Source organism: Bacillus sp. AFS023182 (genome assembly GCF_002560575.1).
GTDB classification, from domain to species: domain Bacteria; phylum Bacillota; class Bacilli; order Bacillales; family Bacillaceae_G; genus Bacillus_A; species Bacillus_A arachidis.
This window is the reverse complement of record NZ_NTRO01000025.1, coordinates 1-57,671: the sequence shown is the minus strand read 5'-3', so window position 1 is coordinate 57,671 and position 57,671 is coordinate 1. Positions and strand designations below refer to the sequence as shown.

The window sequence follows — 57,671 nt, the reverse complement described above, 5'->3', positions numbered from 1 at the left end:
CCAAAACACAAAAACAGCCTCCCTTTATTTGGAAAGACTGTATGAAACGTTATAATATAATGTTTATAACTTATAAAATTTTTGTAATAGTATTGTTAGCAGTCTGTGATTTTCTGTAGTATATATTTAACAAGGAATATTATTTTCAATTTCCTCAGCTGTAAAAACCGCGTCCAAAACCATTTCATTATTATTGTTACCCAGAGTTGTAGTAAGGACTCTTCCTTCTAAAACATAAGTGAAAAATCCCACACCTGGTCTATCTATCGCGGTGAATGTAGTTGTTGCAATATCAATATTCGTATCTTGAACATTAATAATCACCGCTTCTGGTGCAATTCGTCTAATTCGGTATGTGATTAACTGTGCGCGTTGAGTTGCGACACTGGAACCCAGATTATTTGCTTCAATTGTTGCCAAAAATCTTACTGTGTCTAGAGGATCATCAATAGCGATGGTTAATGTTGAAATGGTAGAAAATGCTGATGTTGGGGATAATGGTAATTCAGGAAGTGGATTCGCATTAGTACCTACTACAAACTGGTGTAATAATCCAGACTGACATGGTCCCGTTGGCCCTATTGGTCCTTTCTTATGATCACAACAATTTACATTTATTTTAATAGAATGATCGTCGCATTCATTTTTGCAATGCTTGTTGTAGTACTTATCATTGTAGTAATCATCGTACTTACCTCTGCAGTGACCGTCGTATCTATTTTGGTTATGCTTGCAGTATTTATCATAGTGGTCTCCCATATTCTATCTCCTTTTCAATATTATAATAAATACTATTAAGATTTTAATAGTTGTGCTTGTATGCTTGTCCAGCATTTCCTACAAAACTTCAAAATATATTATCAGTTTCTGTTTTATAGGCTATCAATATTTATCTGATAATTCAAAATTAAATATTTTTTACAATTAAATCAGTAATAAGGGTACAGCCGTATGCCCATCAACTTAAGAAATTTGTAGTTCCCCAAAACGAAGAAAATTTTCGTTTTGAGGACACTTCAAAATATTAGCTTGAGGGGCAATGGGCTGAACCCCTAACAGCAAATTTGAGCAATATAACTTGATTATGAAATGTGCTATAATAACTGTGGTTATATTGAGCTAATCTCTTCTTGGGATTAGTTCTTTTTTGATATTCAGCCAAGATAGATTGACCAAGAATGGGTCACCTTATATCTCTTTTTCTTGAAGTGTTACAAAGAAAATTTTACATATTTCTGTATTATGTTTTTCTTAGCTTGATGGCGATGGGGTAACTTGTTTTCTTAAGTTGATGGACATGGGGTATTAACTTATTTTAGCTTGATAGCTATGGGGTGGTATCCCTACCATAAAAAATAAGCATTGGATCATACAATGCTTATTTTTATACACTTATGCAAAAAGAGATGTATTCGCATATAACGCCGGTGAACCACCTGAATGTACAAATAGAATGTTATCTTCTTTCTTAAATGCACCTTTTCGAATTAGATCGATCAGTCCAGCTACTGCTTTCCCTGTATATACTGGATCCAATAAAATCCCTTCTGTTTTTGCTAAAAGCTGAACAGCTTCGACCATCTCAGGTGTGGGTAAAGCGTATCCTGGCCCAACGTACTCATCGAAACATGTCACTGCCTCATGCGGAATAAAATTTGAAATCCCAACGTGTGCTGAAGTTTCTTGCACCAGCTTAAATACTTTTTCTTCTTGTTCAGCTTTTCCGCGACTAACATTAATTCCAATTACCGGTACCCCTGTTTGATTTCCATAAAATCCAGTAATCAAACCCGAATGCATGCCCCCGCTACCACTTACACAAACAACTGCATTGAAATCAATTCCTTGTTCAAATGATTGGGTCATAATTTCCTGTGCACAAGCAATGTATCCCATCGCACCGGTAGGGTTAGACCCTCCAACTGGAATGATGTAAGGGGTATGTCCTTTTTCCGTTACCTCTTTCGCTACTTTTTGCATCTCATCCATAAGATCCGTCCCGTTCGGCACAACAATTACGTTCTCAGCACCTAGTAAGTGGTATAAAAAGTAGTTACCATTGAAATCCGGTTTAGAATCTTCTTCAAGCCCCTCTTCTAACACAAGGATACACTTCATTTTCTCTTTTACCGCAGCTGCTAATGTTAAACGACAATGATTAGATTGAATACCTCCGCATGTAATTAACGTATCCGCACCTTTCGCTTGTGCAGCCGCTACAAGGAACTCTAATTTTCTCGTTTTATTTCCGCCAGCTGTTAAACCAAGTAAATCATCTCGTTTAAAATAAATAGAAGGCCCACCAAGCACTTCAGAAAAATGATCTAATTTTTCAATTGGCGTATATGATTCTGTGTATTTCCTTCTAGGGAATTTTGCTAAATTCATGCTCATTCATTCTCCTTCTGTATCCCCATTCAAGCTTTATACATGTAATTAACGTAGCCTAACATGCTTTGCTTACTGAATATAACCCTTACACTTTCAATTAAAGAAACTATATGCAGTAAAAACAACTTCAATGTTTTTTCGAAATAGATTATTTTCAGGAAACATTTTTCAGTATACTTGATTCATCGCAGTAAAGCGACTTTAAGGATTTAAAAACATGATTTCCCCTAACATTTCAGTCATTTTTTAAAGTTCATACATCCCCTACTTCCTTTTATAACTTTTGGATATGAGTATCTTTAAAATCCGTTTGATATTTAAGACCATATCCGAACAGACGATCCATCCCGATATGAGCTGTCCAAATTAAACCAATCATAAGGAGAACATCTAATTTTAGAAATATCCCTATCAAAATAAGTAATATGGATATTATGTAAGTATGAAATAGGTTATAAATCTGCGCACCAATACGATTATTGATAAGATATGCTAGCATTGAAACATCAGGCGCTAAAAGCAGTAAGAAAAATATAAACCAACTAAAATCACATAATGAATACATATATATGCTTGCGACTAAAACAATAAGCCCTTCCATATGTATGATTTTCTTCTCCACAGTTCACCCTCCCCCCTCTAAAATTAACAGAGTAATGATACTATTGTAACATTTAAACCTGAAACTAAACGCAGCGAATTATCATACACAAAAAAAGCACAAGAATTCCTCCTGCGCTTTTTCTTATCATACCTATACTAACTTTCCATCACGTAATGTTAAAACACGATCACATACATCAAGTATTCTCTCATCATGCGTAATCATAACCGCTGCTTTTTGACTTTCTTTCACTTCCCACTTCATCATTTCGACAACTTCACGTCCACGTTTTGAATCGAGGCTTGCAGTTGGTTCATCAGCTAAGATTAAATCCGGATTATTCATAAAAGCACGAGCAATCGCAACCCTTTGTTTTTCTCCACCAGATAATTGATTTGGGTAATGTTTTTTTCTTTGAGATAGTCCAAATGCAGCTAGCAAATGATCCACACGCTTTTCAGAATCTTTCTGGTCTTCTTTCTTCAATTTTGCAATATAGAGTAATTGTTCTTTTACATTTAAATATGGAACAAGATTTGCGAATTGAAAAATGAACCCGATCTTTCTTAAACGAATATCTGTCATTTCCTTTTCTGATAAACGAGTAATATTTTGTTCACGAATGTAAATATTCCCCTTTGATGGTGATAATAACGCACCGGCGATCGATAATAAAGTACTTTTCCCTGATCCAGAGGGACCAACAATACCGATAAATTCTCCAGCTTTTACATCAAGTGAAATCGGATGAAGGGCGGTTACTTCTGTATTTCCCTCACCATATACTTTACTTACTTCTTCTAATTTTAATAAGGAAGTCATTACATACCACCTCCAATTGCTTCTAATGCATCAACCTTTAATACTTGATATAAGGAAATAAGCGTTCCAAGAATACTAATTACAATAAAGATTCCCGCATATTGACCAATCATTGCCGTCGTTAATAAGAACGGCATAGTTTCTGGCAAAATCTTTTGCAATCCTTCTACCAATACAATACTTATCCCCATTGCCACAACAGATAAGAATAACGCTTGCACAACTAAACTATTTGCTAAATACGAATTTTTTGTTCCGATTGCTTTTAATACACCTAATTGCTGCGTTTTTTGTAGTGTAATGACATAGAAGAACACACCGATTAATAAAGCTGCGATCACAAGCAAGAAGGCAATAATCATTGTTAATGTTCCTTGTTCTTCTTTATATCCTGGAATACTTTGAAGAACTTCTTTTTTCTCAATTACATGTGCATTTTTCACTTCTTTATCCGTACGAAGTGCAATTGCACTATAGTCCTTTTGGTTTGGCTGAGCAATTTTCCCCCATACATCTTGATTCACATACACAACAGGTGTGTGACTAAACATCTGATCTTTCGTAAAGCCAACGATTTTGAATTCTTTTTTAGAAACCGGATCGATAATTGTATCACCAATCTCTACACCTTTTTCTTTAATTGATTCGTCAGCAACCATTTCATCTTGTGCTGTTCCTAATGCATTCCCTTGCACAATCTTTGGTTCCAAGAACGTGTCACGTTCGCTTGCAAAAATCGCAATATCAACCTTTTTTGAACTATCCTTTTTTTCATACGTAGAAATTTTCACATGAAATGGTACAGCATCGTTTGCATCTACTTGCCCTACTACATCATCCACATCTTCTTTTTTAATTTGTGAACGGAGCAATTTATTTTCCGCATCATCTGCTAATACAAATTTTGTTGCATCCATATTTTGAATCGATGATGCATTATCATAGGATAAACCATTTGCTAATCCAGAAATCACAAGGACTAAAAATGATAATAAAATCATTATAAGCCCAATTAATCCATATCTTAATTTTGATTGTTTTAATTCACGTAGAGCTAAAAACATTTCACTCGCTCCTTCCTCTTTCTTTCCATGTATTCATCTTAAAAAAGAAATATGAACGGAATATGAACAAAAGATTACAGAAAAATGTGCCAAATAAACAAAAGCTTTACCTTTTCTATAACATTTCAATTGTATTTTAAAGAGGGATACAAAAAGGAGAAACAGCTCTATAACAATAGTCCATGAACAATTTAATAAAAAGAAGGCCCCTTTGTTTTATTACAGGTACGAAATAAATTATAATGTGTAACATTATATAGAGGAAAAAGAAAAGGATAGACGATACAGAGTAAGTCTGTATTCTATCCTTTTTGTACTATAAATGGCCTCATTTACTATTACAACATAGCTAATTGAAAAAAAGGGGGCGCTTGATACATAATTTCAAATCCCATATGTTCAAAAAAACGTTCATCGCTTAAGAGTTACCAGTTCTATTTCTAGCAACTTTAGGAGTGCTTTGTGAGTTGTTTACTTCCATGAATATTTTTAAGTTATATGCAAAAACCATGCTTTGACATCGTCTAAAGCATGGTAATTATTTAAACGAATATAAAACTGCTCAGTTGATTTTTTTAACTCATCTATTTATTGAATTCATTAACTGGAAGAAGTATTCAGGTTTATGAGTCTTATTTAGGTTATACCATGCATGTAATGTATCTGGTGCAAATACATCTAATTTTTTCAGTACTTCCATTGTAAATTCCAGAGGAGCTACTCCTGATGCAGTAACCAAATTCTCACCAGATACCGCGGGTCTCATCTCATAAAATTTTTCTCCTTTATAATTAGGACAGACCATTTTAATATACTCTAAGTCATTGCTTGTGTGTTTTCTAGAATCTAAGTATCCCATATTCGCGAGGGCCTCAGTTGCACCACAAATTGCAGCAACAATAGTGCCAAACTTTAAAGCTTCACCAATTTTTTTCAAGATAGGTTGATGAATATCTGCTCTCCAAGTATTCCCTCCAGGTAAAATTAAAAGATCTTTACTCCTAAGAGTACATTCATCAAGGGAAATATCTGGTTTTATGCTCAGTCCTCCCATCGTAGTAATAATTTCTTTATTTGCTCCTACTGAAACTACTTTTAAAGGTGCTACATCTTTTTTGAAATATCTTCCTGAGTTTAGTTCAGCAATTAAATATCCATATTCCCAATCTGACATTGTATTAAATACATAAAGATAAACATTTTTTGTTTGCATCTATTAACACTCCAATCACAATTGATATAGCCTATTATAATAAAATTCCCCTGACAGCGAGCGTCAGAAAAAAGGTCTTAACGTTATAAATCCGTATTTTCCTGCCCCCACCCCATGCCCATCAACTTAAAATTTTGAAGTGCCCCATCGCCATCAAACTAAGAAAAGTAAACACCCCAAAAACGAAAAAAAGAGCTAACTTTTCCAAAAAACTAACTACAGAGCAAGAAAATTTTCATTTTGGAGGTACTACAAAATCTTAGCTTAATGGGCATGTGCGGTACCCCTTAAACAACATTTAAAATAGATGTTTTTAAAAACAACCCATTATCTTCCTTAAAATATTCGATACTATAAAATAAAGAGCATTCAATTTATGTAGGAGGGTTTAAAATGGGAATTAAAATGTCTAGTACTTATCATCCCTTTTTAAATAGAATTGTCGGGATTGATGAAATTCAAGAAAATGAAGCCTTACAAACAGATTTATACTGCATTGATGAAAATTGTCGTAAACAGCTTAGCTTTGTGGATGGGTTCAAACGTAAATATACTGACAAAAGCGTGAAAAGGAAAATGAAAATCTTACTGATTACTTCATGAAGTTATAAAATTAGGACCGTACATATTAGACATATCTAAAATGTACAGTCCTTTTGTTTACTAGTGGTTCATTTATCTAACTTAAAGATAAGTATGTGGTCCTTTTACAATTTGAATTTCTTTTTAAGCTTCTTATATTTTCTATATGAACGTCTAACAATGTTTAACATGAAATACGGTATTTTAACAGGGAAAGGCAATTTATAAATGAAAGGCAAGTAAAATGTAAAATATGCCTTTTCTAGGTCTCTCCACTTACTATCTTCTTTCGTTTTTAAGAAATCAGATACATCGACTACATATCCCCTTCCGTTTTCCATCATCACATTTTTCCCGTGAACATCACAAGGAGTTAATCCTTGTTCCCTTGCATACTCTAAAGCTTCATTGATATCGAGGATTACCTGCTTAGGAATTTTAATCCCCTTATGAATAGCATCGTACAAGGTAATTTCTTTTAAACGTTTCAATACTATGAAATTTTCTCCTTTATATATAAGCTTCGAATAAGAAGGATGATTTCCGATTCTTCGGTATACTTCTGACTCTTTTTCAATTCCTTCTCCTTCTCGCGCGTAAACTTTCACTACCCAATCTTTGTATTCTTTGTGCATAAATACTGCGGCATAATTACCTGTCCCTAAACACTTCCAAAGTCTAGGAATATCTTTAACTACTACAGGCTCGAATTCATCCTCACTTCTTATGCTTACCTCTTTTAATAATTCGTCCTTTATCAATCTCACAAAACTATTTATACTCATCATTTCCACTCCGGTTTTGCTAAAAGGGGTCCCACCCACATTTTAACGAATGTTGGTGCTACCTCAATTACTATCTTAACAAATTAAAATTTTGTCTCTCTATTCTTTCATTCTTTCCTCATACTGTTTAGCAAGCTTATAAAAATAAGAACGTTTGATGCCATACTTTTTCATGGCTCCTACTGCTGTAATTGAACCAAATTTCCATTCCTTGTAAGCATCCGTAAATTCTTCTGTTATTTCGACAGGCGGACGTCCTAAACGTCTACCTTGTTTTCTGGCAAGAGCAATTCCTTCAACTTGACGTTGTTTAATATCAATGCGCTCTTTTTCTGCAAAGGCAGATAATATTGTCAGTGTTGCTTTTTGAATTGCGCTCTGAATAACATCATTTGTACTTTCTCCAGTGTAATTGACGTTAATGTATGGTTCCTTTATAAATTGTAAATTTACTTTATTTTTTCGTAATATCTAAATTTTTCTAATATATCATTCATATTTCTTTCAAGTCTTGTCAAGGAATCAAACACAATGGTATCTCCTGTACGAACAAGACGTTTTAGCATTTGATAATTCTCTCTCTCCATATTTTTCTAGATTCTTCATCTATGAAAATATCCCGTTCTTCTATCCCTAAATTCTTCATATTCTGAATTTGAAGTTCTTCGTTTTGATCTTTACTCGAAACCCGCACATATCCAAATTTTTTATGTTTCATATGCCACACCTCATTGATAATTATAACAATTATGTCTGTAAAGGTGTATAGAATAAACAGATGTCTGTAAAATGAGAAACGGATATTTATAGACGTGGTTTTTTATAGTTTCCTATGTATCTGTAAAGGTATACATTTATAAACGATAATTTACTTTCCCTATTTGCAAAGGGGTTACGACAGCTAAATTTCTAATAAACATCCACTTTCCAGCACCAAATAGTCCGTATTTAACAGTAAAAATCGTCTTAACGTACAGCAAATACCTTGCTGCCTATAATTCATCAAAAATACATCCATCAATCTTCTCTAGCTATGTTCACCTTTTTTTCTGCGCATTTTATAACAATGTGGGCAACTACTTCCTCTAGATCTGGAATTAATAGTTGCTTCCCATTCGTGACCTTTTTAACATACCCACCAAACTTTTTTTGTTGAACCTGCTAGAACATTATTAGGTGTTAATGGCGAATTTTTTATAGGATGCCATTCTTTTGAAAGCAATGATTTAGTTGTTGTAAGGCAATTATCTGAACAAACTTTTCGATTAGAACAGTATGGGGGTCACCTTACATGCCCATCAACTTAAGAAATTTTAGTACCCCTAAATACAAAAAAACGTTATGCATCGTTGACATAAAATGCTTATTTGAATTTTTCACGATGACTTCTTTTAAACAGTGCTAGTTACCTTAAATATAATTAAGAAAATCATTCCTCTAGCTATAGATGATTTATATATATCAAACTTAATTAATTGGTATATACTTCTTGAAACCCTTACTTATAGTTCCATTATAACCATTTTCAGCAAAGAATTTATGTGCTTCTATTCTAGTTGCACTACTTAATAAGATAATTCTTGTGGATCCCCTTGCAATCGATATTTGTTCAACATGTCTTAGTAACTTTTCACCTATTCCATTACCCCAAAAATCCTCATTTACAATCACATACTCTAGAACGGTATATGGTCTAAATTGGTATCCAGGATCAAGACAAAAGGTCATAACTATACTTCCTTTAACCTTACAATCTTCCTCATAGACAAATAAGAAATTATTAGAATCATTGCTTATCTGCTCAATTCGTTCTGGTAAAACTTTAATGTTTTTACTATGCGGTGCTAATTTTTTATATGAACTTTCGATTGCATTACTATCTTTTGGTTCAGCTTCACGAATCATAAAATTACCTACCTTTATTAGAATATAAATGAAGCCTTCTTTCAGTAAAAAAGGCTGTCCATACGATAATACTTGTATCGAGTCATTTCACGCCATTTTAAAGAAAGAAGAAGTATATCGTACAAAATATGTCTCATTTAAAGAAGCAAATCTAGTGCTATTTCAATACATTGAGGGATTTTATAATCGTAAGCGAATCCATAGTAGCATCGGTTATAAAACTCCTCAAGCAATAGAAGATCTGGTTATAAAAGTAGCTTAGATTTAACCTTTTTGTGTCCAAAATATTGACTCAAATCCAAACTTTAATTTTATTGTTTATAAAGGTACATTTTTAGGGAATTATGCTATCAAATACTAAAAAAAGATGTGCACACAAGATTGTTATACAATACTCTTGTGGCACATCTTTTTTAGGGGTCTCGCCGCATGCCCATCAAGCTAAGATTTTTGATTACCCCATCGCTATCAACTTAAGAAATCAAGTCACCCCCAAAACGATAAGGTTAGCTTCTTATTTGAAAAAAGATAAGAAGTGAGTGTTGCTTTAAAATAAAGTTTGATTAGGAGTACAGTCAACCCAATAACAGATTCCCCACACTAATGTTCCATTAAAAAAATGTTTTAGACCATAGAAAAAAGTATTAGACTATTAAAAAATAGTTGCAGACTGAAAAACTGTTTTCCGTACACTAAAGCACACTTTATTAACATAAAATCAATGTATCGTAATACCTTTATAAGCCCCTTCACAAAAACAGTGAAAGCGGAAATTAATGAATTTATAGAGTTACAAAGAAATTTTTAGGCTGCCTTTATAATTCTCTCCAATTGTGATAACGAATGTATTGTAATAACATCTTTATGCTTCTTATCATCTAAACGGTTAATCCATATACCTGTCATACCGGCATCCTTACTTCCCAATGCATCTGTATCTAAGCGATCTCCTACATAATAACATTCCTTAATGTCTTTATTCATTCTTGTTGCTGCTTCTTTAAATATTTTCGAATCTGGTTTAGCAACTCCAACTTGGCTGGATGCAATAACATCAGAGAAATAATTATTAATCCCTATTTGTTTAAGTTTATGAACTTGCTGGTCATAATCACCATTACTTATGATTCCTAGTTCAAATCCTTGGCTCTTCAAAAAGTCTAGACATCTAATTACATCGTTGTAAACAGTCCAATTACGTTGAAAATATTGTTGGTACAGTCTGAACTTTTTATCAGCTTCTTCGTTTGAAACATTTAAATTAACCTCTTCAAAAATTCTTTTCATTCGTTTTTGCTTTTGCTCTTGAAATGATAAGGATCCGTCAAGGAATAATTGAAAGTACTTATTTGATGTCCTGTTCCATAATTCAATTAATGGTTTTGGTTCTACGGGTGAAAATTCTCTGTGTGTATGAAAAAAATCTATAATACCTTGTTTTTCAGCATAGTCATAATCTAGTAAAGTGCCATCAATATCAAAGAAAATCAAGATTTACCCTCCCAATGCCTATTGGTTATCACATAGTGTTTTTCTGGTTTATAAAGCTAAATCTTGTGTAGGGCTAGGCCACATAACGTCCATTTTTATCAAGTAGATTTGCTAATGATGGATTTCTTTTATTTTCCGTATGTGAATTGTATATTTACTATCTAGTCTACATCTTTATTTTATAAAAGTAGGAAAATAAGAATAGAGAAATACAATTAGACCAGTGATATTCAGTCTAAAACATTTTTTTAATCAAACAACTAAGGCATTAAACACTTACTTGATTCTATTACAAAGATGCTCTTCATACCTGGGAACCCCCTTATAATTGAAGATGGTTTTAAGTTATTAATCTTTATACAAGTATAGAAGAATATTAGGAAATCGTTTTCGCCAAGCAACTTCATTATGAACGGCACCCTCAGCAATTTCAAAACGATAACTGATATTCTTTTCATCAATCACATTCTTGAAGGAAATATTCGAGTTAACATAAACATCTGAACCAAACGTTGCTGTCTGTTCTTTCGTTCCTACATCAAAATAAAATTTTTTTACATCTGATAAATTACTTTTTTTAGCAAAATCCTCTATTTCTTTTTGGCTTAACCAATAAGCATTAGAAAGTGCAGCTACTCTTTTAAATATAGACGGGTACTTGCACATTGCATAAGTAGAAATAATTCCTCCAGATGAGCTTCCTGCCATTGCTGTATCATCTACTATTGTCCTATACTTATCATCGATATAGGGCTTTAATTCTTCTACGATAAAATCAATATACTGTTCTCCTTCTCCACCTAAATCATTCGATTCATCTATGGATAAACCTCTATTTATGCTTTTTTCACTTACCCAAGGACCGTATTCATCAAATCGTTTTGTTCCTTTCGGGTTACAATCAATACCAACAACTATAAGCTCTAGGCCAATTTCCTCAAGACAATCAGCAATCCTCCAACTAGAACCAAAAAATGAATCTTCATCTCTATACAAATTCTGTCCATCATGCATATATAAGACTGGATAATGTTTATTAGAATTCTCATACCTTTTTGGAAGACAAACTCTTATCAATCTTTCCCTGTTTAGTGCTGAGATATTAACTGTAAATTTTTCAATCATGTCTTATTTCCTTCCTAACATTTGTATATTTCTTACATACATTCGCCTTTTTGTTCACAAAAGCCTCTTATTAAAACATAAGTTTTTCAAATAAATGACCCTTTAGCGAAACCACTTTATTGTCACTCAACAGTTCCTTATTCGATCTTTCCATTCAGATGTTTTCTTCCTTTTTCCTTCCCCCTTTTTGGATAACCGTATTCATAGGGGTAAAATAGTACATCTTTTTTATAACGGTTAAACTTTTTTCAAAACGGTACGACTTTTTTATAAACAGTTAAACTTTATTTCAAACCTACAGTGAGCTTTTTTGTCTACTACAGTAATGATTGGTTATATAAACTTCACATGAACATGATATACGTCATTTAATTGCAGTAAAATTCAGTTAATTCATTATGTTAAAGGGGATTTGAACATGTCTATATGGAAAGGGTCAGCAGCAATTTGTATAAACTAAGTGATGAAATACTAATAGTAGCACAGGAGAAACCAAATGAGCCTGAACTTTGGTCTGTTCCTTCAGGTGGAGGAACATTTGAAGAGTGTTGTATTTGGGAAGAAACAGGCTACTAAGTTCAAATTGTTCAAAAAATACATGAACGAGATGGAATTACGTATGGCGTAGATGTTCATGTTGAATATTTTGAAGTTGAACTAGTTGGTGGAGAAAAGAAAATTCAGGGTCCAGATAGGTTAATTCAAGATATTTGCTGGAAGCCAATATCTGAAATTAGTAAACTTAAAATGCTATTTGAAAAAGAGCGAGATATATTACTTAATTACATACAAGAAAGAAAAAGTTAGAATCTTAAATAACTTCCGCATATAAAAAAGATCTATTTATTTTTTACTTATGAAAGAAATCTTACAAAACTGTCATCTTTATGTAAGGTTATTAGATAGTTCAACTATGATTTCAATGTAATAATAAAAGTGTAGAAAATACATATATAGTAAAAATATAATAGACAGAGGTAATTAGAAGATGATTTTAAAACTATCATTTTTACTTTTTGGAGTACTCTTAGTATTATGGGGTGTATATAGTACTAAAACATATGAAACATTTTTAGACAAAATCACTGGAATAGGACAACTTTTAGCCGGAATTACATGTATAATTATAGGGATTTTAAACTTTATAATTAAATAATTTATAATAGACTAAAAAAGATCATTAATTAGGATCTTTTTTTAATTCATCTAATCTTCAAATATAAATAATTCATCAATAGTTGTTCCTAATACTTTTGCTATATCATGAGCTAATTGTAAAGAAGGATTATACCTTCTCTTTTCTAAATGACTTATCGTTTCACGTCGAACTCCTAAAGCATCCGCCAGATTGCTTTGTTTCATATCTATTTTAGCTCGAAACTCCTTAATTCGTGTTTTAAACGCATTCGTTTAAATTTCCTCCTCTATATTTTTATCATAATAATATAAAGACAATTGGAACTTTAACATACAACTATAGCAATTTTTCCTCTTTTTTAAAATAATCCGGAAATATTGTTACATCAACAAAAAAACATATCAATTCATATGTGAATCGATATGTTTTTTGTATGATATTTAAAATGTTTCTCCCTGAAAACGGAACTACTTATTTCAAATAGCCCTTCTCATCATTTAGGAATTTCAATTCGAAACGTCGTACCTTCTCCTTTTACACTCTCCACCGATATTTTCCCATTATGTAATTCAACAATCTTCTTCACAATGGATAATCCTAAGCCACTTCCCTCTACATTACGAGCCCTCGCTGTATCCACCTTATAAAATCGATCAAAAATCCGATCCACTTCTTCTTTCCCCATACCAATCCCGCTATCTGAGATTGAAATTACTACACTCGTTTCTAATTCTCGGGCAGCAAATGCGATGGTTCCACCACTATCTGTAAACTTAATACTATTTGTAAATATATTTGTCCACACTTGATGAAGTAAATTCTCATCGCCCTTTATATTCACGTTAGGAACATCAAATTCAACCGCGATATCTTTTTCACGCCATTTCCATTCCAACATAAAAATGACGTCTTTCATTTGTTTTTGCAAATCAAACTCTTTTATTTGAAGAACCTTTTCCTCTTTATCTAAAGAAGCAAGCGTGAGTAACTGTTTACATAAACTAGACATTCGTTTACTTTCAGTCTCAATAATTTGCAAATAATGTTTCCGTTCCTCTTCTGTCATCTTTTCTGACTGTAATGTCTTCGAAAAACCTTGAATGGAAGATAGCGGAGATTGAAATTCATGAGACACGTTGGAAACAAACTCTTGTCTCATTTGATCTAACTCTTTTATACTTTTTGTCATCTTTTTAAAACTTGTAGATAATGTCCCAATTTCATCTTTTCGTCCTTCTTCTAATTCAATATCATATTCACCACTCGCAATTTTCTGCGTCGCTTTAGTAAATGTTTGAATTGGACGAACGATATAACGAGCTGCAATTGCAATAAAAATGATACTTAATACAACAATAAATCCTAGCAACACTGCTAAGAAAATCCTCATTTCACCAAACTGCTGCTGAATATCAGGACGAATAAATAAAGCATACTGCTTATCACCATGTTTCAGTGGAACCCCAACGCTATTAATTAATTCATTATCAAAAAAGCCTGTTATAAATAGTCGAGTTGGATAAGTAGAAACACCATTGTATGTTTTCCCTTGTAAGACTTCATTAATTGTTTCATCGCTAATTTTTGTCTTTCGAAAAGCATTTCCAATACGTTTCCCCTGTTTTTGATCATCTACTACATAAATCTCATACCCTAATTTTGCAATTGAATGCAAATACTCATCCTTATTTTCTTCCGTTTGTTTTTCATACAAGCGCTTTATTTCTTCAGCATAACGTAAAATCTTTTCACTATTATATGGTTTTAATTTCACTTGATAATACACATTGGTTAATAAAAAACCAATGATGCTACTAAGAAGCATAATCCCAATCGTAATCAATGCAAATCTGGAATAAAGTGACTTCATCTTATTTCAGCTCCAACTTATAACCAAGTCCACGTACTGTTTTAATTTGAAAATCATCTGTTCGTTTTGAAAAACGATCTCGAAGACGTTTAATATGAACATCAACTGTCCGTTCATCCCCTTCAAAATCCATTCCCCAAACAAGTTCAATCAACTCTTCTCTTGAAAATGTTCTACCGGGATACCCAGCAAGTTGTGACAATAATTCAAATTCCTTTAATGGCAATAAGATGGTTTGATTATTACATTTCACCTCAAAACTTTTTCTATCAATCGTTGTCCCATGAAGCGTGATAACGTCCGCACTCAACATTTGATAACGACGAAGCAAAGCTTTCATACGAAAAATTACTTCTGCTGGTTCAAATGGTTTTACAATATAATCATCTGTTCCAGAAACAAATCCTTTCTCTTTATCCACTAGTTGGTCTTTTGCAGTTAATAAAATAACAGGTATATCATGATACTTTCTAATTTCTTCACATAAAGTATAACCATCCACAAACGGCATCATAATATCGACAAGAGCAAGGTGAATATTTTCCCTTTCTAATATAGATTGCGCTACTTTTCCATCCTCAGCTTCAAAAATTTTAAACCCTTCCTTTTGTAAGTGGTAATGTAATAATTCTCTAATGTGCTTATCATCATCTGCTAATAAAATATGTATCATATTTGTTAAACCCTTCCTTGTTTATCTCTCTACAACATTACATTAAGAAACAATTGTGTTTTTTGCAAGAAAAAGACAGTATAAAAATGAAAACCTGTATCTTTGATTACCAAGCAATTAAAGATACAGGTTCTTTTTTATTTTACTTTCACTCTCTATTAGTTGAGCTGTACTTCCCTGAAAGTGCACTCGTTTGAGGAAGTTAAAATGACCGTGCAAGCCGGAACCCAAGGTCATCAATGTAAAATGTCGGATGGCTACGACGACGACATGAAGCTCCGCACCCCCTGGCCTCTTCAGCCCAGCTACCTCCTCGAAAAATTCGGTAGGAGCCGTACACTTGTTCATCATATAAATCAAAGCACCACTCCCAAACATTCCCTAACATATCATACAGACCCCATGCATTCGGTTCCTTTCTTCCTACTTCATGGATTTTGCCACCTGAATTTCCATCATACCAAGCAATCTTATCAATCTCTCCATATCTATAACCAGTAGTCCCCGCTTTACATGCATATTGCCACTCTGCTTCTGTAGGAAGTCGATAGCCATCAGATTCCCCATTACAAATAATATTTTCACCATTATCACTTATAGAATAACACTCTTTCAGTCCAGCTTTCTGTGAAAGTTGATTGCAAAAAGAGATGGCATCATTCCAAGAAATATTTACAACCGGTTTTAGATCTTTATCAAAAGAATTAGGTGACTGATTTGTAATCGCATAGTACAGATCCGCAGTTACAGGATACTGTGCAAGAAGAAATGGCCTTATTGCCACTTTCCATTTACTTTTTATTCTATCGTCCCTTAGCTCCACTTCTCCTTCTGGAATTTTTACCATCTGGTTGTCAATGTAACTCATTATTTTATTTGACACTTTACTTCCTCCTAACGATCTTAATGCCGTGAATTTCATTACATTTAGAACCATTAGATTGATACAAAAGTTACGTTGTTTTTTGGTGATATCCTTTAACTCCAAAGGATGATGTATTTTTATTATCTTGTATAGCTTCAATTTTTCCGTTCCATCCAATGATACCTGTAACAAAAATACCTATACTAATGTAGGCTATAACAATATAAGATTTGCATTTAAACAGAAAAACCAATCCTTCACATACTTTCTGTTCTCAGCAGTTATAGTAGATTATTTTTTAATACATTTGAATTAATCAAGGTCTGTGTTAGGTGGATTATATCCGAGGTGACGTGCCATTGATACGATTTGTCCTTTGTGATGAAACTCATGTGTCTCAGTATGGGTTAAAAGCCATAGCGGAGTCGTACTCCACGGTTCTTTTTGCCATTTCACTTCATTTTCTATATTTTCGAACCAGCGCGTATTGAATTCATCAAAAAAACGTTGTACAATCTCATCTACTAACTTAAACCTTTCACGAACCAACTCGACATCTGAATGCTCAATTTCATAATCAGTAGCAAACGAAAAGTCTGATCGTTTTTTGTTACATGCGAATGATCCAAGCCAGTATCGATAGCAATCGGCTACATGAATATGGGTCTTTATAATGCTACCGCTTCCGAAATTCGGAACTGTGTTGTGCAACTTTTGCGGCGGGATTTCTTCCAAAAATGTAAATAAATTTTCTCTGGTAGAGCTAATAAAGTTGTATTGTTGCTTTAAAACATCTAACATTCAATATCACTCCTCTTTTATTTACCGTAATCCCCGTTATACACAATAAACACAGAGACTAATTCTATATTCATCAGAATGAGACCTTTTTCTCTTTTAAAAGCTTTATACAAGAATTAATACATTTTCTTTTTTTACGTATATTTTTTTACGTATATTTTCTTACAATCGTTCTTATTTCTTGTCTAAGAATTGCATAGCATACTTTATTTTATATGATAAGGTGGGGATAGTAAGAAGAATATAATTGTATCAATACATTTCAGTCTCATACATTTTTTATGGAACTATTTGCTCTCCATTTTGAATCAACCTAACTCTTTCAATCATTTCATTGCCGAATGTATCGTTAGTCGATGATATGTAATTAATTCATTTTTAAAGATTACCCCGTATATGCCGTATGGTGTTGGTGACAGTTTTAATAACTCTTCTCTGCTTTGAATATCAATAATTATAGTTTTTATCCCCAACTTATTTGCTGCTTCTAAAACGTTATCAGAAGCAACCTCGATAAATGGACATTGTTGTGTTCTTATAATCGTTAATTCATGAAAAGTTTGAAGTCTTTCATTCCAGTCGCTCGGAAAATATGGATTAGGAGAATCATCAAATTTATAAACTAGCAATTCAAACCCATAAGGTGCTTGTGCGATTTCAATAAATTCATTTTTAATAAAAATATCTTTACTTGGTGTCCAAGAAGTATTCGAATTCGTTACAACGATAACACCATTCTTATTTTGTTTTTTTGCTTCTTTCATACACTGCTGAATCAACTTCGACGCATAACCCTTACCTGTTATATGTACCCAAAGACAATGAATAACGATATAATTTTCGCCATAAACCACTCTTGAAGAGTATTCAATCGGTGCATATTCAATAAATCCTGTTGAATTTGGTTTGCTACGAAGACAATAGCATCCTTCTCTTTCCAAGTTTGTTTCGTCTACACTAACTATGTCAAAAGTCTTCACAGTATAACATCTCCAATCATGAATCGCCCTTTTCTTAATGAGATTAATATCGGAATATTCTTTCTCTTCATTGTACAAAGAAATTAGAAAAGATGGTATAAAAATTGAGTTTCACACCACCTTTTTAAAGAAATTCATTATCTTTTAAACGACTTTACTATTTTTAACAACTCTATTATGTAGGGACAAAAGGAAGACCTTATTTCTATAGTCTAAAACATTTTTTAATAAAGCAACGAAAGTATGTCGTGATAAAAGGAGTGGTATTCCCCACTCCTCTTCTTCTTTCTCATATTCGTTAAACAACACGTCTTTATTTGGAAATCAATCCGCATTTCCCATGTCTTTCAGTAAAAGATATTCATACTATCTTTACTTTTACTATTTATATGCCTTGAATTTGATATACTGTCTGTTCTCTATTCTAAAGAATGTATGCAAAGTCCACTACGAAGCTTCGGTTCAAACCAAGTGGACTTTGGCGGCATAACTTCTCCCGCATCTGCAATTGCTAATAAATCCTCCATTGATGTCGGATATAAAGCAAACGCTACTTTATAATCACCACGATTCACAAGGCGCTCTAGCTCCTCTAAACCTCGAATACCACCAACAAAATCAATGCGGCTATCTGCACGTGGGTCGTGAATTTGTAATACTTGACTCAATAAATGATCTTGTAAAATAGAAACATCTAAACGTTTTACAACATCATGGGAATCAAATGTTTCTACTTTTACAGTGAGTTTATACCACCACTGATCTAAATACATACCAAATGATTTTGGTTCAGTTGGTTTATATGGGGATACACTTGCTTTTTCCACATAAAAGTATTGTGAAATTTGCTGTAAAAATTGTTCCTCAGATAAACCATTTAAATCTTTCACGACACGATTGTAATCCCAAATCGATAGTTCATCATGAGGGAATAACACAGATAAAAAGAAATTAAATTCTTCTTCACCTGTATAGTTCGGATATTGTTCCCTACGCATAAGCCCTACTTTCACAGCAGATGCTGAGCGATGATGCCCATCTGCAATATATAGGGATGGAATCTCTTCAAATAATTCTACCAATGCCGAAATCGCATCATTTTCTGCGATTTTCCATATTACATGCTCCACACCATCATCGGCAGTAAATTGATAAATTGGCGTATGATTTTCTTGCCAATTTGCAATTAACTTTGTTACAGCTTCTTTTGTGCGGTATGTTAAAAAAATAGGACCAGTATTCGCATTACATACATCTACATGACGAATACGATCTTGTTCTTTTTCGTGACGAGTCCGCTCATGTTTTTTTATTGTATTATCGGTATACTCATCAATTGATGTACAAACGACAAGTCCAGACTGCGTTCGCCCTTGCATTGTTAATTGATAAATATAAAGACATGGCTCTTCATCTTGAATCAATACTTCTTCTTGGATTAAACGTTGTAGATTTTCACTTGCCTTTTCATATACGCTGTTTTCATATGGTGAAACGGCTGGGTCTAAATCTATTTCAGCTTTATCGATATGTAAAAAGGAATATGGATTTCCCTTTACAATTTCTCTTGCTTCTTTACTATTTAACACATCATACGGCAGTGCTGCAACTTGTGCAGCCTTATCAGATACTGGACGAATTGCCCTGAACGGTCGAATTGTCGCCAAATCTCTCTCTCCTTTATACAATCATTCGAACAGCTACTACACCTGTAATCCCCTTTATATTTCCAACTACATTTTCTTTAATTATATCATCAATTCCATTATCAATATCAATCATTGTATATGCAAAAGAGCCTTTACTACGGTTTATCATATCAGCTATATTAATATGATGTTCCGCTAAACACCCTGTAATTTGCCCCACCATGTTTGGAACGTTTTGATGCATAATTGTAATTCGTTTCTTTCCAACATAAGGCAGTTCCACATTTGGATAGTTTACTGAGTTATGGATGTTTCCTGTTTCCAAATAATCACGTAACTGGCGAGCTGCCATAATCGCACAATTCTCTTCAGACTCATATGTGGAGGCTCCAAGATGTGGAGTTGCCGTTACATTTTTCATTTTTATTACATTTTCATTTGGAAAATCAGTTACGTAATGATTAATGATCCCTTCTTCTAAAGCTTTTGCTAACGTAACTTCATCCACAAGTTCTCCTCTTGAGAAGTTAAAGAGACGGACACCCTTTTTCATTGTTTGCACAGCATGTTCTCCAATTATCCCTCTCGTTTGATCTGTCAGTGGAATATGCAATGTAATGTAGTCACATGTCGAAAAGATTTCATCTAAACTAAATGCACGTTGTACTTGTGTTGATAAGCGCCATGCTGTTTCAACAGATATATATGGATCATACCCTACAACATCCATACCAAGAGATAATGCATCATTTGCGACAAGAGCTCCAATCGCACCAAGTCCGATAACACCAAGTCGTTTTCCTGCAATCTCTGATCCCACAAATTGTTTTTTCCCTGCTTCTACAAGCTGCGGAACTTCTTGACCTTCTAACCCAGCTGCCCAACTAACCCCACTTATAATATTACGTGATGACATAATAAGACCTGCAAGAATAAGCTCTTTTACTGCATTCGCATTTGCCCCTGGTGTATTGAAAACAACAATCCCTCTTTCTGTACAACGTTCTACAGGAATGTTATTTACACCAGCCCCCGCTCTTGCAATCGCCTTTAAATCCTTTGAAAAACCTTCTTGATGTAAGGAAAAACTCCGTAGTAATATACCATCGGGATGTTCTAATCCTTCTCCAACTTCATATCGCTCTCCGTCAAAAATTTGCAAACCTTTTTCAGCAATCTGATTTAATGTTTGAACGCGAAACATTTCCCCATCTCCCTATCTATTCTCTAGCTCAAAACCCTTCATGTACTCTACTAATTGTTGAACGCCTTCTACTGGCATCGCATTATAAATACTAGCCCGCATACCACCAACTGAGCGATGACCTTTCAATGTAACAAGCCCTAACGTATTAGCTTTTTGTAAAAATTGCTTATTTAAATCATTGGATGGTGTTGTAAATGGAATATTCATAAGCGAACGATATACAGGATCAACCGGTGAAGTAAATAATTTCGATTCATCTAGGAAATCGTATAGAATCGCTGCTTTTTTTCTATTTTGTTCTTCAATCGCAGATACCCCTCCCTGCTCCTTTAACCATTCTAATACTAGCTTCGTCACATAAATACTAAAGGATGGTGGTGTATTATATAAGGAATTATTTTTACTGTAAGTTTCATAGTTTAACATTGTCGGACAAGAGGTATCCGCTTTACCAATTAAGTCTTTTCTAATAATTGCAATTGTTAGTCCTGCTGGTCCTAAATTCTTTTGTGCTCCTGCATAGATGAAACCGAATTTCTCTACATCGTATTCTTCAGATAAAATATTTGAAGACATATCAGCAATAAGTGGAATATTCTCTAATTTTGGTAATTCAACATATTTGGTTCCTTCAATCGTATTATTCGTTGTTATATGAACAAAATCTAGTTCTTTCGTAATCATTGAAACATCAACATGTGGAATCGTTGAAAATTGATTTTCTTCCGATGAAGCAATAACTTCTACTTCTCCAGTTTTCTGAGCCTCCTGTAAGGCTTTCTTAGACCATGACCCTGTAAGGACATATCCAGCTCTTTTATGTTCATTCATTAAATTTAATGGAACCATTGAAAACTGCAGGGATGCCCCTCCTTGTAAAAATAGAACGTCGTAATTCTCGGGAATGTACATCAATTCACGAAGCAAGCTACTTGCTTCATCTATAATATTTTGAAACTCTGAAGATCGGTGACTCATTTCCATAATAGACATGCCTGTCCGGTTATAATTCAAAAGCTCCTTTTGCACTTTTTCTAAAACTGGCAAAGGGAGTATAGATGGTCCTGCTGAAAAATTGTAAACTCTCTCCATCAACTGTATAACCTCCCTGTTTCTATATTTATTATTTTTTAAACTTTCTGAATTATAACCCATATAAAATATACGGTCAATTTGTTTTGCCTTATTAAGGTGCAAGACGCAATGGAACCGTTTGCAGATACATTTGTATTCATAAAAATACAAAAAAGTGTTAAGCCTTTCGCTTAACACTCCATTCATAAATTTATAAGAGCTAATTATCCGTAAAGAACCGATCATAAATTTGATAAAGAGCAGAAAGACCAAAAATCCAATAAATGGTATCAACAAGAACTGGTGTAGAACCAAACCATTTCTCAACTACATTATAATCCAATGCAACAAACAACCAATTCAAACCGCCAAGAATCACCAGAATTACTGTAAGGTACGACAAAAATTTCATTATGATTGCCCCCTAGGTGATAAAATGGTGAAAGGCCTTTCACTAAAATATATGTAACAAATCAAAAAACTTTCATATTTTTTAATTAAATTTTTCACGCATTCACAAGTAAGAATATCCTATCTAAATGTTCAACAAAAACAAAGTAATACTACCTCAAAATGATAAAACTGCGCAACTCAGGCAAAAACCTTGCTTTGGGGTAATAGGTCCAGATCGTAAAAGGCTATTCCATCACCTCTTCAAAGCGTAACTACAACAAGGACAAGCCAGTTTTGGCTTGTCCTTGTTCCATGCCGCCCAGCGAATTCAAACGGCAATCACACAAAGCCGCTATTCGCCCTAGACCTATCACCCCTGCCACAACGCAGGCTTTGTCACCATGAACCATAACATCGCCATTAAAAGAACAATGTAAATCCAAACAGAACGCCGCAACAATTGAATCAAGGCGTCCTTGTCTTGGCCCGTTTCGCTGAATTTCCGAATGGTCGGCGAAAAGGCGCGGGCCAGGAAAAATAATGAACTCGCCATGAGAATAAGGGTCATCACTATCCAAGGGGTCCTCCAAGTCCAAGGGCCCGCCAGTACAAGCAGAACCCCGGATGTAACCAGCACATGCCCAGCATGCTTGGCCAGCCTGACCGAAAATCGGAATACATCCAGATAAGCCTGCTGTGCTTGGTCCTCTGAAGCCCGCAGTTTTTTGATGAGCGGAAGCAATACAAAAAATGGGCCGATGGATAAGATTGCACTGAAAATATGTATATACAGAAGCAGTCGATACAACATGTCCATCCTTATATCACATTAACCTTCGATGGGACGGAACTCATGAACCCAAACTCTCATATTTGGCAGCCACGGCATGCCGGGGTGAAGAGACAGAATAGATTGCTTATATTCCTCCGCATTCGCATAGCCTTCTTGACGGGCATGCTCATCAGTCAATTCGCCAAGTGACTGCGAATAGACCTTCTCCACAACATACCGGTGACCTTGAAGCTCCATCACTTCCCCGACATCCGCATATCTCCCGTTGCGGCGAGTAGCCGTTTTCTGTCCTGCAAGCACTTTTTCAATGTCCTCCTGAATCGTGATGAGACGTTCAATCGTACATGTTTTTGGTGGTAAAGCGTTCGTTTCATTTTGGTTTGTCATCTGGGTCACTCTCCTTTTTTCATTTAAGCATAAGCCCACTTTATCATATAAAAAAATTATTCTATAAAGCAAGTTTCTATTTAATAAGGGTAACAAACTTTCATACAATGTTTATACTGTAGATTTAAAATAAAGTTTGATAATTTATAATAAAGATTGATAAAGATAAATGGACTGATTTATAACCCAAATAGTGACAAACTATAACCGAAGCATTTACTCCAGCTGAAGCAGTAACAAAAAATATTATTGCACTAATTGAGTGCTTATCTTGAATAAGATTTAAATGAGGATTTTCAACAATCTGGCGTTGCATTTCCAGTTCCCCTCTGATACAGGTTGTACAACTTCTCAGCACGATAAATAAGGGGAACAGAAAAAATGATTACTAAGAAGATACCCCATTCATAAAGATTTTCATTTTTATTTATTATTTCACCACTGAAATGAAAAAGGCACCTTAAAGGTGCCTTTTTCTGACTTGATAACCACTTTAATTTTAATAATATAAGTGCTGGACTCCCATCCAATTACCATTTTACCATATTTATCTATATTATGTGTTAAAAAAATGAATTAAACATATTAAACAAGAGATTAATACCCATAAATATCTACTCCTGCTACAGCAACATATTCATTCTTTCCTGTAATTTCTCTTCAAACGTACGTAATGTTTCTTTTTAACTCGAGAAACTTCCATGTAATTTTTATTTTATTCAAAGTTGTAAATAATAAAAGGCAAACAAAAAAATCTATTTTTAATAAAAAGCCTAGCAAAACCCCATTATATTAAATTAAAATATCTATATATTGTAAACAACAAGATAGGGAGCTTTTAGATGAACAAGAAAAAGCTAGGTTTATTAATTTTAGTAATCATTATTCTTGGGTTTGTATTTCCTCTTTCACCCTATTTAACAGATTTAAATCATACAGAACAAAAGTTATATAATGAATTACAAAAATCCCAAGATATTTATACACTAAAAGAGCAAGAACCTAAAACAGTAGTAAGATTATATTTACATTCGATACAAGAAAAAAATTATGAAACAACTTATCTTTTCTATAAAAATGACAAAAAAATGACCGGAGAAAAGAAACAATTTTTAAAAGAGGCACCTAAATTTCATGAAACAATTCTATCATCTTTTAAATTTGCAAGATCATCCGTAATAATAGACAAAGATTATAAGGATTCCGCCGTTATTAATATGCCCCCATGGATAGGTACAGACATTCAATTCCATATGTATCAAAAAAATGGAACATGGTTTATATACGACGTTCCTTTTCAATAATTGAATAATATATATTATTGATCTATAAAAAAAGAATCTCGGGATTTCTTTATTTTTGAATGTAAACGTTTATTTAGAAGTTTATTTCCAAGTACAACTAAAAGAGACCGCATTAACTGAATAGGCTGTCTCTTTTAGTTCATCTAATCTTCAAATATAAATAATTCATCAATAGTTGTTCCTAATACTTTTGCTATATCATGAGCTAATTGTAAAGAAGGATTATACCTTCCCTTTTCTAAATGACTTATCGTTTCACGTCGAACTCCTACAGCATCCGCCAGATCGCTTTGTTTCATATCTATTTTAGCTCGAAACTCCTTAATTCGTGTTTTAAATGCCATTCGTTTAAATCTCCTCCTCTATATTTTTATCGTAATAATATAAAGAGAATTGGAACGTTAAAAATAAACATCCAAATAGAATTGCAACATCTAATTCTTTTAACCAATGATTTGAAAGTAAAATTTCAATAGGAATAAACACCACTAATAATAATAAAGTCACAACAAAAGCATTTCTACAAGACTTATTAACAATATTCTCAAACATTTCATCATGTCTTACCATTCGATAATTTCTAAAACATAAGAAAAACCAAAACATGTTAAACAATTGAGTTTCATAAAACCCTAATAAACCTAATATACCAACAAAACCTAAATATCTTACCCAAGTTGTTTTCACTTTAAATCCCCCTAAATGATATATTTATAACAAAAAGTTATATTTTTCGCACTTTATGTTACAAATATATCACAATTTATGCAAAAAAAAATCTAAATATCCAATTCTTTTTTGTATACTACAACTATAAATATGAATGTAAACGTTTATTTATTAGTTTATATTCATTTCACCTTAATCATTGACTTCACAACAAACCCATTGATGTCTAATCCATCCGAACAAAAGGTAAGAGAACGTTCTGATACCTTCACGACATTTTTATTCTTCTCTAGCCGTTTCATTTGAATTTCATTAAAAATAATTTTACCCATTTCCCGTACCTTACTTTTATCATTGTTTTCATTATAACAAGGAATAGGTGCAAAAACACAAAGACCCCCGAATCATGGACTTTTTTAAGTGTCCACGATTCGGGGTACAGTTCATCCTGTGAAGAGATTCTTCTTTCATATAATACATACCTATTTAAAGTAAAAACTAATATATGTAAAAATCAATAATAGTGAAAAAATCATATTTTTTTTATAGTATTAGCCCCACCTACGCTAAATACCTTGACAGCCACGCGTGCCATCCAACCCATTATTATTATAAAAGAAAACGCTTACATTGTAAAGGATTTCCTAATTACTAATAATAAAACGCATAGATACTATAATTGACAATTAAGTTTCTAACATACTTCATCATCTAAGCATATGCCAATTTGGATATACCCCTAAACTGAAAAAAGAGGTTCTTTTATTTTAAAGGACCTCTTTGAAATAAATGTATCAATTTTCGATGAGCAATTATTACTTTCCTAATAATTCTAATGATAATTTCCTAACTGTTGTAGCCACGCACTTGCTTATTTTTTTCTCCCGTTGTTACTGTTATTGTTTCATTTTTTCTGCACCTGCAAATAATTTATTCACATAATTATTAATATCTTCCCATTTATCACTAGCTGTATTCAAATCCTCTTCCATAAATGTAAAATCATCACGGTTCATTTTTTCAACTCTAGTCAACAATTTACTATATTTACTTCCTATTGTATGCCACTGATTCGATATATTCTGAAGAGCAGTAATTGCTGTATCAATTGTATCAGACATATGTGCAGTTTTATTTTTAGCATCTGTTAAAATAGCCACTTCTTGCTGTGCTCCAGAAATCCTAGACTGTAATTTTTGTATTTCTTGCTCTGCAGATGAAATATTGCTTTTAGCGGTAGCAATCATTGCTATACTAGCTCCAAAAGTGAATAATACCAAGACTCCTCCAGCAATAATCATATCATTACTTTTCTTAATGAGATCGTTATAACTATTGATTTGATGCTGTAAATACGGAATGCCAGCATTTGTACTTTCTAAAATAGATGTCAATTGGTTTGAGTCATCTTTGAAACTTCTTGTATCTTCTAACATTTTATTTCGAAATGCCTTCAGTTTTTTTAGTAATTCATCCACTTCATTGGTGTTATTCAAAATACTATGATGCAATGTTTCTAATTCATTTTTAAAGCTTACTGTGTCCTGTTGATTTATAGCAGCTAGTAAATTCTTATAATGTATTTGAAATGCTTTATTATAATCCACAATATGTTGAGCGTTTTTCATAATATGTGGGTTTAAGTCTTCTAACCAATATGTTGCATTCGTTTGTGCATCTTTTTGATGTTTGATCATGTTTGCTCGCAAATCACCATTTATAGAGCTGATTCCACTCAGGTCCGTTTGTTGTTGCTTAAGAAGTGTTTGGGCATATGAATCCATAACAAATGTATTAGCTGCCATTTGGCCTATTGCTTCTTTAAATCCCTCAGGAACAAGAGAAGTTTCACTATTACTTTCTTGCTGTTGTGATTGTCCGGTTTGTTCTGCTGCTAAAGTATGAAGTGGCATTACACTACTTGTTGCCATTCCGGTAATAGCCATAGATAAAGCAATTTTCTTATATAATTTTTTATTCATCATTTCTCACCTTCTCTTTCATATGTATCACAGATTTTATGGAATTCATAAGGTTTTATCACTTACTACAAACACGTTATAATTCTTGTAAAAAAAGTACCTTTTGAATCTATATAGATTTAAATAAAGTTTATAAGGGCTCTTCTATAATTCGTATCTAGTTAAATCTCTATATAGGAAATCTCCTGCTCAAGATTGAACAGGAGACTCGCATCACTTATCTTTTACGCTGATAAATTCTTTTATTTCGAATAATTTTATTTTCTAACCTTTTTTGAGTAAATACTACTAGTTATTCTCTGCTACTTTAATTTCACTATTTTGAATATCTTCAGCATACTTTTGAATTTTTTCCCAGCTATCGTTTGCTGTCTGGAGATTTTCTTTTATAAATCCAAGCTGGTTTGGTTTAACTTTGTTAACGTTTTTAAGTAAAGAATTATATTTTGACCCCATTGTTTGCCACTGGTTTGAAATATTTTGAAGTGAATCAATAGCAATATCAATAGTCTCTGATAAACTTTCAGTTTGCTTTTTAAGATTTGTTAATCCAACTACCTGTAATTTTATGTTTGAAATATCCCCAGTGAGTTTTTGAATATCTCCCTGCGCTCTATCAATTTCTTGTTTTGCTAACACAACTCCTGTTACACCCAGTGCCGTAGCGCCTACACCGACTGTAATAAGTACAGCGCCCGCTTTAGCTCCTACACCAGTAGCAATTAATGCTACACCACCTATAATAGCCATTGGGCCTAGAGCTGTTGATACAGATGCTGAAATAAGAATTGCATTATTTTTATTAATGCTCTCCATATTTGCCGAGATTTGTTTTTCTAGAAGAGGTATTCCAGCATCTTGACTAGCTAAAACAGACGTGATTTGGTTGGCATCGTCTTTAAAGCTTTGTGTATCAGATGCCATTTTGCTACGGAAACTTTTCAGCTGTTTCACTAGATCGTCTACTTCTTTTTTATTAGCTGAAATACTTTCAGTTAATTGTGTAAGTCCAGCCGTTAGTTTTTCTGTGTCCCCTTTTTCTACAGCTATATCTACAGCATTTTGTAAAGTCTTATAATAATTTTTAAATTGGTCACTGTAATTGATGATATTCTCGTTTGTAGAAATTAGTTGTGGTTTTAGAGTATCTAACCATTCATTCGCATTTCCTCTAGCAAGTTTTTGATGTTCAATGATTTTTGCTTTTAAAGCATCGTCAATTGTAGTTATATCATTAAAATTAGCATTAGCTTGCTTAAGAATTGTTAAAGCATACAAATCCATTGTCAAAACATTTGACCCTGTTTTTTCTAATGCTTCTCTAAGACCATCTGGTCCTAATGAATACTCAGCATGCGTGCCTGTTGCATCAGTTGCCTTAGCATGAACAGCAGCTGGTTTTGCTGTATTTTCCGCTGCAGAAGCATATGTCGGCATGATATTAGCTGCTGCCATTGTTGCTATTAATGTGGATAAAGCCATTACTTTATAAGGTTTTTTTGCCATGTTTTTCTCTCCTTATATGATTCAAGTTAGTCTTCATTCTAAAATGAAGCTTAGTTTACTTTTACTTTTGTAACGAATTCTTCATATTGAGTTGTTTGCTTATTCAATTCATCATTCAATTTTTTAAGCTGTGTTAATTGTGTTTGTAATGCCATTGAATCAATCTTTGCATCTGCATTCGAATTAATCTTCATTTGAGTCATCGTTTCATTTAACGCTTTCCAATCTTTCACTAAAACGTCAAAAGTCTTAAGTTGTCTCTTAATTAAACTTGTAAAGCTACCTACTTGATCTTCAATAAGAGTAATTTGAGTTGCTTGAATTTCATTTTGTGATAACTTTTGTATTAATGGGATTAATTGTTGTCTTTTTTGTTTAATATTATTACTAGCTTCTCGTATATGAGCATCTGATGAATTTTCAATTGTGTCACCAAGGCTTTCAATAGAACTAAATTCTATTGTTTTAGTTTCAAGTGCTGTTTTACTAATCTCAACAGCCTGCTTTCCAACGCTCAAAGAAGTTCCTCTAATTTCTTTTGCTCGATTTAAAATTTTTGTAAGTTCATTTTGAATCTCTTCTTGAATTTGTTTAATTTGTGCTCTTAGTTGTGCAATCTCTCCATTTGAGCCATTTAAAGATTCAATAGCTGTGTTAGCTCTTTTAGTAAGACTTTCGCTATCTTGAACCAATTCATCTTTATACCAGTTTAAGTCTACTGAAGTTTGTCCCATATCATCTTGAATCGTTTGCACTTCTTCTTGAAGTGCATTGAAAGCACTTACAAATTCTTCTTTTGCTTTCTGATCTTCATTCACTTTTCCAGCTAATTCATTTAATTTACTATAATAGTTATTAAACATTGTACTAAATGACATCATTTCTTGATTTAAGTTGAAGATTTTAGGATTATATTCATCCATCCAGTCTTGAACATGTTTTCTTGCAATTTTTTGATCAGTGTTTAAACTACTCATAGCATTTACTTTAAAGTCTGGTTGTTTTAAGATAACTAATCCATATCCTTGTATTAAAGGAGTGTTTGAGCCCAGTGATCTGATTGAATTTGATAGTGTATTCACAGCAAGAAAGTTCTGAACACTTGTTTGTTTAAATTGAGGTTGCTTACTTTCTGCAGCATAAGCATTTACAGGTGTGAAACAGCTTGTGGATACTGCTGTAGCCAATAAACCTGCGACTAACGTTTTTTTCATGTTAATTCCTCCTATTGGTTAATATCTCTTGATAAAACATTTAGATTAAACTCTAAGTGTTTTATTCTATTTTTAGAAAAACGACTTTATAACCAATTATCTATATAAATGGTTATTTTGATGTTAATTACGAGAATGTAATTGTAGATTATAACTATCTGTACATATTACTTCTCTATAAAACTATCCCTCTTGGAACCTTCATCAAAGATAAATAAAAATTTTGATCTCTTTTTTGCATCTTATGAGTTGTAAGGACCTTACACCCTTATTAAAACACTAAGTTTTTTATAAGTAAATCATAGAATTACATAATAATACTTAATCACCTTAAAATTTATTTATTTAAACAAAAAAGAATTGTTATACTAAAAAAACTATTATCAAACATCATTTAAGTACTCAAAACAATTACAACTTGATATTTCTACATGGAAATGAATTTTTTAAATTTAACTAGATTAAGTTTATTATAAAGAAAATATTTATAGTATAATTTAACACCATAACTCACACTATTATCCTTTATTTAGATATGCAGAATTACATGAAAATAGGCACTTTTAATTAATACCTTTATAACAGATTTAAAACGATTTTAAATGAAACACTGCTCACAAAAAACACATTACACAATTATCCGTTAGAAAAATGTCGATTTTATCAGAATTTTGTATTTTTTTGTTGTTTTATTTTATTATTAATGTTAAACTTATACTCACAAAGAGAGAGTAAATAGGCACCCTTAGTGATTTAATTTTCTGATTTTTCAGTTTTTGTTTTTTGTCAGTTTGTTCCATTCCTTTTGATTGGCATGTTTGTGTATTGCTTTCCTACTCTTTCTTTGTTGTACCCTCCAGAAGAAAACAATTTGTTCCTATCCAAATTGTTTTCTTCTATGATTATCTAATCGAGTATTTTTAAAACGATGAAGATAATTTATGGAAAAGTTATTCTACAAATTTCATTCAAAAGATTTAGCTATATTTAAATGAAATATGAAATGTATCAAGTACTTAGTTTTTTAATCTACTTAAGAGGTATGTCCTATAATTTTTTTAGGAGTCATACTCAATGCAATTTATACAAATGATTCATGTATTGGAAGTATGTTCGGTATATGAGTCATTTATATGGATTGCATTAAAAAAAGAGACCTTATAGAAATAAAAGATTTCTTTTTTCATCTTTAGGGTATAAAGCTAATATGCTGAAGTATGTTAAAAACCTCGATATGAATCATACTAGATTATATACATGTATCGATATATAATTTTTACATATTTATACTAACTTAAATAACTAGAAAATTATTTGTCTTATTTTTTTTACAAGCATAATTAAATGCACATTGCTTCTGTAACAACTTCCTCCTTTGTTGAAGTACTATGAAACTTACCAAGCAATAGAAGATCTAGCTAAAAATGTAACTTAGATTTAACTTCTTTGTGTCCACAATATTGATTCAAATCCAAACAGAACTAGACAAAATTAAAAGGCATAAATCCGGTTCAATACCGGACTTATGCCCAAGAAGCTACCTTTTTAATATTTACTAAGAGAATCGTACCAACGATAGTTGAAACAAAATAAATTATTTACACTCGCAATTACACTTATGCTGTTTAAAATCGATTACCATACGACCTTGAATCTTACCTTGTTCCATTTCTTCGAATACATCTTGTACATCCTCTAATGGGCAAGTTTGAACAACCGGCACTACTTTTCCTTCTGCACCGAACATAAATGCCTCTTCTAAGTCCTTACGAGTACCAACTAGAGAACCAACTACTTCAATTCCGTCTAGTACAAGTCGTGGAATGTTTAAGTCCATAGTTTCTACTGGTAAACCTACCGCAACTACTTTTCCGCAAGCACGTACCGCATCAACTGCTGAGTTGAAGGCTACTTTAGAAACCGCTGTTACTACAGCAGCATAAGCGCCACCAATCGTCTCTTGAATAATCTTATCAGCAGGACCTTGAGTAATTGAATTGATAGTCATATCGGCACCAACCTCTTTAGCTAATGCTAATTTGTCATCATTGATATCTACTGCAATTACTTTTGCACCAAATACATTCTTAGCATATTGAATAGCGAGGTTACCTAATCCACCACAACCGTAAATTACGATAGGTTGACCAGGTTTAATGTTTGATACTTTAATAGCTTTGTATGTAGTTACGCCCGCACATGTGATTGATGATGCCCCGGCAGGATCTAATCCTTCTGGTACTTTTACCGCATAATCAGCAGTAACGATACATTGTTCAGCCATGCCGCCATCTACTGTATAACCAGCATTCTTAACTTCACGACAGAATGTTTCTCTACCAGTTACGCAATATTCACAACGTCCGCAAGATTGGAACATCCATGCGATACTTACACGATCCCCAATTTTAAGTGAAGTAACATCATCAGCAATTTTAGTTACAATACCTACACCCTCGTGCCCAAGGATGCGGCCATCTGTGTTACCAAAATCATGATTCGCAACGTGCAAGTCAGTATGACAAACTCCACAATACTCTACATCTACTAATGCTTCGCCTGAGCGTAACGGACGCAATTCTTTGTCAATAACATCAATGTTTGCTTTGCTGTTTTTATTAACCACTACTGCTTTCATATGTGATCTCCCCTTTAGTGTTTTAGAATTTTAATGCGTTCATCTCACAACTTTTGTTCTCACTGTTATGGCCAATTATTGTACCAAATTCAAGTGTTTAATCATCATTACTGGTTAATCATAACATAAAATTTGGAAGAAATTTTGTGGAATAGTGAACAATATTTGAAGTTTTATATAAAGTGTTTTCGATGCTGATTTGTTTAATCAAGAAACAATATCACAGTACCAGTTAAGTTATCTTGAAAACATGACAAATAATTAAAGCACGGACAATTTTTCCGCGCTTTTCCAAACACATATTTTATTTCGGAAGATTTAGTTGCCACGAGACACCGAACCGATGGTGTACTTATCCTAACTGGCGTTTAAATGCTTTATTGGCAAAGAAGTAAGCGAGGACCATAATGCCTACGCACCAAGCAAGCGCGATCCAAATATCGTTACCAACAGGCCCTTGATACAAGAGGGCACGAATCGCATTCACGATTGAAGTCACGGGCTGGTTCTCAGCGAACGCACGGACAATTTTAGGCATGGTTTCGGTGGGGACAAAGGCCGAACTGATAAACGGCAGGAAAATCAGCGGGTACGAGTAGGCTGTCGCCCCCTCCATAGATCTCGCGGTCAATCCGGGAATGACCGCCAGCCATGTCAGCGCCAGCGTAAACAGCCCGAGTATCCCAGCTACCGCGAGCCAATCCAGGATATCCGCGCTGGAACGGAAGCCCATCAAGAGCGCGACGAGGATAACCACCACGATAGTAAGCAGATTGGAAACAAGCGAGGTCAATACGTGAGCCCACAATACCGACGAGCGCTTGATGGGCATGGTAATGAAACGCGCCATCAGCCCGCTCTTTACATCCGTAAACAGCCGGACGGAAGTGTAAGCAACGCCGGATGCGATAGCCATCAGCAAGATTCCCGGCAATAAATAATTGACGTAGTTGTCCGTCCCTGTCTCTATGGCCCCGCCAAATACGTAGACAAACAGCAGCATCATCATAATCGGCGTAATCGCCACCGTGATAATCGTATCCGGACTGCGCATGATGTTGCGCATTAAACGCCCTAGTAATACCCCTGTTTTACTTTTCATTTACATCTCCTCCTTTTTGCTGATAATCGCGAGGAAAATTTCCTCCAATGTCGGCTGCTTCTCGATGTACTCCACTTTCGCTGGCGGGAACCTCTCTTTGAGTTCGGTAAGGGTACCGGTCGTGATGATTTTCCCACCATGTAGGATGGCGATACGGTCCGCCAGTTGTTCAGCTTCCTCCAGGTACTGGGTTGTAAGCAAGATGGTTGTGCCGCCGTCGGCCAGCTTCTTGACAGTATCCCACACTTCAATTCGCGCTTCGGGATCAAGCCCTGTCGTCGGTTCGTCGAGAAAAATGACTGCTGGCGTCCCGATCAGGCTCATGGCAATGTCAAGCCGGCGCTTCATCCCGCCGGAATACGTATCTGCCCGGCGATTTGCCGCATCGGTTAGGCTGAATCTTACAAGCAGATTATCGGCGACTTGAGCGGGATTGGAGACTCCACGCAACTTGGCGATCATCATTAGGTTTTCCCGCCCGGTGAGCATGCCGTCTAAAGCTGCAAACTGCCCTGTTAGGCTGATGCTTTGGCGAACATGATCTGGTTGGCGCTGGACGTTAAAGCCACAAATACCTACTTCACCGTCATCGGGCTTCATCAGTGTCGAGAGGATGTTGACCGTCGTCGTCTTGCCCGCTCCATTTGAGCCCAGCAGTGCGAAAATGGAGCCACGCTGCACCTCAAAATCCACCCCCTTTAAGACTTCCTTGTCTTTAAAGGATTTTTTTAACCCTTTTACAGAAATCGCTGCATTGCTCATACTTTTTTCCTCCTTATAAAAAGCGCTTTGCGGAGCAGATTGCCTATACTCTTCTATCTAGTCTGACTGATAATCTGTATTACTTAGTACCGTGTTAAAAGTATAACTGAATAGCGATGGCAGTAATTCACATTTGTAACCAGCTAATCAGTCGGTACTATTTATTAAATTTATTTTTTTCTCAACCGCTTCATGATACTTTGATTCAAATCTTCACGATACTTGGAGACATATGTTTTAGCATTTGCCACTAATTCGTCAGCAAAGGACGCCACGTCGTCCCCAGTGATTTCTAGCACTTGTCTCCCTTCCGCCGCACCGGCTTCGAACAAATCGATTAATTCATACTGTATGTGTAGCATATCCATCCCGTTTCCCGCTGAGAAATTCCACATGTAGTTTTGAATTTTCTTAAATACAAACTGGTAGTCCTCTGGCAGGGCTCCAACCCGTGCCATCATCATTTTGTACTCTTTTTTATCACCAATCATTTTTTTGAACATTTCCATCATGTTATTTTCCTCCTTTTTTATAAAGCTTCATAAGACCCTCCAAAAATATCGGATGGAATATCTTATGAAGCTAGATTGACTTCAAGACGTTTATTTTTGATGATACAAAATCCCATTTTTTCCAAAACAATTCAAGTTCCTGGCGACCAGCCTCATTAAGTGAGTAAAACTTGCGGGGCGGCCCCATATCTGACGGTTTCTTTTCTATATTCACAAGTTTTTTCTTTTCTAATCGCACAAGGATAGTATAGACCGTCCCTTCCACAACTTCGGTAAACCCAAGCTCGTTCAGGTGGCGGGTAATCTCGTAGCCATAGGTTTCATGGCGGCTGATGATTTCCAGCACACACCCTTCCAGTGAACCTTTCAGCATTTCAGTTAAATTTTCCATGTTAAGTTCCTCCTCTACCCCCTCTATTCTGTCTGACTTATATTCAGTATTACAGAGTACCAAGGCAAATTTTTTACTGAATAGCTTTTGAGAAAATACACTATTCAGCATCACTTATTACAAGTACATTGTATCACCGAGTAGCATGGGTGTCAACTGGATTTTCTAAATATTTTTAAAAACAACTATCCCCATTGTTGTCTCCTACCTTTTTTGTAACTCCTTTTATTTCTTCCCAATTATTCACTAAAAATCCATAGATCTTTTTAACTACCATAGGATCATCTTACGTTCTTATATTCGGAAATTTATCGTATAACGAATCAGAAACCACAATCGTAGCACTATTCTTAATAGGAAAAGTTAAGTGTAGTATAGCTTTGTTTACTTTTAAAAATACAACTTCTTTTTTAACATACGAATTTCATACACACTCAACTGTGAAAATAAAAAGTGTGTTCCTATAACTACACAAGCTACCCCTGCAACTAAATAGGTCATAACAAAGTTTCTTTTAGTGGTGAATTTTATTCAACTAAAGTATTCACTCCATCAAGAAGAAAATAAGCCAGATCCCGATATCGGAAGTACAAATAAAGACCCAAGAATTTATAGATTCTTGGGCCTTTATTGGTGGTAATGTCTAGCTATCCGTATTCACTCTAAAGAGATGGTCGAGTTCCGATTACAACAGTAGCATCCAGTTCGTCACAATTTTTCACCTGTGGGATTAGCCCGTTTTGAGCAAATATCTCAACAGTTTGCGATGCCTGTCGTTGGCTAGTCTCAACAAGTAGATGGCTATCGGGTGCCAGCCAGAGTGATGCCTCAGCAGCTACCCGTCGCTGGACATCTAGTCCTTCCGCTCCACCGTCGAGTGCCACCCTTGCCTCATATTTTCGGGCTTCTCGAGGTAACAGCTTAATTGCCTCTGTAGGTACGTAGGGTGCGTTTGCGACCAAAATATGGACGCACCCACGCAGTTTAGTTGGAAGTGGATGGTAGAGATCACCTTCGTACACATTACCCTTGACCCAATTAATATTGTTACGAGCACATCTCACTGAGGCTGAATCTATGTCGACTGCATACAACTCGACCTCACCTAGAACTCTAGCCAGTGCAGCGCCCACCGCACCTGTACCACAGCATAAATCAACTATGATAGCTCCTGGCATAGCAAGGTAAGCTGCCTGTTGGACAAGAAACTCGGTACGGCGGCGAGGAACGAAAACTCCTGGTTCCACAGCTATCCGAGTACCACAGAAATCTGCCCAACCAATGATGTGTTCCAATGGAAAACCAGCTACTCGTCGTTCCACCATGTCGGTGAGTATTTCCTGTGTTTGTGCCTCTGAGATAAGCAACTGCGCCTCATCTTCTGCAAAAACACAACCGGCAGTCCGAAGCCTGGTTATTATACATTTTTCTGTTTCCGCGTCTATATAAAAATCGAATTTCTTTCCCATTCATTCACCACTCTTGATACCTTTTTAAGTTTATTATTAATAATTCTCTAAAGGTTGGAGAACCCCTGTTTCAACTGCCTTATATTTAAATAAAAAGATCGTATACACTATACATATGAAGTTTACATTACGCACATTATTGATAGTATCCAAGAAAGCTAGCTTTGTCATTTTGGGGTAATTCTGAATTCTTAAGTTGATGGGTATGTAGGGCGCCCCATACTCCGCGTTTGGTCCTCCTAATGAATGTCCTGTTGTAGAAATTTCAGCATTTGGATACTTTTTCTTTACTTCTTTTAGTAATTCATCAGTATTTGTACATTGATTTCGATACTCATATTGTTCATTTTCTTTATTGTAATATATACGTTCTCCTCCAGTCATAGATGCTGTTGGAGTATCAAGATTGGCTTTCTCGTGCACTGGTTTTCCTAAAGCAACATAATCAATATCTGTAGTAAGGTCTTCGGAACCTTCTCCCAAAAGGTCGCCACCTTGTGTTCCCCTAAATGCTACTACTACTTGCTTTTTACCATCAACATCTCTTTCAAATACAACTGCATCAAACCCAGTCTTTTTATCATGTAAAAGAGAGTTATCAATTTCGTTACTAACTTGCCAAGTTTGTAACACATTCTCTTGTTTATCTTTTATGGTAACTACCTCAGGAATTTTGTTCGAATCACTATATGCTAATTTGGACATCTCATAGTAGGTTTGATCTAAAACTTTATCGCCTCCTATTCTTTCACAACTCGAATAAATAGTATATTCTTAATTATATATTTTTTTTAAAAAGAGGGGGAGAATTTTGAGAAAAAGGTATCTATTTTTAATAATAGTCATCCTTTTATTTTTTTTTGGTGGGTATAAATACATGGAGCATAAAAATGAACAAAAGGAGCAAGTTATTAAAGATAAAGCTGAAAAAGTAGCCATCCAATATTTTAAAGAAAAAGAAAATATTGATATCACAGTAACAGGGTCTAAATTTGCTCCTTCTGATTTTGGTTCAATATTTGTATCAGGACATGTTACTAATGAATCAACTCGCAAAATTTTAGTTGATGTAATTTATACGGACAATTACAGGATAGAAATTACAGGGATTGACAGATAAAAGAAATAATGATCATAGAGCATTCATTTAAAAAAAAGCAATCTTCAAAAAAACCTTTAAATATTTTAAAACTACAACTTATTATGAACTTATTCCATATAGTCATAAGCAGGTACAAAGAAAAGAATCAAAACAACGGGTATATACCAAAACAATCACTATACTAGATTTGTTTCTACTAATTGGAACTTTACAAAATCATAAAAAACCAAAAAGAGAGTACTTGTATACAGATATATTATGTACTCTCTTTTTCCCTGTATGCTATTATCTTTACCTCACAGCCAACGTTGCTAACTGTATCTACTATTTTTTTAATATTATTCTTCCATTAGTATCTACCGTAAATCACTGGTATAACTACTCTCTGCCCACTTTTACTTTGGGGCAGAAATGGACTTCGCCTTTGGAAAACATCCGATATAAATGCGGAATAAAAATGGAGGAGATAAACTATGGCAATCCATATAACAATGAATAAAGAATTTGAAGACGAGGAAATAGTTGTATATCAATTTTATCCCTCAGAATATCCAGATAAAGTTGGAAAAATGTATTTTCATAAAAAAAATCAAATGTTTCATGAAATATATTCAATTCCGGTAAAATCCGCTGCAACAAGTGAACATTATTTTTATTGTGCATGTAGCAGAATAATGCAATGTATCAAGAGTGGTGGAGAATTCTTGGAAGAAATGACATATGGAGTATAATGAAATAAAAAAATGTATAAGCCGAATCCTTTAATAAGGATTCGCTTTTCATATTACTTTACATATACATAAGCTTCATTTGCTGTTACATGCTAGGTTTTATAACGCTAAAAACGTTCATCAATTTTGTTTTTAAGATTTCTGTTTAAAAACAAAGAGGGTTATTTACTTTTCAATCACTTAGCTCTAAACAATTCTCTATCATTTAATAAGTTGTTCTTATTTAGTTCAAAACATACTAACCAAAAATCTTTTTGCCACTTTGAACAGTTTTCTTCATAATCCTTAAGCATCTCAAGAATACAGTATGAATCAGAAGGCTCGAAATGAATCATATCATTTTTTAAAAATAAGGCTGTAAGACCGTGTTCAATAGATAGCAAGCCACCTTCATCATGAAACGAAATTACAAAGTAAGCATAGTCATCCTTTGTATAATCAGCTAAAATTTCAAATGTAGGAGTTCCTATATAAGGATGGATTTCTTCCATACTATTAAAAGTAATAGGACTAAAGGAATGATCATTTTCATTATATATCTCGTAACTCATTAAACTCTTAGATTGCAATTCAAATAGACCCTTTAGTATATTTTTATAAACAATATCAAAGTGCTCCTTTAAATAACATAGCGTATTATAAGCTTCTTTTGTTAAAGGTTGATTACTTTCTAAATCCCCCCTATTTCAATATTTTTTTGCCCAAAAAACGAAACGGAACAATTTACGTGTATAGATCCATCCCAACAGTCATATTTTCCAGAAAACTCAAAATCATCTACTTTATATAACACTATTCACACCTACCTAATGAAATTTTGTTATTCATAATTAAGCCCTTCTTATTAGAGAAATTTAACACCCTAATAAAAACAGTTGGGAACGTGTTGCCCGACTGTTTTTACTAGGGCACAACTGAAGCACAGCGAAAGGCGTAGTATGATTGTAATTATTCGGCTATGGTGCAAACCTCGAACGCTGTCAAATTACGAACATTCAATCTTTACAAAATATAAAAATACAGATTTTCATATTAATTCCCGACCAGCTCATTCACATAAAATCATAACATTCATGTTGGATTATCTACGTAATCATCTTTGCACCAGAACCGTTTAAACCTCTGTTACTCCCCACATGCTGAATTCGTAATGATATTCGGTACACTCAATAACAACCCCAAACTCTAAATCGTCTCCAACTAATACAAAATCCGCATATCCAGTTAGAAATCTTGATATGGTTGATAACTCTTCTAAATTATCAAATACTTTAGCGATGTTCAGCTTAACTGCTTCAATTTTACCTCCTCTAGAGAAAAAGAGCCTTCCTTGATTAACTGGAACTTTAATAGTTTTAACTGTTTCTTTTAATAGCTCTATTGATAGTTTTCCATTTTCTTTATAATCTGTGCTACCAAAAATTTTTATGTTTGAATTTTTTTCTAGCTTACTAAATAATTCTTTACAAAATAAATCATTAGATTCTGTATTCATAAATGATTCCTTAGAAATAGTAACAATATTAGAAAGTTCGTTTATAAGTTCTTTTCTACTAGCGTTTCTTTTCAGAATCTCCATTCGACTTTTATTCATATTACTCAAAATTTTTCACACCTTCAGCCTTTTATTTTTTTCCTTTTTTCTGGTTCTGATGCAAATGCATGCGTTAGTTGGATTAGAAATTTAATTAAATTTTCATCATTAATAAATCAAAATCATTTTGCAAATCAGTTTTTTCTAATCCGTCTCCATACACTTCTACCAATTGCGTAGTATATTTTTTAAAATTAACAATGAAGTGTTTTAATTTTAAAAAAGTACTTAAAGGAAAATCATACTCATATCATGTTTCACGATATCCTACGATTCCATATTTTTTTATTAATAAATCTATTTCCTTAATTACGTTTCGTAAAAATTCAGTATAAGAACATTTTGTTTCTATTTTTACTTTTGGACTCAATTTCAAATTAAGATCTTTATAACTTATAACCTTTATAAAAAGCGTATCCTCTTCTATCAATTGTAAAAATATATTTGTACCTGCTGGTTCAGAGTCCCATTCTAAACTAACATTTTCTCTACACTCATCATCTGGAACACAATATTTATTTAACTGCATAAGTCCATTCAAAAAATCCCCTAATCCATCTGTTAGATAACTAATTTCAAAATAGTGTTCCTGATTATTGATTTCAATAATTCCTTCAGCCCAACCTAAACCAGTTAATTGATATTCAAACTTCATTCTCTACACCCCCAAATCGTGAGCTTCAACTAACGCATGCGTTAGCTGACTAAGTTTAACTTACAAATAAGCATGCATGTTTGGAAACTCTTTTTATTGTTTCTTCAATTATTAAATTGTAATTTCATAAAGAGTATTCCACGCTTGTCCAGAAATCTCATGTTCTTTAATAAACTGATTTGAAGAATAATTAGTTACTATATTTCCTTTTTCTGAACCTTGTATATCTGTTAGGAGAAATACTTTACCCTCGGGTGAACCTAACAAAGCACAATTAATTAAACTTTGAATTCCAATGAAATCTCTCTTCCTCTTCTGCTATTGCTTTAGAATAATGTTTAATCAAATTGATACTAATGTTCTGGTGCAAAAACTTAAGGACGATTGCAACAAATCCATAAATCTTTTCCATACTGATACTATTACTCCACAAAAGGTGTGTAATCAGTATGGAAAAGGACAATTTGTTCAAATGGAAGCACTATCAGCCTAATATTATTTTATTAGCGGTAAGATGGTATCTATGGTACAACCTAAGTTTTCGTGATTTGGTGGAAATGATGGAGGAACGGTGCTTATCCGATTATGCGTTGGGTTCATCAGTATGGTTATGAATTGGACAAACGAATTCGTCGTCACCTCAAGCAAACCAATGATTCTTGGAGAGTCGATGAAACATATATCAAAGTTAAGGGGCAATGGATGTATCTGTACCGTGCTGTTGATTCAAAAGGAAACACAAGCGATTTTTGCCTAAGCAAACAAGAAATCAGAAGGCTGCAAAGTGCTTTTTCAAGAAAGCTTTGCGATCTTTTCATGTTTCGCAGCCTTGTGTCATAACAGTCGATAAGAATCCGGCTTATACTATAGCGATTGAACAGTTGAAAAAAGAGATAAGCATACCTGACTGTATGCAACTTAAACAACAAAAGTACTTGAATAACATAGTAGAGCAAGATCATCGCTTTATAATATAAAAAAGCGAATTCGTTCTATGCTAGGGTTCAAATCTTTTGACACAGCTACAACCATTCTTTCTGGAGTAGAAGCCATGCATTTGATTAAAAAAGAACAAATTGATTTACGGGACCAGTCTGTCCAAAAACAGAAAGAATTCATCCATAAATTGTTTGCACTTGCTGTATAAGATACGATTCCGTTAAGAACATATGCATTTTATTCCTTTTTTGCACCAAAACCTACACTAGTCAAATTAATATACTTTCCATTGTTAACAAGAGCAAGTGCACGCCCTTGAGCATTACTGTGTTTTTAAATTATACCGATTCATTTCAATACAATAATATTTTTAAAGAAATTGTTTCTCTCTTCTAATTGATATATTGTTTGTTGATGAGCTGCCTTTGTAAAAGTGTGCTTTTCAGAATTATTTCATGTGTATAACCATTTTCATCAATAGCCACTAATTTATCAAATTTATGTACTGTCTTTTTATTATTACCAACTGCAATTGCACCTACAACGGCACCAATACCTCCTGTTAATGCTCCACCAACAGCTGCACCTGCAATTTTTTTAGTTGCAGACTTTCCTATTTCTGTTTCATGATACTCACTACAAGCAATAATTTTCACTTTATGTTTTCGGTTAATCATTGCATAGCTATCTTTCGTTTTACCCATTGCAAAATGTTTTGTGAATATATGATTTTCTCCTTCAACCACCTCGCAATTTAACTTGTCTGTTAATGACTTATCAATTTCCTTTTGCTCTGTAATCGCCTCTTTTGCATTTTTTACATTCGCTTTTAAATTGTCAAAAAATCCCACTTACAACACTCCTCTATCCTATTTACAGCCTAATAATTCATCATAGCTTCATTATAAATAGCTTGTTGAAATATGTAACCATTATGTGTTGAATTACTCACCATTTAACGTCCTTTTTTAGATTGATAGTATCAGTATATCTAAGCTTTATAGATTACTTGCACCAAAACCCTTTTTTATGTCCTTCACCACATTATCTCCATTAAAAATTAGATTTGCTTGACTGTTTTCCTAATGTTAATTCACCACCTATTATTTTCGAGAGTCTATTATTGCCTATGTTTATTCATACTGCCTGCAATGCCATTAACTATTCATAGATTTTCATATTACTTTTATAAATAAAATATATATGTATCGTTGAATATATTCTTGTTCTTCTTCGGGTTAACTAGATTATAGACAATAAACAGTTAAGGGGGGAAATAGATGTTATATACCGACGAGTTTATGGAGAGTTTACGGATGGAAGGTGACCCTATTCCGGATGGAATTATTAAAGAATTGTTCAAAAATAGTCAGGTTGGTGCAGTAAACTCTTTGTTGAAACAATTAATTAACAATGACCAGTCTTATCCAAAAGAGCTTCCTGATAACATCGAAAGTTGGCTGAGAGATACAGCTTGTTGTCCAGAAGGAGTTGACTGGGCCCGAATGAGAAACGCTACTGACTTATTTCGGGAACATGGTATTGCTATCACTTTACTTTTATCAACAGGCTCACTTGTGTATTGTTATGCAGCACGCAAAGGTGTTAAGGTCCTTACATTCAGTTATCGTTTAGGTCAAAATGCCTACCGCAGCATAGCTGAAACAGGACAATTCATCCTTCATGTCATGGCACCAGATGGGCTTGAACCCGAAGGTCAAGGAATCAAAGCGATCCAAAAAGTTCGTTTAATGCATTCAGCTATTCGTCACTTAATTCAACAAACCGGTAGATGGGACGAAAAAGAAAATGGTATCCCCATTTGTCAGGAGGATCTGTTGGGTACTCTATTAACCTTCTCTAGTGTTATCATTGATGGCCTTCGTCGCTTAGGTATGAAGATAACAGAAAAACAGGCCGAAGATTATCTGTATTTTTGGAAAATCGTAGGATCCATGTTAGGAGTTCGGGAGGACATTATCCCAGAGACCATGGAACAATCAATAATGTTAACAGAAACGATTGGAAGAAGGCATCATGGTCCGTCCCCCGAAGGAATTCAGATGACTCAGGCTCTTCTTGAATATCATGCAGATCTAATTCCAGGTGAGGTGTTTGATAACATTATTCCTGCTCTAATTCGAGAAATCGCAGGAAACGAAATTGCCGATTGGATGGAAGTACCCCGCTCCAATTGGCAAAAGTTAATGAAATTCAAAGAACTAATGGTTTTTTTTGATTCTGATTATTCAGGTGTTTTTGGAAGTATGGCTAATCAACTCGGGCTGGCATTGCTCAGGCGTCAGTCACTCACTATGACCAATTATGAGTATACTCCGTTTCTCATACCAACAGAACTACGAAAGGTATGGGGAATAGATGGCGATGCAAAAAAAGGGGGTAAAAATGAATAAACCATGCGTATCCTTATACTTGGCAAATGATATGTGGCAGACTGTATTCATTGGTAGTCGTACCGCTGTTGGGGATAATGGCCGATTACTTGAATAATTTGATCCCTGATTTAAGAAAGTATTTTGTTAATATGTGTCCTACTTTTCCTATTAAAAAGCCTAATTTCTCAATAAACTGTACCCCAATTGTTAAACACGGTTTAACAATTGGAGGTGCAGTTCACAGTCGTATGTCTTTTTCTTTGCAACTATTTCTTTTCCAAACTCATTTCAATCATAGTATAACAAGGTACTATTAGTGATGATCTCCATCTGCAAATCTTGTAAACTCTGAATTATGTTGTTTTTCTACCGGTAATTGCATGCCCAATGTTAAAGTTAATACCGTTATCATTCCCATTAAAATAGTCATTGTTTTTTTCATTTTAATGCCTCCTTATCAACTGCTTTTTTTCTCGCTTGTGCACTTAAATAAAAATACTTACTTGCATTAGAATGGTTATCCTCTTGATAAAACTTAATCGCTAATTCTTCCAAAGATTCTTGCACGTAAGTATATAACTCTTCTCTTTCAAAATACTTAACTCCTGCTAATACTACTTCTTCAAGTTTTTCAGCAGGAACGTCCCCATTCAGCGCTTCTAAAATCATAAAACGATGCTGATATTCCTCATGCTTCAATTTATTACAAATTTGCAATCCTTTTTCAATTAGTTCTCTTGCTATTTCATGTTCCTTAAGTTTAAAATGCTCTTTCGCTTTAATAAGGATAGCTTTATAATGTTTAGGCTTCTTCTCAACCACCTCAGAAAGATAACGAATTGCTAATGTGGAAAGATTTTGACTTGCATATAACAAACCAAAGTTGTGTCGAACCATTAAAATATAATATTCTTCACCAATCTTTTGCAATTGATCCATCGCAGTTGCAAAATGTTCTTCTGCTAGTTCCCACTCCTTTAAATGGGTACAAGCTAAACCTAATAGATTTTCACAAAAAGCAATGTTTGTTTCACATCCATTAAATTTACGGTAAATCTCTTTTGCCTTACTAACACAGTTAATCGCTAAAAGACCTCGATATCTATCATAATAAAATGAACCTAATTTGTAATAAAATTCAGCCATTTCCAATTCGTCAGGAATGTTCTTTAAAAATTCTTCTGCTTTATCAAAATGTTCGCTTGCTTCATTATATCTACCTGTTGCACTCTTATGAATTGCTTTAAAAAAATGATAATAATAAGATAGAAACTCATCTTTTGGTATTTTGAAAGAATCAATCTTATCAAAGCTCTCTTGAGATAAACTTACATTATCAATCAAATAACTATATCGAAAATCGAGAAGAGAATAATATAGTAGTAAATTCTTATCCTCTAATGATTCCCGTTCTTCCACTTTTAATTCTTGAATTATGCTATCAATCTGTTCTTTCATACGATGGGCTTTAGTAATGTTTCTTGAACGAATTTCAATATACCAATCATTCAATAACTTTGTAACTTTTTCGCTTCCCATAGTTACCGACATATAAATCCTCCTCATCCATATTATATATATATTTAATCTTACCAGAAATTTCTGTCTTTTTAAGGTCTCTTTTTTAACTCTGCGGTTTCTAAATATTTTTCAGAACATTTAGAACATCACTATTTACAAAATGTAGAATTTGAATTAAGTTTGATACAAACGAAGTCGCACAACCTAATCAAGCATCTAATAAAAAAGCTCCATTTTGAATTAAGTTTGATCAAAATAGAGTTAAGCTTTCTAATGAAGTATGAAATTTTTATAAAAAGTTTGATTATTTAACAATCTAATTTTTAACTATTGTCAATTAACTTTTTTACTGCATTAACTACGACTTCTGGTTCATCATTTTGTATATAATGTGCACTATTTTTAGCTATTATAAATTCACCATTAGAAGATATTTGAAGAATCTCTTTCTGCATTTTATTCCATAGCCCTTGTGATTCTTCTGAATAATGAGCTTTTTTCCCTGCTGATATAACAATTAAAGGGATACTTATTTCCCTTCTTGAATCCTTTAGCTGTTTCAAGCTTTCCATAAATTCATCATATGTACCTTCATAAACAAATTGTTTGTTGTAAGCATCTTGAAACTCCTTAGACATTGTTGGCAAAAACCTTTCTTTATAATCTTCGGGTGTAGAGTCAACTAGTACTACCCCAGCGACCTCTTGAGGATATTCAGAAGTATATATGCGTGCATTTACCCCCCACCAAAAGAATGTCCTACCAAGATGTAAGGAGGCCTAATATTCAATCGAATAAGGGCTTCTTTCAACTCTTTTACCATATATGTACTTGTTCTAGGATTCGGGCTTTTTTCGCTTTTTCCTAATCCAGCCCTATCATAAACGAGTACATCTGTAAGTACAGAAATTTCAGACACAATATACTTCCACGTTTTAGAATAGTCCCCATATCCGGCATCCATTATAACAATTGGTGTATTCTTTTTATCTCCATAAAATTTTGCAAATAATTTAAAACCATTAAGTTGAACAAATGTTTCCTTCACTGTTTGAGCTATCATCTTTGTATCTCCCATTCTATCCCCCCTATGCAAAAACACTAGCAATATTCTCCACCTTTTTCAAATAACCTGCCCCTCTGTTTAATGAAAAATCCTGAAGTTAGATTTTTATCGAACTTTATTATTAATTATCAATCTTTTTTATAAATGATCGGACTTTGTTTTAAATCATCAATCATTATTTCAAACTAACACAAAACGATACATATACGTTTTTGTAATCAAGATAGTATGTGCAATTCCTACAAATAAAGAAACTTTCAAAAACACACAAAAAAAGCAGCAGGATTGAAAGTAGAGACGCTCTTCACAAAGAAAAAAGACCTTGTAATTTATAACAATGTCTTTTCTCTAAAGTATATAACCCTTTTATCAGCGTTTATTAAATTCCTGTACCATGTTCTTAATTAGCTTGGGCTTCACTTGCTTCTAATTTTGGTGCAGGTACATCCCCATGTTCTTCTAGTTTCGGTGCAGGTAGGTCGGCATGACTATACTCAAGAGCTCCAGTATGCCCATACGAATAACTTGGCGACCAATGATCGGCATGGGTATATACTGGCGCTCCTGTGTCTCCATCTGCTTCTAATTTTGGCGCAGGTACGTCTCCATGATTATAAGATGAAGCTGGAAAGTCAGCATGACTATAAACAGGAGCTCCACCACGCTCTCCTATCGAAGCTGCTTGAACGATACCTCCATCATTTCCATCAGCAACACCAAAGATTCCAAAACCTAAAACAGATAAACCAACGACTGCTGTACCAATTCTTCTTTTCAAATTCCTTCTCCCCTTTATGTATATTTAATGATAATTGAAATGGGCGTATTATGGTTCTCATTCATAATAAAAATCGATTCATCTCAATATTACATATATACACTTCTATGTATTTTTTTGTAAAACTTTCTGTATTTATAGAATTTTGGGTGAAAAGTTAGTACAATTTTCCCGAATTATTACATACATATCTTCAATAAATTTATCAATATTAAACTTAAACATTATTTTATTAATTTCTCTCTTTTCATTTCACTAATAACTTCATCGATACAATCTTCGACTGCTACAAACTGCTTTTTGATATTTTGTACTGTCTCACGAATTGTCATTGCTTGAATTGGAACAGTCATTACAAGCAATTTCGTATTTTTACGTTTAGCAAGGATCCCCCGCTTCTGTGCACATTCAAACAATCTCGCTCCAAAAATACGCTTATTTTCCATAAACCTTTCATAATCATCTAGATTTTTGATTTTGCTATGCGGCTCATATGGAAAAGATTCAAAGCGAATATCAATTTCCAATGTATTCCATTTTAGCTATCGTATATTATAAGAATATTCAAAAAACAGAGGGGATTTCATGAACGTTCAAATGAAGGGGAATGAACAGGTTACAAACTTGTTAAATGACTGGTATTAGGCAATGTTACAGCAACAGGAATTAAAAGCAACTAACTTAAAAAAAGAAGTTGAAGAGAAGACTGCTAATATAAAAGAAGACAAAAATTTATTATTATATTACTCCTTACTAGATTTTAGATATAAAGTACTAACTGATGGTTTAAGCATTACAAAAGATAGCTTTAATGAAATTAACTCCTTTGATATACCGGATAACAACTTTATATCCTATTATTATCATTTTTTCAAAGCAATTCACAGCACAATTCTTGCAGTATACAATGAAGCTGGGGAACATTTTGAGAAAGCCGAAAAACTATTAATGTATGTACCTGCCGAATTAGAAAAAGCAGAATTTAATTATCAGCTGGCATCTTTCTATTACCAAACTTATAAACCTCTACCATCTATTTCACATGCTAGTAAAGCAAAAGACTTTTTCAGTAAAACTAACTGCTATGACATTAACATTGCTTTATGAGAGAACGTCCTAGGCTTAGCATGTATACAGATAAGACAATTTGAACAAGCAGAAGAACACTTAAATAAAGCTATTGATATTGTTAAAAAGATTAATAACACGGAACTACTGTTACGTATTAGAAATAATTTAGGCTGGTTATACGCAAATCAAAACCTTTCAGATTTAGCTATCCGTCGTTTATCAGAAGTTACAGAACATCTTCCAAAACATTATAAAGCTATGTTCTTACAGGCTTGGGAACATTATAAATCGGGCGAACACAACAAGGCTGATACACTAATTGAAAAAGGGCTTGCAGCTTGTACTAGGATAGAAAATAGGGAATACGTGCACCGCTTTAATATCCTAAAGGAAATGAATAATGGTTCTGATTCTCTAACGTTGGAAAGTGTTGTTTTAGAAGGAATTTCCTACTTCGAAGTAGAAAACTTAACACGTTGCGTACAAGAATACACTGAAATATTAGCAACTATGTTTTATAAGGAAAAGAACGAGAAGAAAGCAAGTAAGTATTTTCACATGAGTAATGAAGCAAGAAAAAAATATGAAGAAAAAGGGGCGTTAGTGTAATGAAAAGACTTAAAACAGTACTACTGTTATCCGTTACAGCATTTGGTTTCTTAGCAATGGCTGAGGGTGATACACCCGCACCACAAAAACCGGATTTGGCGTATAGTGATGGGCATACCGGTGGTGCACCTGAACATACACATGGAGAAGGTTGGTCTTCATCTTACAATATAGGTGATACTTGGTCTCTTACCGATAATAAAGGTGATACTTGGTCTCTTACCGATAATAAAGGTGATACGCCCGCACCGGCTTATGACTACGGACAACCACCTGCACCTACGAATACACACGGTGAAACAATAATTTAATAAAAAAAGAACGCCAAAATCCTCACACTAGGCGTTCTTTTTTATAGTTAAAATAAAAGCTTCGAATTAAATCGCAGCTGATTGTCGCTCTACTTTGTTCCTATATTATATTTCAAATGCGGAAGTTACCTTTGATATTTTTTCTTTTTCAGCCTTAAAATAAATTCATCAAATTCTAAAAAAAACACATTAAGGATCTTTGAGGAACTAACTTTCTTATAATTATGCTTGCTATTTCTTCGATGTTTTCATGTAGAAAGAAATGCTTACCTTCAAAAGAGTGGAATGTACACATTTTATTTGTGTATTGCTCCCATTTTTTCACCTCTTCATATGAAGTTAATTCATCATTTTTTCCATTTAAGATTAGAAAATCAATATCACATACTTGTATATTATTATGTATATATGTGTCTACGATTTTAAAATCCGCTCTTAGAATGGGGAGAAAGATTTCCATTAATTCTTCTGATTGAAACACCTTGGATGGTGTACCACCCATAGCAATAACTTCATTTTTAAATTGTTCATTAGGTAGATTGTGTCGGATATCTTTTATTTTGCTATTTGGATGATTTCTACCAGACAAAACAAGAAACTCAGGTAATACGTCATTGGAAATTTGTATTTTCCTGGCTAATTCATAGGCGATCAAACTTCCCATGCTATGTCCATATAGAATATATGGTGAATTATTTAGCTGCTTAATAATAATTTTATAGACATCATTTACAGCCTCTTCAATACTATGATAAAGGCTTTCTTCAATTCTACATCCCCTACCGGCTAACTCTATAGGAATTACTTCAATAAATGGATTAAAGTATTTTTTCCATTTTGAGTAATTAAACGCAGATCCCCCAGCATGTGGCAAACAAAAGAGTTTAATCTTCGTCATTACTGTCTCCCTCGATTAAATTTTTTTATATTCTGGCAAATTGTATAAATATCTTTAATTATTATCTCCTTTGGTAACTCATCTAGTGTTGCACAAGCAGCCATCTTATAATTAGGCTCAATATTATATTGTCTAAAGTGAAAATTTCGAGGTATGTTCTTATATGAAATTGAATTTTGAGCTTCTTTTTTTATGGAGAATGAATTTAACGGGATATAAAGCCCCTTCCCAATAGTTTTTATATAACTTTCTTTTAACGTCCAAAGATCAAAAAAATAACTAATTTGTTCATCAGAATTTATATTAGATAAATCATGAAATTCGTCCTCTGAGAAGAATTCTTGTGCTAATTTAAGAGCGTCTATTTCTGAAATTTTTTCTATATCAATACCAACATTTGAATTAGCAGTAATACAAACCACCCATTCTCCTGAGTGCGAAATATTAAAATGAAAATCAGAAAAATTTTTAACAAAAGGTTTTCTGTGCTTATTACATACAAATTTAATTTCGTCATTATTAATTTTATATTTTTCGCAGATTAAAGAACGGACTAACAAATCTCCTATCAAAATCCTATTAACATCGTCCAATTTTATTAAAGGCTTTATTCGTTCTCTTTTCTCATTTGAAATCAAATTACTAAACTGATTAAACAAATTATTATCAATATCCTTTGGTATTTTTACAGCGTGAATTCGTATTATAAATCACTTCCTTTTTAGAGGTGTAAAATCTTATGTATTACGTAACACCCTCGAAATACATATAAAGCAAAAAAATTGTATATTTACATATTAATGTAAATATACAATTTTCACCTAGAAATATAATTAAAATACTCGGTTCTGGTGCAGAAACTTCAGGGTAATTGCATCATAATCTGTCATTGAACTGTCCATGTATGTTTCTATGTCTCTATTGCACCAGAACCCTATACAGTGCTGCTTTTGATATATTCGTAATGTCACAAATTTGATGCACAGTCATTGAGCGGCTTTTTTTACATTCACATCACTATTCACAAATAATACCTTTGATAGTGAAAATTTATATTCATAAAGTTGTATCCTTCTGGACACTCTACTTTGTGGTTAACGAAAGGTACGCTCCTTCTATCCCTTCTAATTCATTTACGAGATATTTGGCTATCTTTTCCACTGCTGGGGAGAAGACGATCTCCTCATGCGACCCAGGCACCGAATACTTATTCACTTTCCCCCGTAACCACGGCTTCCAATCCGTGAACAATTCTTTATCTTCCTCAGCACTAAAGTAAATGACTTCCCCAGAATATGGTATTAAATCATGCTCTGCCATTAAATTCAGACACTTCCTGTGAGCATTGATAATTTGCTTCAAATTCGTAAGATCTGCATCAGACGGGAGCACTCCTTCCACAATTAATTGCTTAACAAGCATGTCCTGTTGATGAACGAGCTCTTCTTCCTGCTCCACTAGCTCTAAATGGATGAAATGCTCCAATATATAAGATAGCATTTCATCCTCTGTCTTGTAATCCTTTTCTGAAGGCACCTTAGTATCCATTAGTACCAACACCTCAACTTCTTCTCCCTGGTTCCGTAGTATAGTTGCGATTTCATAGGCGATGGCACCGCCCAGAGACCATCCTCCCAGACGATACGGCCCCTCTGGCTGAACTCGCTTCATTTCCTCGGTGTAGAGTTGAACTACTTCCGACAAAGTCAACCCGTCCATTCCTTCTTTCTCTACGAGAGGATTCTGTAGACCATAAAATGAGCAGTGATCCTTGAGTAGCCTTGCTAGCTGAATGTAACAGAATACATTACCCATAAACGGATGAACACAGAAGAAAGGCCTTTTCTCTGATTCTTGTAATGGAATCAGAACCGAAAACGATTTTTCCATACCATGATTGTCACGGATGAGACAAGCGATCCCTTCCACTGTCGGATTCTCAATCAATGCGGACACCTTAATCTCTTTTCCAAATTTCTCTCTGATTTTTGAAATCAATTTAATTACCAGGAGAGAGTGCCCCCCTCTATCGAAGAAATCATCGTTTACATGGACATCTTCTATCTGTAGCACATCCTGCCAGATCGTAATCAGCTGATGCTCGATTTCATCCCGTGGGATGATTGGTGTAGAAAAGGTACTTTCACTTTGAATCGTTAAGCTGTTCAGTGCCCTTCGATCAACCTTCCCATTTGTTGTAAGCGGAATCGCGTCTACTTTAATAAAGTGTGCAGGAACCATATAATTCGGTACTTGTCTCTTGAGATGCTCACGACATTCATGCATACTTCCTTCACCCACCACATAGGCAACCAATCTCTGATCTCCTGGTTGGTCCTCTCTTATCAAAACTACTGCCTCTTTCACCGATGAATGACTTTCTAATTTCGCTTCAATCTCTCCAAGCTCAATCCGGAAGCCTCGAATTTTCACTTGATTATCGATTCTTCCCAGAAAATCCAAATGGCCATCAGCTAAATAGCGGACTAGATCTCCCGTCCGGTATAACCGTTCCCCTTCATTAAATGGATGAGGAATAAAACGTTCGGACGTTAACTCTGGACGATTCAAGTATCCTCTCGCTAGGCCTGCTCCACCGATATAAAGTTCACCCGTTACACCAGCTGGAACAGGTAGCAAATTCCCATCCAATACATAGGCTTGAACGTTCGGCAACGGACGCCCAATGGTTACTCTTTTACTGTCTTTTTTGATACGATAGCATGTCGCATCAACCGTACATTCTGTAGGACCATACACGTTATAAAAATGGATCTTGTCAGCCCTTACTAATTGTTCCCACAGTGACGGCACAATTGCTTCTCCACCGACCAGTACCTTGCTTGGAACATGAACACTATCATTTGTTTCTAACAACCCCTCATCTATGAGTAATTGGAGTAGTGAAGGTGTTATATCGAACATTTCCAACTTATTCTCCCGAATATAAGATACAAACTGTTGAGGATCACTGCGAACTTCGTTTGAAATAATATACAAACCAGAACCATACAAAAGCATTTGTAATTGTTTAACGGATGAATCAAAGGCGATTGAGGCATTTAGACCAACGCGCATGTTAACAGGTGTCCGATGTGAAAAAACCTCTTTCTGTAAACCATAGGATAGATTTAATACCGAATGATGCTGCACCAAAACCCCTTTTGGATTCCCGGTCGAACCTGAAGTGTAGATAACATACGCCAAGTTTTCTCCTGTCACTTTACATATTGGTGAAAGGGTGTTTTCTTGCGAAATCATTGCTTGATCCCGGTCCAAACAAACTGTTTCAACTTCTTCAGGTATCCAACCTTGTGATACTTCGTTTGTAACCAATATTTGAATTCCTGTGTCCTCCAGAATATATCGTAGGTGACTTTCTGGATACGATGGATCCAACGGAACATAGGCTGATCCAGCTTTCAAGATTCCCATGAGACCGACAATCATCCCAACTGAACGTTGGGAACAAAGCCCGACCAATGACTCCGTCCCAGCCCCACATTTCTGAAGATAATGGGCCAATTGGTTTGCTTTTTCATTCAGCTCTCGATACGTCAACTGCTGATTTTCATCCACCACTGCCACCGCATCAGGTGTACGATCCACTTGATCTTCAAACAGTTTGTGAATCACACTCTCACGTGGATACGCTGCTGCATTATCATTCCATTCTTCCAGTAGTTGTTTCTGTTCTATTTCCGTAACATACACCAGCCCCGACAGAGTTTGATCAACGTTCTCGATCATTTGCTTTAACACCTGGCTTAAATGACCCAGCATCCGTTCAATGGTGAGTCCATTAAACTTGCTACAATCATACTTCAACTTTAACAACAACTGGCTTTCTGGAACAACTGTCAATCCTAATGGATAATGAGTTTGCTCTACTCCTTCCAACTCACCAATTTCTAGATTTCCTGAAGACTCCTCTTTCACTGGGTAGTTTTCAAACACATACAAGCTATGGAACAGTGGGGTTCCTCTAGGAACTTCACTCCATCCTTGAATCTCCGTCAAAGAAGCATATTCATATTGTCTTCTTTCTATCTCTTCCTCTTGTATCTTCTGCAACCAATCCATTACTTTTATATCATCTATCAACTGAATTCGCGTCGGTGATGTGGTAATAAAAGGACCTACAATGTTTTCAACATCAATAATCTCCGTAGGACGTCCTGAGCTAGTTACACCATAGACAATGTCATCTTCTCCACTATACCGGCTCATGAGATAGGCCCACGCACCTTGAATTACCGTATTCAAAGTGAGCCTATTGCGCTTCGCCCAGTTTTGTAACGCTTGGGTTTGCTCTTCTGATAAATAAGTTACCTTCTCTGTGTAACCTTTTTCTTGCTCCTTACTTTCTAAGCCAAGTAGGGTTGGCGCTGTAAAGCCTCTGAGTTTCTCTCTCCAGAATTTTTCCGCTTGCTCCTGATCCTGCTCCTTCAGCCACTGAATATACTTCCTGTATGGCGGTGACTTAGGTAAATCCACAGCCTCTCCTTTCATCCTCTTCTGGTACACTGTAAGCAATTCGTTAAATACCAGTGGCAGGCTCCATCCATCCAACAAAATATGGTGATGCGTCCAAACAACCCGATATTCTTCCTCCGCTTCTTGAATGACAGTCACCCGCATCAATGGCGCTTCATCAAAAAGAAAGGCTTGTTTTCGATCCGATGCCAAAAAGGCTTTTCGTTTCTCCTCTTTTTCTTCATCAGACAACGTACGCCAATCCACTTCATTCAGTTTAAACGGGATATGTTCATACACCACTTGTAAGGGCTCTTCAATCTCCTCCCACACAAATGCTGAACGAAAGATCTCATGCCGCTGAATCACCGATTTCCACGCCTGCTCAAATGTAAGGATATCCAATTCCCCTCTAAGCAGGAAATTTAATTGCACCATATACGGCGCTGCATGTTCATTCCCTTGATCATGCAGTGTATGAAAGAGCATGCCTTCCTGCAAAGGTGATAGTGGATACAGGTCGATAATCGGATGGATCTTTCCACGATTCATCTTAGATAGTACTTTGTTTAAATCTGCTGGGGTGAGATTTGCAATCGCAAAATCCGAAACGGTCAGCGCAGATTCTCCACCCGAAGAATGAATCAATCCTCTCAGTTGATGGAGCATATTCTCTGCAACACTTTGAATGGTTGACTTCGCAAACTGTCCAACATTGTACACCCAAGTGAACTGAAGTTTTCCATCGGTTACAATTCCGATTACATCGATTAAATGTGATCGCTTGGAACCAGGAGCATGGTCTAAGCGCGTAAACCCGGTCTCCGGAACAACCATCGCATCGTCAGAGAACATTTGGTCAAATTGTCCAAGATAGTTAAAACTAACGGACGGTGCAGGCTGAGACTCCAATCGCTCACGCATCGCTGGATTCAAGTACAGCAAAATCCCATAGTCAATGCCCTTATTAGGAATTTGGCGCACTTGTTCTTTGACTGCTTTTAATGCTGCAATTGGCGTGTTGGCACCTGTAATATTTAAGTGAACAGGATAAATACTTGTAAACCATCCTACGGTTCTCGATAGGTCAATGTCTTCAATAATCTCTTCTCGACCATGCCCCTCCAGATCCACGGTCAGCGTCGAATGACCTGTCCATGCTGCCGTAGCCTGTACCAATGCTGTCAATAGTACTTCATTGATTTGGACACGATGGGTGCTTGAAATCTCTTGCAATAACGCACGGGTCTCTTTCTCATCCAGCACCACGGTAATCTCCTCAGTTGCTGTGTTTGCTGGATCTTCAAGGGTTGCATCCACTGGTAGCATAGCCACTTCTTGTTCGAACTGCTGCTCCCAGTAATTACGCACTTCTTGCGCAATCCCAGCTTCAGCGTAATGATGCAATTTCTCCGACCACGCTTTAAAGGATGTACTCTTCGTAGATAATTGGATTTTCTGATCCTGACTCGCTTGATTATACGCCGTTTGTAGATCCTCCAGTAAAATCCGCCAAGAAACACCATCCACTGCTAAGTGATGAATCACCCAGAATAATCGACCGGCTCTTTTCTCACTTTCATCAAAATACACCATTCTCATTAGCGGTCCTGCGTTTAAGTGTAAGCTTGCTTGTGCAGTGTCAATCTCCGTTTGAATCACTTGATGCCATTCTGCTTGCGGCACTTCGTCTAATGAAATCACGGTCAGCGTCGATTGTTCTTCGATCCCTTCGTTCCGCTGTTTCCAAGCTCCATCCGGTAAACGTTCATATCTTAAACGCAAGGCATCATGATGGATTAGAAGGGTACGCACAGCTTCCTCCAGTAATACTATATCCAGTCGCTCTTTTGTTCTAAAAAACATGGATTGATTCCAATGGTGTGGGTTCGGATGATCTTGTGCGAAAAACCATTGCTGGATTGGTGTAAGGATCAGTTCTCCAGTTACAACTCCCTGCTCTGCTTGTACACCCTGTTCTTCTTTGACTACTTGCGCCAACTCGGCAATCGTTTGATGTTCAAACATTTGCTTTGGTGTCAAATGCAAACCTGCTTGCTTCGCACGAGAGACAATCTGAATGCTGAGAATCGAGTCTCCACCAATTTCAAAGAAATTATCATGGATTCCCACCTTTTTAATTCCTAATACTTGCTTCCAAAT

Annotated in this window: 57 protein-coding genes and 7 pseudogenes (1 of these 64 running past the window's edge); 12 read left to right on the top strand and 52 right to left on the bottom strand. The window is 34.7% G+C overall.

Annotated elements, in window-relative coordinates; genetic code table 11:
- Positions 1–119: the 3' portion of a hypothetical protein gene (locus CN288_RS13705; protein WP_035415132.1), read on the top strand. Its footprint begins 85 nt before the window's first position; 119 of the gene's 204 nt are visible here — the last part of the coding sequence; its start codon lies off the left edge, out of view; it ends in the stop codon at positions 117–119.
- A gap of 7 nt (positions 120–126) precedes the next feature.
- Here CN288_RS13705 and CN288_RS13700 read toward each other — a convergent pair whose 3' ends face one another.
- The 6 genes from CN288_RS13700 to CN288_RS13675 form a co-directional block, all read right to left on the bottom strand.
- Positions 127–759 (bottom strand): hypothetical protein, encoded by a 633-nt coding sequence (locus CN288_RS13700; RefSeq protein WP_098302460.1) that lies wholly within the window; start codon positions 757–759, stop codon positions 127–129.
- Between the two features lie 633 nt (positions 760–1,392).
- Positions 1,393–2,388: a D-cysteine desulfhydrase gene (locus tag CN288_RS13695; RefSeq protein WP_098302459.1), complete on the bottom strand. Its 996-nt coding sequence runs from the start codon at positions 2,386–2,388 to the stop codon at positions 1,393–1,395.
- A 277-nt stretch (positions 2,389–2,665) separates the two neighbouring features.
- Positions 2,666–3,013, bottom strand: a complete 348-nt coding sequence (locus CN288_RS13690) for a DUF4260 domain-containing protein (RefSeq protein ID WP_026592435.1) — start codon at positions 3,011–3,013, stop codon at positions 2,666–2,668.
- A gap of 132 nt (positions 3,014–3,145) precedes the next feature.
- A complete protein-coding gene (locus CN288_RS13685; protein WP_098302458.1) occupies positions 3,146–3,817 on the bottom strand; it encodes an ABC transporter ATP-binding protein in 672 nt (223 codons plus the stop codon).
- Positions 3,817–4,881 (bottom strand): ABC transporter permease, encoded by a 1,065-nt coding sequence (locus tag CN288_RS13680; RefSeq protein WP_098302457.1) that lies wholly within the window; start codon positions 4,879–4,881, stop codon positions 3,817–3,819. Before CN288_RS13680 ends, CN288_RS13685 begins: the two co-directional genes overlap by 1 nt.
- A 580-nt stretch (positions 4,882–5,461) precedes the next feature.
- Complete coding sequence (locus tag CN288_RS13675; RefSeq protein WP_098302456.1) at positions 5,462–6,094, bottom strand: type 1 glutamine amidotransferase family protein; 633 nt, start codon at positions 6,092–6,094, stop codon at positions 5,462–5,464.
- Between the two features lie 393 nt (positions 6,095–6,487).
- Between CN288_RS13675 and CN288_RS13670 the strand changes: the two genes are divergently transcribed.
- Positions 6,488–6,697 carry a hypothetical protein gene (locus tag CN288_RS13670; protein ID WP_098302455.1) on the top strand — a complete coding sequence of 70 codons (210 nt, stop codon included), beginning with the start codon at positions 6,488–6,490 and terminating at the stop codon, positions 6,695–6,697.
- 104 nt (positions 6,698–6,801) lie between these two features.
- Here CN288_RS13670 and CN288_RS13665 read toward each other — a convergent pair whose 3' ends face one another.
- The 5 genes and pseudogenes from CN288_RS13665 to CN288_RS13650 form a co-directional block, all read right to left on the bottom strand.
- Complete coding sequence (locus CN288_RS13665; RefSeq protein WP_081811051.1) at positions 6,802–7,470, bottom strand: serine/threonine protein kinase; 669 nt, start codon at positions 7,468–7,470, stop codon at positions 6,802–6,804.
- Between the two features lie 90 nt (positions 7,471–7,560).
- Positions 7,561–8,179: pseudogene (locus CN288_RS13660) on the bottom strand (recombinase family protein).
- 136 nt (positions 8,180–8,315) lie between these two features.
- The gene (locus tag CN288_RS29590; protein WP_255259974.1) at positions 8,316–8,441 is read right to left on the bottom strand and encodes a hypothetical protein; all 126 of its coding nucleotides are present in this window, start codon (positions 8,439–8,441) and stop codon (positions 8,316–8,318) included.
- Positions 8,442–8,488: 47 nt separating this feature from the next.
- Positions 8,489–8,683: pseudogene (locus CN288_RS30030) on the bottom strand (zinc-ribbon domain-containing protein).
- Between the two features lie 245 nt (positions 8,684–8,928).
- The gene (locus tag CN288_RS13650; protein ID WP_026592429.1) at positions 8,929–9,366 is read right to left on the bottom strand and encodes a GNAT family N-acetyltransferase; all 438 of its coding nucleotides are present in this window, start codon (positions 9,364–9,366) and stop codon (positions 8,929–8,931) included.
- A gap of 28 nt (positions 9,367–9,394) precedes the next feature.
- On the opposite strand from CN288_RS13650, the pseudogene CN288_RS13645 reads away from it, so the two are divergent.
- Positions 9,395–9,628: pseudogene (locus tag CN288_RS13645) on the top strand (integrase core domain-containing protein); the annotation flags it as partial.
- Between the two features lie 542 nt (positions 9,629–10,170).
- On the opposite strand, the gene CN288_RS13640 reads toward CN288_RS13645, so the two are convergent.
- Positions 10,171–10,857, bottom strand: a complete 687-nt coding sequence (locus CN288_RS13640) for an HAD family hydrolase (RefSeq protein ID WP_098302454.1) — start codon at positions 10,855–10,857, stop codon at positions 10,171–10,173.
- Between the two features lie 348 nt (positions 10,858–11,205).
- Positions 11,206–11,982, bottom strand: coding sequence for an alpha/beta hydrolase (locus CN288_RS13635; RefSeq protein ID WP_098302453.1), 777 nt, complete (start codon positions 11,980–11,982; stop codon positions 11,206–11,208).
- 418 nt (positions 11,983–12,400) lie between these two features.
- Between CN288_RS13635 and CN288_RS29585 the strand changes: the two are divergent.
- A pseudogene (locus CN288_RS29585) lies at positions 12,401–12,789 on the top strand (NUDIX hydrolase).
- A 399-nt stretch (positions 12,790–13,188) separates the two neighbouring features.
- Here the strand turns inward: CN288_RS29585 and CN288_RS13625 are convergent.
- The 13 genes from CN288_RS13625 to CN288_RS13565 all read right to left on the bottom strand — a co-directional run bounded on the left by CN288_RS13625 (position 13,189) and on the right by CN288_RS13565 (position 24,128).
- On the bottom strand, positions 13,189–13,371 hold the full coding sequence (locus tag CN288_RS13625; RefSeq protein WP_255259977.1) for a helix-turn-helix transcriptional regulator: 183 nt from the start codon (positions 13,369–13,371) through the stop codon (positions 13,189–13,191).
- 242 nt (positions 13,372–13,613) lie between these two features.
- Positions 13,614–14,990 carry a sensor histidine kinase gene (locus tag CN288_RS13620; RefSeq protein ID WP_098302451.1) on the bottom strand — a complete coding sequence of 459 codons (1,377 nt, stop codon included), beginning with the start codon at positions 14,988–14,990 and terminating at the stop codon, positions 13,614–13,616.
- A gap of 1 nt (position 14,991) precedes the next feature.
- A complete protein-coding gene (locus CN288_RS13615) occupies positions 14,992–15,663 on the bottom strand; it encodes a response regulator transcription factor (RefSeq protein ID WP_090690305.1) in 672 nt (223 codons plus the stop codon).
- Between the two features lie 202 nt (positions 15,664–15,865).
- On the bottom strand, positions 15,866–16,531 hold the full coding sequence (locus CN288_RS13610) for a formylglycine-generating enzyme family protein (RefSeq protein ID WP_372440541.1): 666 nt from the start codon (positions 16,529–16,531) through the stop codon (positions 15,866–15,868).
- A 309-nt stretch (positions 16,532–16,840) separates the two neighbouring features.
- Positions 16,841–17,329 (bottom strand): DinB family protein, encoded by a 489-nt coding sequence (locus tag CN288_RS13605; RefSeq protein ID WP_098302449.1) that lies wholly within the window; start codon positions 17,327–17,329, stop codon positions 16,841–16,843.
- Between the two features lie 326 nt (positions 17,330–17,655).
- Positions 17,656–18,309, bottom strand: coding sequence for a GNAT family N-acetyltransferase (locus CN288_RS13600; RefSeq protein ID WP_098302448.1), 654 nt, complete (start codon positions 18,307–18,309; stop codon positions 17,656–17,658).
- A 419-nt stretch (positions 18,310–18,728) separates the two neighbouring features.
- Positions 18,729–19,976, bottom strand: a complete 1,248-nt coding sequence (locus CN288_RS13595) for a DUF1015 domain-containing protein (RefSeq protein WP_026592419.1) — start codon at positions 19,974–19,976, stop codon at positions 18,729–18,731.
- Positions 19,977–19,989: 13 nt separating this feature from the next.
- Complete coding sequence (locus CN288_RS13590) at positions 19,990–21,162, bottom strand: 3-phosphoglycerate dehydrogenase family protein (RefSeq protein WP_090690323.1); 1,173 nt, start codon at positions 21,160–21,162, stop codon at positions 19,990–19,992.
- A 12-nt stretch (positions 21,163–21,174) separates the two neighbouring features.
- Entirely contained in the window at positions 21,175–22,257 is a 1,083-nt protein-coding gene (gene serC, locus CN288_RS13585; protein ID WP_098302447.1) for a 3-phosphoserine/phosphohydroxythreonine transaminase, read from the bottom strand.
- Between the two features lie 202 nt (positions 22,258–22,459).
- Positions 22,460–22,651 carry a DUF378 domain-containing protein gene (locus CN288_RS13580; protein ID WP_090690326.1) on the bottom strand — a complete coding sequence of 64 codons (192 nt, stop codon included), beginning with the start codon at positions 22,649–22,651 and terminating at the stop codon, positions 22,460–22,462.
- A 351-nt stretch (positions 22,652–23,002) separates the two neighbouring features.
- The gene (locus tag CN288_RS13575; protein ID WP_026592415.1) at positions 23,003–23,443 is read right to left on the bottom strand and encodes a DUF2269 family protein; all 441 of its coding nucleotides are present in this window, start codon (positions 23,441–23,443) and stop codon (positions 23,003–23,005) included.
- Positions 23,444–23,461: 18 nt separating this feature from the next.
- Positions 23,462–23,812, bottom strand: coding sequence for an ASCH domain-containing protein (locus tag CN288_RS13570; RefSeq protein ID WP_098302446.1), 351 nt, complete (start codon positions 23,810–23,812; stop codon positions 23,462–23,464).
- A gap of 124 nt (positions 23,813–23,936) precedes the next feature.
- Positions 23,937–24,128, bottom strand: a complete 192-nt coding sequence (locus tag CN288_RS13565; RefSeq protein WP_035415129.1) for a hypothetical protein — start codon at positions 24,126–24,128, stop codon at positions 23,937–23,939.
- A 526-nt stretch (positions 24,129–24,654) separates the two neighbouring features.
- On the opposite strand from CN288_RS13565, the gene CN288_RS13555 reads away from it, so the two are divergent.
- Positions 24,655–25,116, top strand: coding sequence for a hypothetical protein (locus CN288_RS13555; RefSeq protein ID WP_098302445.1), 462 nt, complete (start codon positions 24,655–24,657; stop codon positions 25,114–25,116).
- Positions 25,117–25,259: 143 nt separating this feature from the next.
- Here CN288_RS13555 and CN288_RS13550 read toward each other — a convergent pair whose 3' ends face one another.
- From CN288_RS13550 to CN288_RS28315, 13 genes are all read right to left on the bottom strand, one after another.
- A complete protein-coding gene (locus CN288_RS13550; RefSeq protein WP_090690333.1) occupies positions 25,260–25,460 on the bottom strand; it encodes a helix-turn-helix transcriptional regulator in 201 nt (66 codons plus the stop codon).
- Between the two features lie 4 nt (positions 25,461–25,464).
- Positions 25,465–25,803, bottom strand: coding sequence for a DUF3796 domain-containing protein (locus CN288_RS13545; protein WP_090690336.1), 339 nt, complete (start codon positions 25,801–25,803; stop codon positions 25,465–25,467).
- A gap of 164 nt (positions 25,804–25,967) precedes the next feature.
- Entirely contained in the window at positions 25,968–26,117 is a 150-nt protein-coding gene (locus CN288_RS28775; protein WP_170833649.1) for a hypothetical protein, read from the bottom strand.
- Positions 26,118–26,681: 564 nt separating this feature from the next.
- Positions 26,682–27,767: a non-hemolytic enterotoxin subunit C gene (gene nheC / locus CN288_RS13540; RefSeq protein ID WP_026592413.1), complete on the bottom strand. Its 1,086-nt coding sequence runs from the start codon at positions 27,765–27,767 to the stop codon at positions 26,682–26,684.
- 288 nt (positions 27,768–28,055) lie between these two features.
- Positions 28,056–29,273: a non-hemolytic enterotoxin subunit B gene (gene nheB, locus CN288_RS13535; protein WP_026592412.1), complete on the bottom strand. Its 1,218-nt coding sequence runs from the start codon at positions 29,271–29,273 to the stop codon at positions 28,056–28,058.
- A gap of 50 nt (positions 29,274–29,323) precedes the next feature.
- The gene (gene nheA, locus CN288_RS13530; RefSeq protein WP_098302444.1) at positions 29,324–30,487 is read right to left on the bottom strand and encodes a non-hemolytic enterotoxin subunit A; all 1,164 of its coding nucleotides are present in this window, start codon (positions 30,485–30,487) and stop codon (positions 29,324–29,326) included.
- 1,594 nt (positions 30,488–32,081) lie between these two features.
- Entirely contained in the window at positions 32,082–33,125 is a 1,044-nt protein-coding gene (gene adhP, locus CN288_RS13525; protein WP_098302443.1) for an alcohol dehydrogenase AdhP, read from the bottom strand.
- A gap of 352 nt (positions 33,126–33,477) precedes the next feature.
- Positions 33,478–34,227 (bottom strand): ABC transporter permease, encoded by a 750-nt coding sequence (locus tag CN288_RS13520; protein WP_098302442.1) that lies wholly within the window; start codon positions 34,225–34,227, stop codon positions 33,478–33,480.
- A complete protein-coding gene (locus CN288_RS13515; RefSeq protein ID WP_098302441.1) occupies positions 34,228–34,989 on the bottom strand; it encodes an ABC transporter ATP-binding protein in 762 nt (253 codons plus the stop codon). It abuts the gene before it with no gap.
- A 170-nt stretch (positions 34,990–35,159) separates the two neighbouring features.
- Positions 35,160–35,501: a DUF1048 domain-containing protein gene (locus CN288_RS13510; protein ID WP_026592407.1), complete on the bottom strand. Its 342-nt coding sequence runs from the start codon at positions 35,499–35,501 to the stop codon at positions 35,160–35,162.
- Between the two features lie 70 nt (positions 35,502–35,571).
- Complete coding sequence (locus CN288_RS13505; protein WP_017151750.1) at positions 35,572–35,892, bottom strand: PadR family transcriptional regulator; 321 nt, start codon at positions 35,890–35,892, stop codon at positions 35,572–35,574.
- A gap of 662 nt (positions 35,893–36,554) precedes the next feature.
- Positions 36,555–37,361: a putative protein N(5)-glutamine methyltransferase gene (locus tag CN288_RS13500; RefSeq protein ID WP_098302440.1), complete on the bottom strand. Its 807-nt coding sequence runs from the start codon at positions 37,359–37,361 to the stop codon at positions 36,555–36,557.
- 36 nt (positions 37,362–37,397) lie between these two features.
- Positions 37,398–38,066 carry a lipase family protein gene (locus CN288_RS28315; RefSeq protein ID WP_098962768.1) on the bottom strand — a complete coding sequence of 223 codons (669 nt, stop codon included), beginning with the start codon at positions 38,064–38,066 and terminating at the stop codon, positions 37,398–37,400.
- 106 nt (positions 38,067–38,172) lie between these two features.
- On the opposite strand from CN288_RS28315, the gene CN288_RS13490 reads away from it, so the two are divergent.
- Together CN288_RS13490 and CN288_RS13485 are read left to right on the top strand one after the other, a co-directional pair.
- Positions 38,173–38,481, top strand: coding sequence for a hypothetical protein (locus tag CN288_RS13490; RefSeq protein WP_255259973.1), 309 nt, complete (start codon positions 38,173–38,175; stop codon positions 38,479–38,481).
- Between the two features lie 455 nt (positions 38,482–38,936).
- The gene (locus CN288_RS13485; protein WP_098302439.1) at positions 38,937–39,194 is read left to right on the top strand and encodes a hypothetical protein; all 258 of its coding nucleotides are present in this window, start codon (positions 38,937–38,939) and stop codon (positions 39,192–39,194) included.
- A 176-nt stretch (positions 39,195–39,370) separates the two neighbouring features.
- Here CN288_RS13485 and CN288_RS29580 read toward each other — a convergent pair whose 3' ends face one another.
- The 3 genes from CN288_RS29580 to CN288_RS13470 all read right to left on the bottom strand — a co-directional run bounded on the left by CN288_RS29580 (position 39,371) and on the right by CN288_RS13470 (position 41,443).
- Positions 39,371–39,685, bottom strand: coding sequence for a hypothetical protein (locus CN288_RS29580; protein ID WP_255259972.1), 315 nt, complete (start codon positions 39,683–39,685; stop codon positions 39,371–39,373).
- Positions 39,686–40,308: 623 nt separating this feature from the next.
- Positions 40,309–40,797, bottom strand: coding sequence for a YxiF family protein (locus CN288_RS13475; protein ID WP_098302438.1), 489 nt, complete (start codon positions 40,795–40,797; stop codon positions 40,309–40,311).
- A 241-nt stretch (positions 40,798–41,038) separates the two neighbouring features.
- The gene (locus tag CN288_RS13470) at positions 41,039–41,443 is read right to left on the bottom strand and encodes a hypothetical protein (protein WP_098302437.1); all 405 of its coding nucleotides are present in this window, start codon (positions 41,441–41,443) and stop codon (positions 41,039–41,041) included.
- A gap of 585 nt (positions 41,444–42,028) precedes the next feature.
- Between CN288_RS13470 and CN288_RS30025 the strand changes: the two are divergent.
- Both CN288_RS30025 and CN288_RS30020 read left to right on the top strand, forming a co-directional pair.
- Positions 42,029–42,420, top strand: a pseudogene (locus CN288_RS30025) (IS6 family transposase).
- Between the two features lie 17 nt (positions 42,421–42,437).
- A complete protein-coding gene (locus CN288_RS30020; RefSeq protein ID WP_369680622.1) occupies positions 42,438–42,590 on the top strand; it encodes a hypothetical protein in 153 nt (50 codons plus the stop codon).
- Between the two features lie 184 nt (positions 42,591–42,774).
- Here CN288_RS30020 and CN288_RS13460 read toward each other — a convergent pair whose 3' ends face one another.
- Positions 42,775–43,233 (bottom strand): hypothetical protein, encoded by a 459-nt coding sequence (locus CN288_RS13460; RefSeq protein WP_098302436.1) that lies wholly within the window; start codon positions 43,231–43,233, stop codon positions 42,775–42,777.
- Between the two features lie 429 nt (positions 43,234–43,662).
- Here CN288_RS13460 and CN288_RS13455 point away from each other — a divergent pair, with 429 nt between their 5' ends.
- Positions 43,663–44,796, top strand: coding sequence for an oxygenase MpaB family protein (locus CN288_RS13455; RefSeq protein ID WP_098302435.1), 1,134 nt, complete (start codon positions 43,663–43,665; stop codon positions 44,794–44,796).
- Between the two features lie 295 nt (positions 44,797–45,091).
- Here CN288_RS13455 and CN288_RS29290 read toward each other — a convergent pair whose 3' ends face one another.
- From CN288_RS29290 to CN288_RS13435, 5 genes and pseudogenes are all read right to left on the bottom strand, one after another.
- Positions 45,092–45,220, bottom strand: coding sequence for a Phr family secreted Rap phosphatase inhibitor (locus CN288_RS29290; protein ID WP_217994256.1), 129 nt, complete (start codon positions 45,218–45,220; stop codon positions 45,092–45,094).
- Positions 45,217–46,329, bottom strand: coding sequence for a Rap family tetratricopeptide repeat protein (locus tag CN288_RS13450; RefSeq protein WP_176527672.1), 1,113 nt, complete (start codon positions 46,327–46,329; stop codon positions 45,217–45,219). The genes CN288_RS29290 and CN288_RS13450 overlap by 4 nt, the downstream gene beginning before the upstream one ends.
- 293 nt (positions 46,330–46,622) lie before the next feature.
- Positions 46,623–47,377, bottom strand: a pseudogene (locus tag CN288_RS13445) (alpha/beta fold hydrolase).
- A gap of 388 nt (positions 47,378–47,765) precedes the next feature.
- On the bottom strand, positions 47,766–48,143 hold the full coding sequence (locus CN288_RS13440) for a hypothetical protein (RefSeq protein WP_098302434.1): 378 nt from the start codon (positions 48,141–48,143) through the stop codon (positions 47,766–47,768).
- A gap of 224 nt (positions 48,144–48,367) precedes the next feature.
- Positions 48,368–48,670, bottom strand: coding sequence for a hypothetical protein (locus CN288_RS13435; protein WP_098302433.1), 303 nt, complete (start codon positions 48,668–48,670; stop codon positions 48,368–48,370).
- A gap of 58 nt (positions 48,671–48,728) precedes the next feature.
- Between CN288_RS13435 and CN288_RS13430 the strand changes: the two are divergent.
- Both CN288_RS13430 and CN288_RS13425 read left to right on the top strand, forming a co-directional pair.
- Positions 48,729–49,823: pseudogene (locus tag CN288_RS13430) on the top strand (response regulator aspartate phosphatase).
- Complete coding sequence (locus CN288_RS13425) at positions 49,823–50,134, top strand: hypothetical protein (RefSeq protein ID WP_098302432.1); 312 nt, start codon at positions 49,823–49,825, stop codon at positions 50,132–50,134. Before CN288_RS13430 ends, CN288_RS13425 begins: the two are co-directional and overlap by 1 nt.
- Before the next feature lie 175 nt (positions 50,135–50,309).
- Here CN288_RS13425 and CN288_RS13420 read toward each other — a convergent pair whose 3' ends face one another.
- The 4 genes from CN288_RS13420 to CN288_RS13410 all read right to left on the bottom strand — a co-directional run.
- Positions 50,310–51,032: a thioesterase II family protein gene (locus CN288_RS13420; protein ID WP_098302431.1), complete on the bottom strand. Its 723-nt coding sequence runs from the start codon at positions 51,030–51,032 to the stop codon at positions 50,310–50,312.
- A complete protein-coding gene (locus tag CN288_RS13415; RefSeq protein ID WP_369680623.1) occupies positions 51,032–51,730 on the bottom strand; it encodes a 4'-phosphopantetheinyl transferase family protein in 699 nt (232 codons plus the stop codon). Before CN288_RS13415 ends, CN288_RS13420 begins: the two co-directional genes overlap by 1 nt.
- Positions 51,731–51,950: 220 nt before the next feature.
- Positions 51,951–52,022: a helix-turn-helix domain-containing protein gene (locus tag CN288_RS30015; protein ID WP_141527972.1), complete on the bottom strand. Its 72-nt coding sequence runs from the start codon at positions 52,020–52,022 to the stop codon at positions 51,951–51,953.
- A gap of 93 nt (positions 52,023–52,115) precedes the next feature.
- Positions 52,116–57,671: amino acid adenylation domain-containing protein (locus tag CN288_RS13410; protein ID WP_141527969.1), on the bottom strand; the 5,556-nt coding region annotated here is incomplete at its 5' end.

Excerpts from the sequence above, each read along its gene's own strand:
- serC (WP_098302447.1), bottom strand. The coding sequence starts at position 22,257 with ATGGAGAGAGTTTACAATTTTTCAGCAGGACCATCTATACTCCCTTTG.
- CN288_RS13510 (WP_026592407.1), bottom strand. The coding sequence starts at position 35,501 with ATGATGGAAATGTTCAAAAAAATGATTGGTGATAAAAAAGAGTACAAA.
- CN288_RS29580 (WP_255259972.1), bottom strand. The coding sequence starts at position 39,685 with ATGGAAGAAATCCATCCTTATATAGGAACTCCTACATTTGAAATTTTA.
- nheB (WP_026592412.1), bottom strand. The coding sequence starts at position 29,273 with ATGGCAAAAAAACCTTATAAAGTAATGGCTTTATCCACATTAATAGCA.
- CN288_RS28775 (WP_170833649.1), bottom strand. The coding sequence starts at position 26,117 with ATGGGTAAAATTATTTTTAATGAAATTCAAATGAAACGGCTAGAGAAG.
- CN288_RS13620 (WP_098302451.1), bottom strand. The coding sequence starts at position 14,990 with ATGAAGTCACTTTATTCCAGATTTGCATTGATTACGATTGGGATTATG.
- CN288_RS13520 (WP_098302442.1), bottom strand. The coding sequence starts at position 34,227 with ATGAAAAGTAAAACAGGGGTATTACTAGGGCGTTTAATGCGCAACATC.
- CN288_RS13565 (WP_035415129.1), bottom strand. The coding sequence starts at position 24,128 with ATGCAACGCCAGATTGTTGAAAATCCTCATTTAAATCTTATTCAAGAT.
- CN288_RS13450 (WP_176527672.1), bottom strand. The coding sequence starts at position 46,329 with ATGTCGGTAACTATGGGAAGCGAAAAAGTTACAAAGTTATTGAATGAT.
- nheA (WP_098302444.1), bottom strand. The coding sequence starts at position 30,487 with ATGAAAAAAACGTTAGTCGCAGGTTTATTGGCTACAGCAGTATCCACA.
- CN288_RS13485 (WP_098302439.1), top strand. The coding sequence starts at position 38,937 with ATGGCAATCCATATAACAATGAATAAAGAATTTGAAGACGAGGAAATA.
- CN288_RS28315 (WP_098962768.1), bottom strand. The coding sequence starts at position 38,066 with ATGTCCAAATTAGCATATAGTGATTCGAACAAAATTCCTGAGGTAGTT.
- CN288_RS13670 (WP_098302455.1), top strand. The coding sequence starts at position 6,488 with ATGGGAATTAAAATGTCTAGTACTTATCATCCCTTTTTAAATAGAATT.
- CN288_RS13580 (WP_090690326.1), bottom strand. The coding sequence starts at position 22,651 with ATGAAATTTTTGTCGTACCTTACAGTAATTCTGGTGATTCTTGGCGGT.
- nheC (WP_026592413.1), bottom strand. The coding sequence starts at position 27,767 with ATGAATAAAAAATTATATAAGAAAATTGCTTTATCTATGGCTATTACC.
- CN288_RS13605 (WP_098302449.1), bottom strand. The coding sequence starts at position 17,329 with ATGTTAGATGTTTTAAAGCAACAATACAACTTTATTAGCTCTACCAGA.
- CN288_RS13470 (WP_098302437.1), bottom strand. The coding sequence starts at position 41,443 with ATGAAGTTTGAATATCAATTAACTGGTTTAGGTTGGGCTGAAGGAATT.
- CN288_RS13635 (WP_098302453.1), bottom strand. The coding sequence starts at position 11,982 with ATGATTGAAAAATTTACAGTTAATATCTCAGCACTAAACAGGGAAAGA.
- CN288_RS13570 (WP_098302446.1), bottom strand. The coding sequence starts at position 23,812 with ATGACAAACCAAAATGAAACGAACGCTTTACCACCAAAAACATGTACG.
- CN288_RS13695 (WP_098302459.1), bottom strand. The coding sequence starts at position 2,388 with ATGAATTTAGCAAAATTCCCTAGAAGGAAATACACAGAATCATATACG.
- CN288_RS13610 (WP_372440541.1), bottom strand. The coding sequence starts at position 16,531 with ATGAGTTACATTGACAACCAGATGGTAAAAATTCCAGAAGGAGAAGTG.
- CN288_RS13555 (WP_098302445.1), top strand. The coding sequence starts at position 24,655 with ATGAACAAGAAAAAGCTAGGTTTATTAATTTTAGTAATCATTATTCTT.
- CN288_RS30020 (WP_369680622.1), top strand. The coding sequence starts at position 42,438 with ATGCTAGGGTTCAAATCTTTTGACACAGCTACAACCATTCTTTCTGGA.
- CN288_RS13680 (WP_098302457.1), bottom strand. The coding sequence starts at position 4,881 with ATGTTTTTAGCTCTACGTGAATTAAAACAATCAAAATTAAGATATGGA.
- CN288_RS13420 (WP_098302431.1), bottom strand. The coding sequence starts at position 51,032 with ATGACGAAGATTAAACTCTTTTGTTTGCCACATGCTGGGGGATCTGCG.
- CN288_RS29290 (WP_217994256.1), bottom strand. The coding sequence starts at position 45,220 with ATGAAAAAAACAATGACTATTTTAATGGGAATGATAACGGTATTAACT.
- CN288_RS13425 (WP_098302432.1), top strand. The coding sequence starts at position 49,823 with ATGAAAAGACTTAAAACAGTACTACTGTTATCCGTTACAGCATTTGGT.
- CN288_RS13505 (WP_017151750.1), bottom strand. The coding sequence starts at position 35,892 with ATGGAAAATTTAACTGAAATGCTGAAAGGTTCACTGGAAGGGTGTGTG.
- CN288_RS13685 (WP_098302458.1), bottom strand. The coding sequence starts at position 3,817 with ATGACTTCCTTATTAAAATTAGAAGAAGTAAGTAAAGTATATGGTGAG.
- CN288_RS13650 (WP_026592429.1), bottom strand. The coding sequence starts at position 9,366 with ATGATTCGTGAAGCTGAACCAAAAGATAGTAATGCAATCGAAAGTTCA.
- CN288_RS13615 (WP_090690305.1), bottom strand. The coding sequence starts at position 15,663 with ATGATACATATTTTATTAGCAGATGATGATAAGCACATTAGAGAATTA.
- CN288_RS13455 (WP_098302435.1), top strand. The coding sequence starts at position 43,663 with ATGTTATATACCGACGAGTTTATGGAGAGTTTACGGATGGAAGGTGAC.
- CN288_RS13500 (WP_098302440.1), bottom strand. The coding sequence starts at position 37,361 with ATGGGAAAGAAATTCGATTTTTATATAGACGCGGAAACAGAAAAATGT.
- CN288_RS13575 (WP_026592415.1), bottom strand. The coding sequence starts at position 23,443 with ATGTTGTATCGACTGCTTCTGTATATACATATTTTCAGTGCAATCTTA.
- CN288_RS13550 (WP_090690333.1), bottom strand. The coding sequence starts at position 25,460 with ATGGCATTTAAAACACGAATTAAGGAGTTTCGAGCTAAAATAGATATG.
- CN288_RS13675 (WP_098302456.1), bottom strand. The coding sequence starts at position 6,094 with ATGCAAACAAAAAATGTTTATCTTTATGTATTTAATACAATGTCAGAT.
- CN288_RS13515 (WP_098302441.1), bottom strand. The coding sequence starts at position 34,989 with ATGAGCAATGCAGCGATTTCTGTAAAAGGGTTAAAAAAATCCTTTAAA.
- CN288_RS13700 (WP_098302460.1), bottom strand. The coding sequence starts at position 759 with ATGGGAGACCACTATGATAAATACTGCAAGCATAACCAAAATAGATAC.
- adhP (WP_098302443.1), bottom strand. The coding sequence starts at position 33,125 with ATGAAAGCAGTAGTGGTTAATAAAAACAGCAAAGCAAACATTGATGTT.
- CN288_RS13590 (WP_090690323.1), bottom strand. The coding sequence starts at position 21,162 with ATGTTTCGCGTTCAAACATTAAATCAGATTGCTGAAAAAGGTTTGCAA.